Source organism: Deltaproteobacteria bacterium, from assembly GCA_016208165.1.
Classification (GTDB): Bacteria; Desulfobacterota; Desulfarculia; order JACQYL01; family JACQYL01; genus JACQYL01.
This window is the reverse complement of the sequence record JACQYL010000048.1, coordinates 54,007-95,949: the sequence shown is the minus strand read 5'-3', so window position 1 is coordinate 95,949 and position 41,943 is coordinate 54,007. Positions and strand designations below refer to the sequence as shown.

At 55.8% G+C, this 41,943-nt stretch carries 39 protein-coding genes; 17 read left to right on the top strand and 22 right to left on the bottom strand.

The window, feature by feature from the left end; all coding sequences use genetic code 11:
• The 15 genes from HY788_10380 to HY788_10310 all read right to left on the bottom strand — a co-directional run.
• On the bottom strand, positions 1-1,108 hold a 1,108-nt coding region (locus tag HY788_10380), incomplete at its 3' end, for a hypothetical protein (protein ID MBI4774570.1).
• Between the two features lie 727 nt (positions 1,109-1,835).
• Positions 1,836-3,833, bottom strand: coding sequence for a diguanylate cyclase (locus tag HY788_10375; protein ID MBI4774569.1), 1,998 nt, complete (start codon positions 3,831-3,833; stop codon positions 1,836-1,838).
• Positions 3,834-4,053: 220 nt separating this feature from the next.
• On the bottom strand, positions 4,054-5,346 hold the full coding sequence (locus tag HY788_10370) for a bifunctional folylpolyglutamate synthase/dihydrofolate synthase (protein ID MBI4774568.1): 1,293 nt from the start codon (positions 5,344-5,346) through the stop codon (positions 4,054-4,056).
• A 126-nt stretch (positions 5,347-5,472) separates the two neighbouring features.
• Complete coding sequence (gene cobA / locus HY788_10365) at positions 5,473-7,002, bottom strand: uroporphyrinogen-III C-methyltransferase (GenBank protein ID MBI4774567.1); 1,530 nt, start codon at positions 7,000-7,002, stop codon at positions 5,473-5,475.
• Positions 7,003-7,017: 15 nt separating this feature from the next.
• A complete protein-coding gene (gene hemC, locus HY788_10360; protein ID MBI4774566.1) occupies positions 7,018-7,953 on the bottom strand; it encodes a hydroxymethylbilane synthase in 936 nt (311 codons plus the stop codon).
• Between the two features lie 119 nt (positions 7,954-8,072).
• A complete protein-coding gene (locus HY788_10355; GenBank protein ID MBI4774565.1) occupies positions 8,073-8,288 on the bottom strand; it encodes a zinc ribbon domain-containing protein in 216 nt (71 codons plus the stop codon).
• 221 nt (positions 8,289-8,509) lie between these two features.
• Positions 8,510-9,466: a hypothetical protein gene (locus HY788_10350; protein ID MBI4774564.1), complete on the bottom strand. Its 957-nt coding sequence runs from the start codon at positions 9,464-9,466 to the stop codon at positions 8,510-8,512.
• The gene (locus HY788_10345; GenBank protein ID MBI4774563.1) at positions 9,456-10,067 is read right to left on the bottom strand and encodes a D-sedoheptulose 7-phosphate isomerase; all 612 of its coding nucleotides are present in this window, start codon (positions 10,065-10,067) and stop codon (positions 9,456-9,458) included. The genes HY788_10350 and HY788_10345 overlap by 11 nt, the downstream gene beginning before the upstream one ends.
• A gap of 19 nt (positions 10,068-10,086) precedes the next feature.
• The gene (locus HY788_10340) at positions 10,087-11,175 is read right to left on the bottom strand and encodes an L-seryl-tRNA(Sec) selenium transferase (GenBank protein ID MBI4774562.1); all 1,089 of its coding nucleotides are present in this window, start codon (positions 11,173-11,175) and stop codon (positions 10,087-10,089) included.
• Positions 11,163-11,360 carry a hypothetical protein gene (locus HY788_10335; protein ID MBI4774561.1) on the bottom strand — a complete coding sequence of 66 codons (198 nt, stop codon included), beginning with the start codon at positions 11,358-11,360 and terminating at the stop codon, positions 11,163-11,165. The genes HY788_10340 and HY788_10335 overlap by 13 nt, the downstream gene beginning before the upstream one ends.
• Positions 11,361-11,388: 28 nt before the next feature.
• Positions 11,389-11,997 carry a threonylcarbamoyl-AMP synthase gene (locus tag HY788_10330; GenBank protein MBI4774560.1) on the bottom strand — a complete coding sequence of 203 codons (609 nt, stop codon included), beginning with the start codon at positions 11,995-11,997 and terminating at the stop codon, positions 11,389-11,391.
• Positions 11,998-12,193: 196 nt separating this feature from the next.
• Positions 12,194-15,634, bottom strand: coding sequence for a PAS domain S-box protein (locus tag HY788_10325; GenBank protein MBI4774559.1), 3,441 nt, complete (start codon positions 15,632-15,634; stop codon positions 12,194-12,196).
• A gap of 216 nt (positions 15,635-15,850) precedes the next feature.
• Positions 15,851-16,915, bottom strand: a complete 1,065-nt coding sequence (gene mutY, locus HY788_10320) for an A/G-specific adenine glycosylase (GenBank protein MBI4774558.1) — start codon at positions 16,913-16,915, stop codon at positions 15,851-15,853.
• Positions 16,916-17,185: 270 nt separating this feature from the next.
• Positions 17,186-17,497 (bottom strand): twin-arginine translocase TatA/TatE family subunit, encoded by a 312-nt coding sequence (locus HY788_10315; protein ID MBI4774557.1) that lies wholly within the window; start codon positions 17,495-17,497, stop codon positions 17,186-17,188.
• Between the two features lie 258 nt (positions 17,498-17,755).
• The gene (locus HY788_10310; protein MBI4774556.1) at positions 17,756-18,559 is read right to left on the bottom strand and encodes a YkgJ family cysteine cluster protein; all 804 of its coding nucleotides are present in this window, start codon (positions 18,557-18,559) and stop codon (positions 17,756-17,758) included.
• 211 nt (positions 18,560-18,770) lie between these two features.
• Between HY788_10310 and HY788_10305 the strand changes: the two genes are divergently transcribed.
• Positions 18,771-19,958, top strand: coding sequence for an ATP-binding cassette domain-containing protein (locus HY788_10305; GenBank protein MBI4774555.1), 1,188 nt, complete (start codon positions 18,771-18,773; stop codon positions 19,956-19,958).
• A gap of 378 nt (positions 19,959-20,336) precedes the next feature.
• On the opposite strand, the gene HY788_10300 is transcribed toward HY788_10305, so the two are convergent.
• From HY788_10300 to trxA, 3 genes are read right to left on the bottom strand one after another with little or no spacing between them, the layout of a single operon-like run.
• Positions 20,337-21,101, bottom strand: a complete 765-nt coding sequence (locus tag HY788_10300) for an outer membrane protein assembly factor BamD (GenBank protein MBI4774554.1) — start codon at positions 21,099-21,101, stop codon at positions 20,337-20,339.
• The gene (gene trxB, locus HY788_10295; GenBank protein MBI4774553.1) at positions 21,061-21,987 is read right to left on the bottom strand and encodes a thioredoxin-disulfide reductase; all 927 of its coding nucleotides are present in this window, start codon (positions 21,985-21,987) and stop codon (positions 21,061-21,063) included. Before trxB ends, HY788_10300 begins: the two co-directional genes overlap by 41 nt.
• Before the next feature lie 4 nt (positions 21,988-21,991).
• On the bottom strand, positions 21,992-22,321 hold the full coding sequence (gene trxA / locus HY788_10290; GenBank protein MBI4774552.1) for a thioredoxin: 330 nt from the start codon (positions 22,319-22,321) through the stop codon (positions 21,992-21,994).
• 195 nt (positions 22,322-22,516) lie between these two features.
• On the opposite strand from trxA, the gene HY788_10285 reads away from it, so the two are divergent.
• A complete protein-coding gene (locus HY788_10285) occupies positions 22,517-22,606 on the top strand; it encodes an AURKAIP1/COX24 domain-containing protein (protein ID MBI4774551.1) in 90 nt (29 codons plus the stop codon).
• 75 nt (positions 22,607-22,681) lie between these two features.
• On the opposite strand, the gene HY788_10280 is transcribed toward HY788_10285, so the two are convergent.
• The 4 genes from HY788_10280 to HY788_10265 all read right to left on the bottom strand — a co-directional run bounded on the left by HY788_10280 (position 22,682) and on the right by HY788_10265 (position 25,436).
• The gene (locus HY788_10280) at positions 22,682-23,434 is read right to left on the bottom strand and encodes an HAD-IA family hydrolase (GenBank protein MBI4774550.1); all 753 of its coding nucleotides are present in this window, start codon (positions 23,432-23,434) and stop codon (positions 22,682-22,684) included.
• Between the two features lie 40 nt (positions 23,435-23,474).
• Positions 23,475-23,831: a hypothetical protein gene (locus HY788_10275; GenBank protein ID MBI4774549.1), complete on the bottom strand. Its 357-nt coding sequence runs from the start codon at positions 23,829-23,831 to the stop codon at positions 23,475-23,477.
• Between the two features lie 88 nt (positions 23,832-23,919).
• Complete coding sequence (locus HY788_10270; protein ID MBI4774548.1) at positions 23,920-24,825, bottom strand: RsmB/NOP family class I SAM-dependent RNA methyltransferase; 906 nt, start codon at positions 24,823-24,825, stop codon at positions 23,920-23,922.
• 272 nt (positions 24,826-25,097) lie between these two features.
• Positions 25,098-25,436 (bottom strand): hypothetical protein, encoded by a 339-nt coding sequence (locus HY788_10265; protein MBI4774547.1) that lies wholly within the window; start codon positions 25,434-25,436, stop codon positions 25,098-25,100.
• A 603-nt stretch (positions 25,437-26,039) separates the two neighbouring features.
• On the opposite strand from HY788_10265, the gene HY788_10260 reads away from it, so the two are divergent.
• The 15 genes from HY788_10260 to HY788_10190 all read left to right on the top strand — a co-directional run.
• On the top strand, positions 26,040-26,744 hold the full coding sequence (locus tag HY788_10260) for a winged helix-turn-helix transcriptional regulator (protein ID MBI4774546.1): 705 nt from the start codon (positions 26,040-26,042) through the stop codon (positions 26,742-26,744).
• Positions 26,745-26,768: 24 nt separating this feature from the next.
• The gene (locus HY788_10255) at positions 26,769-28,637 is read left to right on the top strand and encodes an N-acetylneuraminate synthase family protein (protein MBI4774545.1); all 1,869 of its coding nucleotides are present in this window, start codon (positions 26,769-26,771) and stop codon (positions 28,635-28,637) included.
• 116 nt (positions 28,638-28,753) lie between these two features.
• Positions 28,754-29,296 carry a hypothetical protein gene (locus HY788_10250; GenBank protein ID MBI4774544.1) on the top strand — a complete coding sequence of 181 codons (543 nt, stop codon included), beginning with the start codon at positions 28,754-28,756 and terminating at the stop codon, positions 29,294-29,296.
• Positions 29,297-29,308: 12 nt separating this feature from the next.
• Entirely contained in the window at positions 29,309-29,710 is a 402-nt protein-coding gene (locus HY788_10245) for a glycosyltransferase (GenBank protein MBI4774543.1), read from the top strand.
• A 50-nt stretch (positions 29,711-29,760) separates the two neighbouring features.
• Entirely contained in the window at positions 29,761-30,915 is a 1,155-nt protein-coding gene (locus HY788_10240) for a radical SAM protein (protein ID MBI4774542.1), read from the top strand.
• Positions 30,916-30,931: 16 nt separating this feature from the next.
• Positions 30,932-31,792, top strand: coding sequence for a glycosyltransferase (locus HY788_10235; GenBank protein ID MBI4774541.1), 861 nt, complete (start codon positions 30,932-30,934; stop codon positions 31,790-31,792).
• Positions 31,785-33,029 carry a nucleotide sugar dehydrogenase gene (locus HY788_10230; GenBank protein MBI4774540.1) on the top strand — a complete coding sequence of 415 codons (1,245 nt, stop codon included), beginning with the start codon at positions 31,785-31,787 and terminating at the stop codon, positions 33,027-33,029. The genes HY788_10235 and HY788_10230 overlap by 8 nt, the downstream gene beginning before the upstream one ends.
• Before the next feature lie 2 nt (positions 33,030-33,031).
• The gene (locus HY788_10225) at positions 33,032-33,913 is read left to right on the top strand and encodes a hypothetical protein (GenBank protein ID MBI4774539.1); all 882 of its coding nucleotides are present in this window, start codon (positions 33,032-33,034) and stop codon (positions 33,911-33,913) included.
• Positions 33,914-34,407: 494 nt separating this feature from the next.
• Entirely contained in the window at positions 34,408-36,600 is a 2,193-nt protein-coding gene (locus tag HY788_10220; protein ID MBI4774538.1) for an LPS-assembly protein LptD, read from the top strand.
• Positions 36,601-36,799: 199 nt separating this feature from the next.
• Entirely contained in the window at positions 36,800-37,306 is a 507-nt protein-coding gene (locus HY788_10215) for a rubrerythrin family protein (protein MBI4774537.1), read from the top strand.
• Between the two features lie 125 nt (positions 37,307-37,431).
• Entirely contained in the window at positions 37,432-38,487 is a 1,056-nt protein-coding gene (locus HY788_10210) for a hypothetical protein (GenBank protein MBI4774536.1), read from the top strand.
• Positions 38,488-38,942: 455 nt separating this feature from the next.
• Entirely contained in the window at positions 38,943-39,482 is a 540-nt protein-coding gene (locus HY788_10205) for a hydrogenase iron-sulfur subunit (protein MBI4774535.1), read from the top strand.
• A complete protein-coding gene (locus tag HY788_10200) occupies positions 39,424-40,092 on the top strand; it encodes a methylenetetrahydrofolate reductase C-terminal domain-containing protein (GenBank protein MBI4774534.1) in 669 nt (222 codons plus the stop codon). The genes HY788_10205 and HY788_10200 overlap by 59 nt, the downstream gene beginning before the upstream one ends.
• Complete coding sequence (locus HY788_10195; protein ID MBI4774533.1) at positions 40,089-41,021, top strand: methylenetetrahydrofolate reductase; 933 nt, start codon at positions 40,089-40,091, stop codon at positions 41,019-41,021. Before HY788_10200 ends, HY788_10195 begins: the two co-directional genes overlap by 4 nt.
• A gap of 224 nt (positions 41,022-41,245) precedes the next feature.
• On the top strand, positions 41,246-41,943 hold a 698-nt coding region (locus tag HY788_10190), incomplete at its 3' end, for a hypothetical protein (protein MBI4774532.1).

The following is a 41,943-nucleotide window of genomic DNA, read 5'->3' as shown; positions in this document are numbered from 1 at the left end:
CCCCCACATGCACGATTCGGTCAGAAGGAATAACGCTATCGAGTCCAAGGCCGGAGCCGATACCCACCAGTATCCCGAGCGCATCCGAATCCAACAGATAGTTGGTCCGGCCGCCGTGTGTCGGTTTTCGTAAGAACCTGTAACCGGGACTGTGCTGAAAGTGCTCGGGCATGTACGACATGTTGCCCGTGCGCTTTACTCGGTCGGAATGGAGGAAAGTTTGGGCCTCGCGGCTGATCCAGTAGGATCGGATATTCCCGTCGCAGATCCGGAAGAAGCTCATGGGCGGATGAGCCTTCTCCAGCACCAGGATGGGTTGGGACCGGTCGTCGAATCGCTCTCTGCCCACAAAGTCCAGATAAGCTTCCATGTCCACCCCTTCGGGCGCAATGGCCAGCCACTCCCCCAGATCGTGCTCCATCAGCCTTTCGGGAACAAACCTCCCTCCCCGGGCCACCTTTTCCGCCGTCCGGAAGTCGTCCTCGGTGTCGATATCCACCGCTTCTTCCAGGGTCGTATGGAGTTTGTACACGCGTTCCGTTATGGCGAGCCCATAACGGCCCCACAGGTCCTCCATGCAGTTCCTGTGCTGGAACAGGTAGGTGCATACGTTGCACGCACAGTAGATGGGCGGCATGGCGAAGAACCGTTTCACGCCGTTTTCCACGGGAAAGTAGTAGTCCATGCTGGCGGTTTCGTGGGAAGTCATGGATTCCACCCGCCAGGGATACCGGGTGAGGATCTGATGGACGGCTTCGTGGATCTTGTCGACCTTCCGGAAGGGATAGGTGGGCATGAACAAGCCGGACCATTCCATTTGGGGGCGATGGTCCAGATAGTGCCGCTGCACGTCGGTCAGCAGAGCATCATCACCCGCAAGCGCTTCCGGCCTGTTCAGTATTCGAACGTCCTTCCCGGAATAGAAGTGCCGCACCACGTCCGCGACTTCGTCGCTTTCAGTGGAAACGGTAATATCCGAAAAGACTTCCGAGTTCAGCAGGACGTCCAGGGTCCAGCAGATCAGAGGCCGGCCTTCGAGCGGCTTGATGTTTTTCTTTTTCAGTCTTTTGGACCCCAGGCGGGCCGGCACCAAAGCGCCGATTTTCATGGTCTCTCCTGAAATAGTTTTTGCGTCATTCCGCAAGCATGTTGAAAAGAAACCCTATGGTGCGCGATCAGGCTTCGCTGCGGTATGCCCTGACGCGTGCGCACCCTACAGCACTTTTCCGTTTAAGCCCCTCGCCTTGACTCTCTCCCCCGACGGTCGGGGAATCGCAGGTTCCGTGGGGGGGGGGTTCAAACCAGGCGTCGACCCGCTATGCCCTGGCGAACCCGGCCCTTGTACAAATTACGGAACATCTCCTGTACCCAGGTCCAAGGACAAAAGGTGACTGTACTTCATAACTCGCAGGGCTGTGTGACGCCATAGGCCGCGTCGGACCTCTTGTTGCTGCGCAACGCGGACAACGAGTTGTCCGCGCCACCCCTGAATGAAACGCTGTCCCCAGGTTCCGTACATCCGGGCTGAATCGAATCCAATCATCGATGGCTGCAATATACAAGGTTGGGTTGAGCGCAGCGAAACCCAACAAATCCAATACGTTGGGTTACGCTCGCATCGCTCGCTAACCCAACCTACCGATATATCCAGACGCGGGTGGTGATTGAATTCCCCCGGCATTGAACCACTCCGGGCGGAGGGACGGCTCGTTGTCCGAACCATGCAACCTTCCGATTTATGACGTACGGTCACCTCCTGTCGTCCGACCCGGACAACAAGTAGTCCGGGCCACCCATCCATCACGATCGATCCCTGCCGGCCTTCTCTCTTCGGGCTAAGCGAATACGATCCTGTCCTTGCCCAGGCGTTTAGCAGTATACATATTGCCGTCCGCGCGCTTCACGAATTCAGCCGGGTCTTCTCCCGGGTTGTATGCCGCGATGCCGATGCTCAGAGTAACGCGTCCCGCGTTATCGATCTCTTCCCGGGAGAGAGCGGTTTCCCTCCAGTCTTTTCTGAGCCGGTCCGCAACGGAAACGGCCTGTTCCGCATCGGTTTCCGGTAACAGGATAATGAATTCCTCGCCTCCGTAACGATAGGCCGAATCCGAAGCTCGGAGTTCTTGTTTAATGACCCTTCCAAGTTCTTCGAGAACCATATCTCCTGCCGCATGCCCGTGCGTGTCATTGTAGAGTTTGAAATCATCGATATCCATCAGGAGCAAGGACAGCGGATGCCCATATCGGAGGGCCCGATGTGTTTCTTCGGTCAACTGATCGCCGAAATGTCTCTGATTGTACAGTTTGGTCAATTCATCGGTAATGCTCAGCAGTTTGTACCGTTCCCTGCTCTTCTCCAGTTCCGAGATGAGTTCATCACGCTCTTCCAGCAAGGCTCGCTTCTGAAAATACAATTGGAGAACGGCGATGGTAAGCAAGGTCAGGGTCAGGTACACAATCAGGATGACGGTGCGAATCGCCAATAGCTTCCGGCCGACCACTTCCGCGATCACATCTACTCCCACTAGGGCTACGGTGTGGCCATGCTTGTCTTTGATCGGAGCGTAGCCGGACATGAGGTCGGGATAGGGCGGGTCCGGAGTCACGTCCAAATCGGCGGCCGGCTGATACCAGGCCGCCAACAATTGAGGAAAGGATGATGCGTCGTAATAGGCGCCCGGTGGATTCCCCACCTCTTCGGGATCGATGGCGCCGTTTCCGTTCTGGTCGAAAGTGGCCTCGTCCACTACGTACTCATAGTCCGTGGCCTTCGCGTCGGCTTTCGTCGATTTTCGCATGATGTAGACGTAGCGCACGTCCATATTCGTATCCGCTATGCGCTGCATGAATGCTTGAATGCGAAAGTACGATGCCTTTCCCGCGTCTTCGGCTTTCCGTATGCCGTTTACTTCTTCCGGATCGATGCCGGCGGCCGTGGCTATGGCCACGCCCATGGCATGGTACCTGATTTCACTGATTATCGCCCTTCTCGCGACCATGTAAAGGAAGGTAAAGAGAACCAGAATGATGGCCGACACAAACAGATAACCGACCCACCGTTTTCGGGTGATTCCTGAGAAAAAGAACGCCAACACACTGAGCAGCGCCCAGACGGCGAGGGTTGATATCTGGAAGTGGGCCAGTCGCTTACGGACCGAATCCGACGAAATGCCGACGCTCACGACGGCAACCGTGTCGCCGCGCGCGTCCTTTATAGGAGAGTAGGCCGAAATCTGAACGTGTCTCAAGGACTGGAAATACGAGTTCGTATCGGCAACCGGATGGTACCTCGCCTTGTTCAAACTGCCGTGACTCGAATCGTTGAAAAGTGCTCCGGGAAGGTGTCTGACCTCATCTCTCTCGAAGCGATCGTTGCCGTTGAGATCTTTCGTCTTGTCGTCCGCAACGTACACGTACCTTACCCGTCCGGACACGTTTGTAGGAACCGGACGGATCATGCATAGGCAGACCACGTCTTGATTGGAATCGGAAATGCGCTTCAAAAAGGACTGGACCCGGACATATTCAGGCTTGTCGATGTCCTCCGCAGTCCGGATCCGGTCGAGATCTTCAAGGTCTACGCCGGAGGCCGTGGCAAGGGCCACGCCAACCGCGCGCTGGCTTAGTTCGCTGAACAACAAGTGACGCGCCACCAGATACATCAGGCTGAGTACGACAAAGATGCTTACAGACACCAGTACAAAATTCGTCCAAAGCCTGCTTTTGGCGCCACGCCATGGGAAATGAAAACTTCCAGCCTTGATACCGGAGTTCTCGGGATTTCGATGTATGGTTTTTTTCTTGCTCTCCAGCTTCTCTTCGGTCTCAGGCATAGCAACTTTCCAACGAGAGCTTCGGGTGCATAGCGCGGAACAACGTTGTTCCGGGGAGCCGGTTCGATGGAATTCGCACCGCCCCCATGGTATCGAACGAGCATTCCGTTGCCGGAATAGCCTAAGTGCTTTCTACCGGGGAATCCTTCTGGAACATTTCGCCGCACTTCCTTCAATCGTCTTTGGCATGGGCGCGTGTCGGAACGACACACCCGAGTGCTCAGGTCCCGGTGTTCCGGACGTTCGGCCGCGATCGAAACCAGGCGATCGTCTCTCCAACCGTGAATAGCGAGCCGGCAACCACCACCACTCCATTCAGTTGAACGGCCCTGTCCATGGCTCGGTCCACGGCATCCCCCAGATGGTCCGTCATGTAAACGCGGGGATGCACTTGCCGTGCGTGCCGGTAGAGCACGCCCGGTTCGGCGGCCCGGGCATAGGCCGGTCTGGTGCAGATGATCTCGTAGGCCGAAGGGGCGATGATGCCCATCATCTCAGCGATGTCCTTGTCATGCATAATGCCGAGCACCAGTACGATCTTCCTTCCGGGGAACCGGTCCTCCAGCGTTTCCTTCAGGCTCACCAGCGCCCCTGGATTGTGGGCCCCGTCCACGACTACTATGGGATCCCGGTGCATTAGTTGGAAACGGCCCGGCCAGTAAACCCGGGACAGCCCTTCACGGATGGCGTCTTCATTCCAGGGAAAACCATTCGGATCGAGCAGGCTCAGGGCGGCCAGGGCGAGGGACATATTCTGCCTTTGAATCGGCCCCTCGAGATTGGGACGGAGTCCGGTCACGCGCCGTTCGAATCCCTCATACGTGCTTAGCTCCTGTTCTTGCAGGATCTTGAAATCACGACCGGCCAGATAGAACGGGCTTTTCTGACGCCGGCAAGTCTCTTCGAACAGACGGATCACCTCGGGTTGTTTTGCTGCGGAGACCACAGGCACTCCGGGTTTGATGATGCCCGCTTTTTCATAGGCGATCTGTTCGATGGTAGCGCCCAAATATTCCGTGTGCTCCACGGATATGTTCGTAATTATACTGACCATAGGTTCTATTACATTCGTAGCGTCGAGCCGCCCCCCCAGACCGACTTCCATTATGGCCGGATCGGTCCTCTCTTCACGGAAATACAAAAGCGCCATGGCCGTTGTATATTCGAAAAACGTGGGAGGTTCCCGGTGGTCCACCACCGCTTTGACTCGAGCCATAAGATCCGTGACCCGGTCCCGGGAAACCATTTCGGGACCGATGCGGAATCGCTCTTCGAAATCCACCAGGTGAGGGGAAGAATAGAACCCTACCCTATAGCCTGCTTGGGTCAGGATCGCCGATACCATGGCCGATACGGATCCTTTTCCGTTCGTGCCTCCTACATGTATGGTCCTGAGCCCCTCGTGCGGGTTGCCTAGGCGGTCCAGCAGACTGCGAGTATTCGAAAGACCGAGCTTGATGCCGAATTTCTGTAAGTCGTAAGCCCAATCAAGAAGCTGCCGATAGTCTTCCATGTGGATTGCTTTTTTGCCTCTGTATGAAATGGTCGATTGAGAAGGGCCGGCCCGATCCTAATGCCGGAAGCCGGCGAAAGACGTCTTCCCCCGCGATTTCCATTTTGTAACAATGATTCGGTCGGATCAGGTCGGAACTTTAAGAAAAAATTCGAGGATAGCGTCAACCATGTCGTCAATGGTGTAGGCTTCCGGCTGAACGCGGGGTCTCAAACCATGCTTCCGAGCCGTCTCAGCGGTAATGGGACCTATGCAGGCCACGATAACATCTTCGAGAAGACCGGCCGCTTCGCCGGGCTCGAACATCTGTATGAAATTCGTCACGGTGCTGGATGACGTAAACGTGATCATGTCGACCTTATGGTCTTTAAGGCGCCGGCGGACTTCATCGAGCCGATCGGAGGGCATGACGGTCTCGTACGCGGTTACAACGTGAACCTTTGCGCCGGCTTCGGCCAGTTTCTGGGGAAGTATCTCGCGCGCCTCTTTGGCCCTGGGTATGAGTATCCATTCGCCGGGTTTCAAACGCGGTCTCAGTTCCTCAATAATGCCCTCAGCCCGATACTCGGAGGGCATGAAATCGACGCGGAGTCCTCTGGCCTGGATGGCGTCGGCCGTTGCCGGGCCGATGGCTCCTATTTTCAGTCCGTGTAACACGCGCACATCCTGGCCGTTTTTTTGGATTCGGTCGAAAAAGTAGTGCACCCCGTTCACGCTGGTAAAAAGCAGCCACGAAAATTCGGACAGGGTATTCAAAGCCAGATCCACTTCGTCCCATGAACCGGGAGGCGCCGTTTCGATAGTGGGGAAAAGGATGCATTCGGCGCCGTACTCCTCGAGGCGAGCGGTGAACTCGCTGGCCTGTTGTCTTGCTCGGGTCACGAGGATGGTGCGCCCGAAAAGAGGTCTGCGTTCGAACCAGTTCAGTTGGTCACGGAGAGAGACGACCCGGCCCACCACGATGATACTCGGAGGCTTGACTTCCGCCTTTTCGCAAGCGGCTACAATGGTATCCAGCGTACCGGTGACCGTTCTTTGCTCGGGCGTGGAGCCACGATAGATCACGGCCACAGGTGTGTCCGCGGGCCGCCCGAACCGTACGAGTTGTCCGGCAATGTCCGGCAGGTTTCGAACCCCCATCAGGAAAACAAGCGTGTCCACTCCCGTGGCCAGTCGGTCCCACCGGATGCTGGACTCGGGTTTGGTGGGATCTTCGTGACCGGTTATGAAAGCAACGCTCGACGCCCATCGTCTGTCAGTCAGAGGAATGCCCGCAAACGAGGGCACGGCAATGGCCGAGGTGACGCCGGGTACGACTTCGAACGGTATACCCGCGGCCTGAAGTTCGGAAGCCTCCTCGCCGCCACGACCGAAAATGTAAGGATCTCCGCCTTTCAGGCGCACAACGATTTTGTTCTCGCGCGCCAGACGTATGAGCAGTAGATTGATTTCCTCCTGAGGCAGGGCATGCCGGCCGGCCTGCTTTCCGACATATATGCGTTCCGCCGAGGGTGACGCGTGGTCCATGATGGCCGCGTTGGCAAGGTAATCGTAGACGATAACCTCGGCTCTTTTGATACGATCGAGCGCTCTGAGAGTAATCAGTTCGGGATCTCCCGGTCCGGCGCCCACAAGATAGACCATACCTCTTGTCATGGATTCGTGTTCCCGTTAGAGCGATTCGGTCATGGAATAAAACCGAGTTAAGATGTCGCGTCCTCCATCGTCCAAGACCGCTTCCGCCAAGCTTGTGCCCAAGTTGTCCGCGTCCTCGGGCGAGGCGGAACCGGACTTGCGAACGGCCCGGCTGCCGTCCAATTCCGACACAAATCCGGTTAGATCCAAGGCGCCGTCCCTAAGCGTTCCTTTGGCGGCGATGGGAACCTGACAGTCTCCCTCGAGCCGTCTCAAAAACGCACGCTCCGCCTTAACCGCAATCTCCGTGTGCGGATGGTTCAGGAAGGATATAAGGTCCAGGGTCCGAGGGTCGTCCTGCCTGATCTCCAGCCCCAAGGCCCCCTGCCCTATGGCCGGCAACATTTCTTCCGTTGATAATATACGGCTGATCCGATCTTCAAACCCCAGTCGTTTCAGGCCCGCCGCAGCGAGGATGATCGCGTCCAGATAGGTTATGCGCATTCTGGACAATCGGGAATCCACATTACCCCGAACAGGGACCACTTCCAGGTCGGGCCGCTTCTCCAGAAGCTGAGCTTGACGGCGCAGTGAACTCGTCCCGACCCGCGCCCCCAGGCGCAGATCCTCCAACGTAACGGCATACGTCGACACCAGTGCATCGCGAGGATCCTCGCGTTCCGTTATGGCTCCCAGCATAAGCCCTTGTGGAAGGTCCACGGGAACGTCTTTCATGCTGTGAACCGCCAAGTCCGCTTCGCCCTTCAGCAGCGCGTCTTCCAGTTCTTTCACGAAAAGCCCCTTGCCCCCCACATTGGCCAGGGCTGTGTCCAAAATGCGATCGCCCTTCGTTTTGAGACGAACCAGTTTGACGCGCAGTGCAGGATGCCGGGCTTCCAACTGTTTTTTGACAGCTTCCGCCTGCCATAAGGCTAGAGGGCTTCCCCGAGTAGCGATTTTGAACGATGTCATAATAGGTTGGCACCTGTCGGTGGGGTATCCGTTCACAACGAATCCATCAATAGCTTCCTGTCAATAAAAAAGCAAGACCTCTCAGTCTTGCTTGGAATACGTATCCTTCGTTTGCAGGACTAGTGGCACGTCGAGCAGGAAGTTGCCGAGCAACCGCCGCATCCCGAGCCGGAGGAACTCACGTATTTACCTTCGTTCTTGTGGCTGCATGCGGACATCAATCGAACAACGTCCTCGCACCGGCATTGGGGGCATTGCGCCGTGTCCGCGGACCCGATGATCAGTGTTTCGAATTCGCAGTCACAGGCTTTGCACCGGTATTCATATATAGGCATGATTTCCTCCTCGTTTCGAACAGCTTATATCTGTAAAAAACAATATACATTTAGGAAATACGTTTCAAGGACCGTGGAACAGAAGATTCAAATTGCGCTCGTTTTTCGCGCCGCCGCTTCAGGTCGGCGCCCCCTCCCCATGGGCATTCATCTATTCCGACCGCAACCTTCGTTGTTGGCCGTCCGCACGGAAATGGTAAACGCGACGGATTGGGAACACATCATCCGATCGAAGGATCGCAACTCGCCTCGAGGATGGCGGCTGCAAGCAGAGGGAACATGATTTCATGGTGTCCGGTGAGATGAAATCCTTTGCCCCCCTCCTGGGTCGGCCGTTGGACGACGTTGGTGATGGGCCTGTAGTGACGCACGAAGTCCATGTTCGCCGTGGTAAAATGAGATACCTGGTGGCCCAGGTTTCGAACGAGGCTCAGGGCTTTCAGGAACACTTCGGGAAGAATCACCGCGGACCCGAGATTGATGAGGACGCCTCCCTCCAACTGGGACACCAGCCGGGCGAAAATGCGAAAATCCAGATGAGAAGCCGCCCCGGTCCGGTCGGGCCGAAAGGACGGGTGCATATGCACGATGTCCGTGCCTATGGCTACGTGCACCGTAACCGGAATGCCCAGACGGGCGCCGGCAGCCAGGATGCTTACGTCCTTGTACGGCAGATTTTTTCTCAGGATGGCATGCCCCACGGCGGCCCCAAGTCCCATGCCTTCGTCCGTTCCGGACTCCACGGCCGTGTTGATCAGCGTGGCCGTCTCCTCCGCCATGCCGAAACCGCCCTCTCCGAGCACAGCGCCTACGTCTTCGGACGTTTTACCCGCCATGGCCACCTCGGAATCATGGATGATCCCCGCGCCGTTCATGGCCAGTCCCGATATGAAGCCGTGCTCCATCAGATCGACGATCACCGGATTCAGTCCCACTTTTATGGGATGGGCCCCCATGGCCAGAAGTATCGATTTGCCCGCTTTGCGCGCGCAAGCGATACGTTCCGCCAACTCGTTAAAATCGGCCGCGGCAAGAATACTTGGGAGCTTTTTCAGGAAATCGCGAAGGGTTCCGCCACATTGCCAAGGTGCGCCGAAATCCGACAGATGCACTTTGCTTTTTCGGCTCGACAGGCTCGTGGTGCGAAGGTCCCGCAAATCTATGGGATCAATGGCCATGGGACGGCTCCTGAAACAGGATGGTTTCAACCAGATCGCAGATTACATGGCTCGCCAGGATGTGAAGCTCCTGGATGCGGGGCGTATCCAGACCTCGGACGATGATGGGCAGATCCGAAAGCTCGCCGGCTTTTCCTCCATCCTTCCCGAGAAGCGCAATCGAGTACATACCAAGCTGCCGACTCATGCCGAGACCTCGAAGTACGTTGGGCGAGCCTCCGCTGGTGCTGAGGGCCCACGCCACGTCCCCTTTTTGGCCCAACGCCTTGAGCTGTCGGCTGAACACGGATTCGAAGTCGAAATCATTTCCAATGCTGGTCAAAACCGACGAGTCCGTGGTGATCGCCACGGCCGGCAGGCCGGGCCTTTCCATCCGATACCTGTTTACAAATTCCGCCGCAATGTGTTGCGCATCCGCGGCGCTGCCACCGTTACCAAACAAAAGCAAGCGATTACCCCTGCTAAAGGCCAGAGCTATGACTTTAGCAGCCTTTACCAACAGATCCAGCCCTTCTCTCATAAACGCCTGTTTTATCGAGATCGATTCCTCGAACACCGTTCGCGCTCTTAGCTCCAATATCCGGTTGTCCCAATCGTGCATAGTGGATTTCCGCTTTCATTTATTGGGGAGCTAACGCCGATTGGAGCGCCTTGCACACGTCGACCAGCTCCGATTCAAGTATGGTTCTCACGTCGAGCAGTATTCGATCCTGTTCTATGCGGCAGACGAGTGGCAACGGAAGCCTCCGCAAGCGGTCTTCGATCTTTGCCGCGGACAGGCCGGCCTTGGGCGTGAGAGCCACTAGCCGGGTGGGCAGATCCATTTCGGGGAGCGCGCCACCTCCTACCCTGGACGAGCCGTCAACAACCGCCAGATCCACAACCCCTGCGGGAATCGCGTTTCGAATGCGGCGTTTCAAACGTTGCGCTCTGTTGTTCAACTCCTCTACCGAAGCCGTTATCATGGCCACGGTGGGGATATACTTTCGGGCTTCCTCTTCGTCCCGATAAAGCATCAGGGTGGCTTCCAGGGCGGCCAAAGTGAGTTTGTCGATGCGAACGGCCCGATTCAGGGGATTTTTCTTCACCTGATCCACGAATCGTTTCTTTCCGAGAATCAGACCGGCCTGAGGCCCTCCTAAGAGTTTGTCGCCGCTGAATGTGGCCACGTCGACCCCTGTGCGAATCGTCTCCTGCACCGTAGGCTCCTTGGTGAGCCCATAGTTCGATAAGTCCAGAAAACACCCGCTGCCGAGATCTTTCATGACCGGGATGCCGTGCTTTTCGCCTAGTTTGACGAGGTCCGCCAGAGGTACATCCTGTGTGAATCCTATGATCCTGAAATTACTGGTGTGTACTTTCAAAAACAGGGCGGTCGATTCTGTGACGGCATTCTCGTAGTCTTTGGGGTGGGTTTTGTTGGTGGTTCCCACCTCCACCATGTGAGCGCCGCTCCGGGCCATTACGTCCGGGATGCGAAACGAACCTCCGATTTCGACGAGTTCTCCCCGGGAGACCACCGCTTCACGACCTTTTGCCAGGGTCTCGAGTACCAGGAAAACGGCTGCCGCGTTGTTGTTCACAACCAAGGCGGATTCGGCGCCCGTAAGCTCTTTGAGGACGTCTTCAACGTGAGAATATCGCGACCCGCGCCTGCCCGCGTCCAAGTCGAACTCGAGGTTCGAATAGTGTGAACTCAACTCAGCGATCCTCGAATCTCCGGCTCATCGCCCTCAGGCGCCTCGAGGATTTTGCGGCGAATGCTCTCCAGCACCTGTCGCACGGTCTCTTTGACCAGAGAACGAGGCGTCCCCTTGGTGAGTTGGCCAAGATCTTCGTCTCGAAGCAGTTCGTCTACCGACGGCAGGTTTTTCAAGATGGCCTGTTTGGACATGATCGATCCATTCCTACTCGAGGTCCGGTTATACGAACTCGCTGACGTCCCCTTGACCGACCCGGATGACCTCCGGTTCCTCTCCCACGAGTGAGATGACGCTCGAAGGCCCGGACACCAGGTAACCGCCATCCACTATCAGATCGACCTTGCCCCTGAACAGCTCTTCAATCAAGTACGGATCCGGCGGCGATTCCCCCTCAGGGGTCGTGGCGCTGGTGGTAATGATGGGGTTGCCAAGTTCTTTTACAATTCCCAGGCAGATAGCGTTGTCGGGCACCCGGATGCCAACGGTTTTACGCTTGGTCATGGCTATCCTCGGAACCAGTTTCGTGCCTTCGAGAATAAACGTGTAGGGACCGGGAAGCAAACGGCGCATGGTCTTGTACGAATAGTTGGTCACTTTTGCGTAACTGGCAATATCGGAAAGATCCGAACAGATGAAACTGAATGGTTTGCCTTGGGGACGTTGCTTGATCTGATATATTCTCTCGATAGCTTTCTTGTTCATGAGATCGCAACCGATCCCATACACAGTGTCCGTAGGATAGATGATCACTCCCCCGTCCTTCAGTTCGGCGGCGACCTGGCGAAGCAACCTTCCTTGAGGATTCACGTTGTTTATTCGCAATGTCATGGTCTTCTTTGACATGGAACGCTTCTATAGAGGTTTCATCCTTAAAAGTCAACGGATTTGAGGTGGTTGAACAATGGGTGGAGAAACGCGCAAAGGCGGTGGCGAGGAGACCGGGGCTTTCTGTCGCTCTTTGGACCCTAATCAGAATCCAAACAGTGGACAGCGATGATCCGCTTGTCATGATCCGGAAAGAGCTTCATCTTACCGTCTTCGCGCTCAATATTTCTCTCAGTTTAATGGAAAGTGTCGTTATATCAAAAGGTTTCTGAAGAAACCCGTCGCATCCTCGCTTGAGTATCTCATTCGCCTGGCCATCGAGGCTGTAACCCGAGCAAAGCAAAACCTTTACTCGAGGATCCATTTTCTTGAGCGCATCATGCGTCTCTCCGCCGCTCATCCCCGGCATAATCATGTCCAGAATAACCAGGTCGATGCCGCTCATATTGTCGCGATAGATGTCCAGAGCCTCGGCGCCGTTGCGAGCGACCAAAGGCCGGTACCCCAGAGTCCGTAGGATTTGTTCTCCTACCTCCAAAATCTCCATTTCATCGTCTACAAAGAGAATGGTCTCCGTGCCTTTCTGGGGCACATCCGACCCCTTGGTTTCTAGTGAAACCGGCTTCCCTGAAGCAGGTAAATAGATGGTAAAGCTGCTTCCCTTGCCCTTTTGACTGGCAACATCGATATAGCCGCCGTGATTCTTGATGATACCATAGGCGGACGCAAGCCCGAGACCGGTCCCCCGGCCCCTCTCCTTGGTGGTGAAGAACGGGTCGAATATCCTTTTCAGCGTACCTTCATCCATCCCGATTCCAGTATCCGCGATAACGATCTTGAGATACCGACCGGGCCTGAGTCCCCAAAGTTGTGCGGTGTCCGCGTGCACGGTCACCGATTCCGTTCTTATGAGCAATTTCCCGCCATCAGGCATGGCTTGCCAAGCGTTAACATAGATGTTCAGCAGCACCTGTTCGATCTGCCCTCGGTCCGCCTCGACGGTCCAGGCATTCGGTTCAAGTTGCTTGTGTATCTCGATCTCCCTTCTTGTGCGGCCGAACATATCGGAGCTATATTCAATGAGTTCATTGATGCTGAGAGGTCTGACGTCGTACTTTCCTGCTCGGGCGAAGCCCAACAATTGTCGAGTGAGTTCCGCACCGCTTCGGACCAGCCGATTGATGCTTTTCAGCTTCTCGACGTACCGGGCCGACGATGAGGTATCCACGAGCATCAGAGAAACATGCCCTTGGATCGCCATTAATAAGTTATTAAAGTCATGGGCTATTCCTCCAGCCAGCGTGGCCAACGCTTCGATTCTCTGGACCTGCTGAAGCTTCTGTTGCAGCTGCTCCCTCTCGGTGATGTCCTGCGCGCACTGAATGGCGCCCACCACCTCACCCCCGGCGTCCCGCAGCCTTGTGGCTATGAGGGCCACCACGCGCTCCTTTCCGTTCGTCCATATCCGGTCCACTGTTCCGAAGGCTTCAGGGGATTCTTCAATCTTGCGAAGGCCCTTCTCACCGTACCGTGCCAACAGCTCTTCATCCGTCAGGTCGAGAATCAGATTCGCCAGGATCGGACGTTTCTGATCGTTGTATAAATGGCCAAGGTCCAGCGGCTGATTCAACACTTTCTCTCTGGGAACTCCGCTCGTCAGTTCCGAAGACCGGTTCCAGAATAGTACTCGGTGATTCCTGTCGATCATGATGGTCGGTAACGGGATACCATCCAGGATGGAGGCGAGCCGTTTCTGTTCTTTCATGAGGATCTCCCGAACGTGTTTCTGTTCGGTGATGTCACGGACCAGCATCAGAAAAGTGGCTTCGCCCCGGATGTACACCCTGCTGATCGAGACTTCCGCGTCGAAAAGATGGCCGCCTTTGGCTTTGTGCATCCACTCGAAACGAAGCGGATGCCCTGAGAAGTCGGCCAGGTCCATCGTGTTGAGCAGATCGGAAGAGGATGATCCATCGGACTGAAACTCTGGAAAAAATTTGACCGGACTGCTCCCGAGCATCTCTTCCCGGGAACAACGAAACAACCTTTCCGCAGCGGGATTACAGTCTATGTAGGCCTTGTTCTTAATGAGAAAAAGTGCATCCTGAGCCTCTAGGAAGAGCGAACGATACCGGAGTTCACTTTCACGTAATGCCTCTTCCGCCCGCTTGGCCGCTGTAATATTGCTGAGAACGAGCACCGCCCCAACGCTGTTGCCTGCATCGTCCGTAAGGGGTGTTATGATCATTCTGAAGATTCCACCCAGAGAGGGCTCATCGACTTCCAACACAGCGGGCTTCTTATCTTTCAATTCCCCTTCATCCGGGCAATAATCCGGAACACTGTCATCTTTTCTGAACAGCTTGTAGCAGTGCCGTCCAATTGCCTCCCTGAAATCCATCCGGAGCAGGTTCGCAGCAGCTCGATTCAGGCGCCGGACGTTATTTTGCTTATCCAGAATAAAAATCGCTTCCGGCACGGAGTCAAACGTACGTTCCCAGTCTTTGGCCGACCGTTTCAACGACAGCAAGGTTTGACCCAGTTTTTCATACATCTCCTTCAGGGTTTGAGCCAATTCACCGATTTCATCTCCGCTCCGAATACTGTCCAGTTTCTCCCACAAGTTAAGGTCCCGATCTCCAACCGGCTTGGGCGTCTCGAGGGACTCCGCGCTGATGGACATGGCCGCTCGCCGGAGCTGGAACAGCGGATAGGTGATCCTCCGAATCACCACCGTTCCAGCCAAGAAAGCGACCAGAACACCGATGGCGAGAAAAAGTGCAATTCGCAGACGGGCCTCTCGAATGGGAGCGAATGCTTCTTCAGCGGTTTGCTGGACTCCGACGATCCAGTTGCTCTCCGGTACGCGCTTGAGAGAAACCAGCATGTGGATCCCTTGGGAGTCGACGGTCTCACCCGTTCCTTCAAATCCCTCCACGGCCGCGTCGAAAAGGTTATTTGCTCCGGGGGGTACGTCTCTTTCGAGCACCCGATCCTTATCGGTGTGAAGGATATTCAACCTGCTGGTATCGAAAACATATACATACCCGGATTCGCCAAAACCTTTTTTGCCTATGCCGCCGAGCGCCTGATCCGAAAGAAGTTTTACCGAGCAGCCCAACAATCCAATGATTTCTCCGGATGTTCTTCTCAGTGGCGCAGTAAATGTAAGAACGGGCTCACCGGTTCTGGCCGACCGGTAAGGGATCCCGATAATCCCTTTGCCTTCTTTCATCGTTCGTTTGAAGTATTCTCTGAATTCAAACGACCTGCCTCTCACTCCATGATGTGGGGGATAATCCAATTGAAGAGTTCCCTTGGAATCAAGAACAAACAGCCCGTTTTCGAATTTAGGGTAAAGCTTCATCATGGAACTCAGCCGCCGCTCAATTTCAGCCACATCCCATTCTTCCAGAACACGTGATGGGATCGTAGCGGCTGCCACCTGGGCGTCTCTGAGTGTGTCATCGAGGAATACGGCTATCGCCGAAGCCGTGGCGCCGGAGATGTCTTCCGCCTTGTCAAAGATCGATTTCCTGATCGTGCTTTGCAGGAGTTGCAGGTAGAAATATCCTGTCAAGGTGACGGCCAAAACGACGGTGCAGGCGAGCAGAAGAGAAGTCTTCGTGCGAAGAGTCATAACGCTTCCCCAATAAATTGGAAACCTATGCCGCTTAAGCGGCTTGAGCGACCGCTATTGGCGGAAAGCCTCGGATGTATTCCATACGGTCGGCCGTCCCGGCATCGTTCCCGGCGGTGCTAAAGCGCATGCGTATCGTATACTCCGAGTGGAGATTCTAAGACACTGGACGCTTTGCAAATCACAACCTCGCTTGCCGCGGTTGTGACAATCCTTTCAATTCGGCATAAGAGTGAAAGGGTTTGTACTGTTCAGTTTTTCGATGATCTTCCGATCCGCTCTTGGAAAGGCAAAATCACCCAGTTGACCTATAGTGACCCATCTGAGATCCGAGCAGCCAATTTTTTGGGGTTCGCCGCGCTGCAAACGACAAAGGAAAGAATGCAATGTAATCCGAAAGTGGCTATATTCGCGGTTGACGGTTAGAAACGAGGGACCGACATCGATGGTGACGGATAACTCCTCCTGTATCTCTCGCAACAGACATGCTTCAAGGGTCTCTCCCTCCTCCCTTTTCCCGCCGGGAAACTCCCAGAGGCCTCCCAGAAGCCCTTCGGGGAAGCGCCGTGTGATCAGGATGCGGGCTCCGTTCATAATGACGCCTGCGGACACGTCATAGTGGGGTTTCGACTTACGTGGCCGTTTCTCAGGGTACGCTTCCGCATCGCCGGACTGGAAGGCGTAGCAGAAGGACAACACCGGGCATTTCTCACACTGCGGTTTGCGAGGCAGGCAAATCAGGGCGCCCAGATCCATCATCGCCTGGTTGAATGTTGCCGGCCCTTCCACCGGTAGAAGTTCGCGGGCGATGGTCCATAGAAGCTGAGACCGCCCCTGTTTGCTCAAATCACCCCCGAGACCGACCAGACGTGAAAGGATCCGCCGGACGTTCCCGTCCACAACCGGATACGGGCGGTCGAAGCCGATGCTCAGCAGCGCATGCGCCGTATTGGGACCGATACCGGGAAGCTCTAGGAGTTCTTCCAGTGTATCGGGAATACGCCCCTTTCTCTCGTCGACGAGTTGACGGGCCGCCTTGTGAAGATTCCGGGCCCGGGCGTAATATCCCATGCCCTCGCAGACTTTCAACACTTCGGACTGCCGGGCTCGGGCCAGTGAGAACAGATCCGGAAAACGGTCGACGAAGCGATGAAAATACGGAATAGCCTGATCTACCCGTGTTTGTTGGAGCAGGACCTCAGAAACCCAGACCCGGTAAGGATCATGGCATCGCCTCCAGGGCAGATCTCTCTGATTGCGGGCGTACCAAGCCACAAGCATGGTCTGCAATTTCGGGCGTTCATCTACGGATAGCGACCTTGCAGGGCTGGACATGATGTATCAGGGAAGATCGGAATTCGAGAATAGAGATGTAGGATTCGGAGTAAGGAGCTTTCCACGCATCCCTGATGCGTTCAGGACCGGAGACAAAGTATCAACCAGGCAACGCTCCTTCCATTTACGACAGCAATGGGACATGAAGCGCCTTTCAGCGGTCGGACAACGAAACACTTGACCAAACGCTCGAAAATGCTCACAGGCAACTGAATTTCAGGAGAGCAGATTCTTTAGTTTATCTGCCCCGTCTTTGAGCTTTTTGGCTTGCCGGATAGCAGGAATTCGCTCGCTGACCTGGTCGGCGACCTTACTGGCTATTTTTTTTTCAAGGGATGGACCCTTGTTGACCGAGTCCGCGTCTTCGTCGTCTCGCTTGTCGTCCTGGGCAAGATCTTTTTTAACGTTTCTGAACTCGCGAATGGCCTTACCCAGGCCTTCCCCGATCTCGGGCAGCCGACGAGCGCCGAAAAAAACAAGGATAAGCAAAGCGATCACGATAACTTCCGACGTTCCAAGACCAAACATGCAGTCTTCCCCTTACTAAGGTTTTGGCGTCCTGCGGACTTCCGGCGGGTTATCATGCCTCAGACCCGTTAAAACGATTCTCAAAAATCCGCACCTTCCTCCATAATACTCATTCCGGCGTTCATTACAAGCTCTTATACCGGTTACAGAGCCGTTCCTGGGGCATAACGTCAGTGTCCTGTTTCTTTCATTTCTCTTTCAGCGATGATCTCCCGACGGATCGATCTGTCCGCTGACCGACATCGCGCCCTGTCGGCGTCAAACGGATTCCGGTGGGTTTTCGGACGTGGAATCGCACTCCGCGGAAGCCCGCACGTCTAAATGGAGTTTTTCCGGCGACGCCAGTTCCATCACCCTGCGGAGTCGGACTTCCACGCCTTCCTGAAGCAATTCCTTTGTGACTGCCAGCTTGTCGAGCAGCGCTTTTTTCATCCCCAGCGCAAGGCCGGTCACCAGGAAACTAAAATCGGAATGATACCCCTTTTCGAATTGTTCCCGGAAACCGCCGATCTCCTGGTCAAGATCATAAATCTCTCGAAAAAGATACAACAAGTCCGAATCATTCAAACGTTCATCCGACTCAACCGTGACCCGGTCGCAATGGTCGTGTTCGAATTCCACGACATGCGCGGGCAATTCCACCCCGTATTGCTTCCACGTCCCGCGCAGCGTATCCTTTTCTTCTCGGCTCTGTTGGGTGCGTTTCCGGCCCAGTTCACGACTCCAGAGACCGAAAGCACGGCACGCAAACGGGCGATGTTCATAGATCGAGCAGACACCGTCCGCCAAAAAAGGACAGTGGCTCAAACGAGCCAGACTCGTGAAGTAGGATTCCATGAACCTTTTCAGTGTTGATAAAAGGATCCGGTCCGGCATATGCTGCATGAGTTGAAACCATTGAAGCGCCTCCACTGCCGTCATTTCCGGCAGGAAAGTGCAACAGACTCCGGGCTGGTCGCATGAACACCGGGTTTCCGGGAGGCGCAGATACAGAGACCGCACCCGCGGGAAAAGGCGCTCGGCGTTAGGCATCGTCTCTCTTAGGTCCTGGATGGATATCATGACATTTCCCTGCATTCGATCAAGTGTCTACTGAGGGTCAAAATCGCACATCCCGTCCGGATTGTCCAGAACATATGCCTGGAACCGATTGGCCTGAGCGGATACCGAATCAACTTTTCCTTGCGTGAAGAACGATTCGTCATGTACCATACTTTCTTTGCCGTGAAAGAATAGCGCGAAATTGCACACCTGTTAGGCGGGCGCAAAGAACATGGAACGATCACCGATCATCGCTGTTGACAATATTTACAAGAGTTTTAAGGACACACCCGTGCTCCAAGGAGTTTCCCTTAATGTTTACCAGAAGGAGACCGTTGGTATTATCGGGAAAAGCGGGGTGGGCAAGAGCCTCATCCTGAAACACATTATAGGACTGATGCGAGCCGACGCCGGACAGGTGCTGGTAAACGGAGTGGATGTTGGCAAGGCTTCTCGGGGTGAGCTCGAACACGTCCGTTCCAAGATGGGTTTTCTCTTCCAGAATGCAGCGCTTTTCGACAGTCTGACCGTGTTCGAGAATGTGGCGCTGCCTCTGAGGGAAACGACCAAGCTTTCGGAAACCCAAATCCAGGAAAAAGTCAAAGATCTTCTGGATCACGTGGGATTGATAGCGGCCAGAGAAAAATTCCCGCCACAACTCAGCGGCGGCATGCGAAAACGAGTTGGGTTGGCTCGGGCTCTTGTGAATAATCCGGACATCATTCTTTTCGACGAACCTACCACCGGACTGGATCCTTTGCGCAAGAACTCCGTTCACGAACTCATCGCGGCTTCTCAACGTCATCACGGATTTGCCGCCGTCATCGTAAGTCACGAAATACCGGATATTTTCACGATCACCGACCGGATCGCCATGCTCGACGAGGGAAAAATTGTGGTGGACACTCCCTCCGGCGAGTTCGAGAGAGTGACAAACGAAGCGTTCCTTAATTTTCTCTCCGGCGTCCAAAGCATACGGTGTCCTCATACGGGCCTGCTCTCCCGGGTCGAGCTGGACATTCGCCTCGCCGAGGAGTGTGCCCGTGGCGAGCGATACGGACAGCCGTTCAGTGTTGTGCTGGTTCAAGTCCAAAGCGCTCGAAAGGATACGAAGGTGGAAGAATGGCATTTCGAACTGGCGTATGTCCTGAGAAAACAGGTTCGGCTCTCTGACGTGATCGCACGCTACGATGATAGAACGTTCGCCATGATTCTGCCCGGTACTCCAAAGTGGGCCGCAGAAGTCCTGGCCCGCCGAATCAGTGAAATCGCCTCCTCCAAGCTGGCGGACGTGGCGGAGGGAGCCACGCCTCGAGTTTCCGTCGGCTGGGCTGAATTCGAGGCTAAAAAGACGCCGGAACAGCTCGTCCGGGAGGCGTTAAATGGCCTCATCGTTCCTGGAGAACGAACGCCGTCGTGATCGAGCCATTTCCTAATGCGAAGATACTCCCCGAATGCTGATGGTTGCAGGAATCGGGATTTGCCCCCGACTCCCTTCAAGTGACAAAAGAACCCTCCGGAACACCCGGAGTGGTCGCAGCAATGCCGGATCCAGCCTCCCCCAAGCCCCCACGTCTTTCTCTGACCCGCAACGGGTCGTACTGCCGGGCTGCGTTGGCAAGTGACCGGTTCCCCATCGGCGTGGATGTTCAGGAGGTCAAGCCCGGAATTCAGTCCTTGACTTCGTTCTTTCTCGTGGATTCCGAAATGAGGTTTCCTGCTGAATGGATATTCTCATCCCTGGACGGGAAGAGACGGTCTCGAGTTCAGCTTTCGAAACCGCCTCCCAGTACCGGGCCTATTCGGAAGGTATTGAACCGCCGGAGGTCCCCCCCTGTACGGAAGGGACTTCGCTTTTGGTCTGCAGTTCCGCGTCGCATCGGGCGATGTACGTCAACGCCTCTCTGTACTCCCCCTGGTCCGGAAAATTATAGACCACCCCTTGAAAGCGAGCTTTGGCTGCAGCATAGTGCTTTTGCCGGAAGTACAACCTCCCTACATACATTTCGTATTGGGAAAGCCGCTTCAGGCATTCATTGAGCTTATTTTCGGCCCGTATGGCGTAAACGCTGTCCGGGTGTGTCTTAATCAAGCGATCGAACTCCGCCGCCGCTTTGCGAGTGTATTCCTGATCCTGGTCAATGGCGGCCATTTGCTCAAAATAACACATGCCGATTTGAAAGTTGATATAAGGAATAATCGGGTTGCGCGGATGAAGCTTTTCGAAATCCTCGTACGCATACACGGCTTCAGGATATTCTTGCCTCAGGTAGTGCGCGTCCGCGATCTTTTGTTCGGCTAGGATTACGTGGGGGCTGAAAGGAAAGCGGTCTTTGACCTTCTGGAACACTTCTATGGCATCTTTATAGCTTCCATCGTTGAAAGCTTCGATGCCGTCCTGCATCAACAAGTCGTCCGAGTTCGGCGGCGGCTCGTGAAATAGAATGCCGCATCCGGATATATTCAGCATCGCTGCGGCCAAAAGGGCCAGCACGAAACCTCGGTAACCCGCCGTCGTTTTCCTAGTGACTTTCCAGATATTTTTCGGCGCTATAGCAGGCATTCGCTCCCTCTCCGACAGCGTTGGCCACCTGCCGGAAGTCCTTGTGGGTCACATCCCCACAGGCAAAAACTCCCGGCACGTTGGTTTCCCGATACAAATTGGCGATGACAAAACCGCGTTCGTCCTTTTCGATTTCCGCGCCGATATATCCGGTGTTGGGAACCACTCCGACGAAGATGAAGATCCCCTCAACCTCCAAATCGGACACGTCTCCGGTCTTGACATTTCTGAGCGAAAGACGCTCGACCTTGCCATCACCCTGAATTTCGGTAACGACGGTGTTCCAGAGAAATTCGATTTTCTCGCTCGCCATGGCCCGTTCCTGCACGATCTTCGTTGCTCGTAGTTCGTCGCGCCGGTGTATGATGATCACCTTCTTGGCGAAACGGGTCAAGAATAACGCCTCTTCCACGGCTGAATCGCCACCGCCCACTACAGCCGTAACAGCATCGCGAAAAAACGGACCGTCGCACGTTGCGCAGTAGGAAACCCCTTTTCCGATCAGTTCCACTTCCCCGGGTACTTTAAGTTTATTCCACGACGCACCGCTGGCGATGACGAGGGCGCGACATCCGTACCGCTTTCCGTCGGCCAGCACTACTTCTTTTTCGGAATCGGAGAGGTTTATACCGGTGACTTCTCCGGATTCAATGGGCAGACCGAACCGCAATGCCTGCTCTTTCATCCGGTCCACCAGTTCGAAGCCGCTGATACCTTCGGGGAAACCGGGATAATTTTCAATCCATTCCGTATTCAAGACCTGGCCACCGGGGCTCAGCTTTTCCAGCAGCAAAACCTTCATCCGGGCTCGCGCGGCATACATCCCGGCTGTCAAACCGGCCGGTCCGCCTCCGATAATGATCAGATCATACATTTCCTGTTGCATACTATCAGACGACACTTTTGATGGCTTCCTCGATATGGCTTTTGGATACGGCGCCCGTAATCTGGTTCGCCACGTCCCCTCCCTTGAAGAGGATCAGCGTCGGGATGGCCCGGATACCGTATTTGCCCGGAGTTCTGGGGTTTTCATCCACGTTCATCTTCGCCACTCGGATTTTTCCATCATATTGCTCAGCCAGTTCGTCAATGACCGGAGCGATGGCGCGACACGGCCCGCACCACGCGGCCCAGAAATCCACCAGAGAAGGCAGTTCGGATTTCAGGATATCCGAGTCGAACGTCTCATCCGTCACTTGAATGATGTTTTTTGCTGCCATGCAAGGCTCCTTCCTTTAACAAAAATAAGATTTTATTCTAGTGTCTAGTTCGTTTGGATGTCAATACCGCTTTTTGTGAGCGGGCGTCAAACAGAACTCCGGACCGGTATACGATAGTGATTTTTTAGTTGACTTTTTTACTCCGCGTTGTATTTTAAACCTCTTCAGCTATCCACACATGGGAGGAGGTGGACAATGTCCAGCGTAACCAAGAAACGTCGAAAAAAAATGAGCAAACACAAACACCGCAAGTTACGGCGAAGGAATCGTCACAAGAATAAATAATCGGTTCCTCTGTCCCAGCGGTTGATGATGAGACGACCTCGGGCCTCGTGTCACCCAAACCTATCGGCGGCGCTCTTAGGTACACACCTGTAGCACCCGCCGCGTGGTGGGCCAAGGCTTCAATGTTTCGGGTCCTTCTCCCGGAATCGTCATGAGTTCGCTGAAATATTCTATCGAAGGGAACTCGGGGTGGGGTTCCGGCGGCCGGGTGCTCGAAGCCCGCGACTTATGGAGTACATAAACCACCCCGAACTCTTCCGCCGCACGGAGCGCTTCCGCATTATCGTCGACCAGCACGGTGGTTTCGGGGGTAAAGGCCAATCGGTGTTGGGCCTCCTCCCAGAACTCGATCTCCTCTTTGGCATGACCAACCTGAAAAGCGCTCAGAACCTCGTCGAAGAGAGCAGCCAATGGAATCTGCTCCATTTTGGTCGAGAGCGTTTTTGGATGGGCGTTCGTCACCAAATGCAGGGGTTTGCCCATAGCCCGCACGAATTTCAGGAATTCCGTGACCCCTGGGTGCATGGCCACCCTGCTCGCCACGCTCCGCTGCAGATCGACGATTTCCAAACCGAATACGGCGCTCCAATGGTCGATGTCGTTCCAGTTAAGCCTGCCCCATTCTTTCTTGTACTCCGTGTATAAGATTGTTTTTGCTTCCTGGAGCGAAACTCCCTTTTCCCGTGCGTAGACCATGGGCACCAACTCCTGCCACAAATGGTCATCAAAGTCCTTATCCAGCAGAGTTCCGTCCAAATCCAGCAAAACATGCGTGATGCGTCGCCAATCCAACAATGCGTTTTCCCGTGTCTCGGTTCCGGTCTTCATGTATGTACGGCTCCTTAGCGAATCTCGGATCTAAGTATAATCACGAATTCGGATTATGCGACTCCGTTCTTTTGTACATCGCCCGAAACCACTTCGGGAATCGGCTGAGCAGCCGCCCACCCAGTACCAACGCACATCCCGCCGGCACGCCGGCGGCCCGAATCATCACGTATCCCTCTTCCAAACCGGACGCATCCGCCATGTGACCCGCATCGAGGAGTCGAGAGAGTTCTTCCTCGGACAGATCCAGAACGTTCCTATGCACCAGGTGACCGGCCAACTGAAGAATGGCGCCCGTGGGTTTCAAATAATCGCCGACACGCCTTAGGATCGGAAGCCCCGGCACATGGACTTTCAGATCGAACGCCTGTTCGAGATGAGCACTCCGTCGGATCATGAAGTAGGTAGGACCTCTCCGCCCGATAAGATACGGTTGAAACCATTCGGGCGGAATGCCAAAGCGTTTCTCGAAGAAACCGCTCGCCTCAGCATGTGTTTCCCGGTTTAACCACGGAGGCAATGAAGAAACCTCCGGTTCGGATTTGGTGGGGATAGATCCGGATGCATTTCGCAAGCTCGTTTCCATAGATGACATTTCCGTATCCGGTGATGCCCGGACTGTGAGGCAAAGGCTGATCTATGCGTTCAACGATAGCGTCTCTCACCGTCAGGAGGTGCGCCACAACGCCCTCATTTTCCTCCGGGTTGAAGGTGCAGGTGCTATAAACCAACCGTCCGCCCGGCTTCAGAACGTCGAATCCACGGACGAGCAGTCGCTTTTGAAGTTCGGGAAGATGTTTCCCGGCCCCATCGGTATGATCGAGAAAGGCGCCCGGTCGGATACGAACATTTCCTTCTCCGGAACACGGAGCGTCCACGAGAACCCGATCGAACGCGACTCGTTTGGGGAATTCCTCGCCGTTGTAGGTGCATACGACCGTATTGGCCACGCCCAACCGGATCAGCGTATTGAGCAGAGGGCGCAAACGCGAAGTTCTCTTCTCGTTGGCCAGAATCGATCCCGAATTCCGCATCTCCTGAGCCAGGAGACTCGTCTTGCTTCCCGGCGAGGCACAGAGGTCCAGTATGCTTTCGTTCTCTTCAGGGGCCAGGACCCATACGGGCACATGGGAAGACAAGGACTGGATGTGGTACCATCCGGACAGGAATTCCAGGGTGGATCCGGGGGTTTCGCTTGCGGGGTATTCGAAGAGGTAGGGACGAATTCCTAAAGGCCGCAGGATGACCCCTTTACGATCGAGGCGATCCACAAGAGCATCCGGAGAGCACTTGAGCGCATTTACCCGAATCACCGGTTTTGGTTCAAGCTCCAGGACCTTCAGAAAGTGATCGAAATCCGGGATGAAGTCGCGATATCTCTCAAACGTCAACGGGTCAAAGATCCTCTCTTTCCGGCCGACGCTCGGAAAACCGTACTCGACAAAACGGGTTGCTGAGGTGCGTTATCGGATACCACGGCCGTCCGTCATTAACGATGGGCGTTTGGCATCCCCCGCGCTGAGAAAATTCAGGCGTTTTGGTGGAGCCGTTCACGGATGGGGTACTTCCCCGTTCACGGGGAGATCGATGGATACCCCTGTTCAACCGGGTTCCCTCAGGGGAATGTTTCAATCATATACACATAAACGGGACCGGCGATCATTTATTCCGAGTCGTCATCCTCATAGGACTCTTCGTCCGCGTCATTCTCGTCCGCGTCTTCTTCGACAAAAACGTCCTCGTCGGACTCGCCTCGGTCCACCTCTTCATCGTGGTCAGGCGGACGAAGTCCCGCACTTCTCGCGCCGGAAGACTTTTGTCTGGGCCGTGATGGAATTTCGGGCTCCTTAAACAGATGATCAATGAGGACGCCTTTGTCCACTAGCCAGGCTTTCGATATCTTCTTGGCCTCGGCCCCTACCTGGCAAAGGATAAAAGAACCACCATCCTGCAACACTTCGATGGCGCCCCATACAGGATGATCGATGGTCGGATTGGTCATGATGGAAAGCTGCCCCCTTACTATGTCGGTTATCGAATCCGATCTGTTTCGAGATTGGACTATACTCCTATATCATCAACTCGATTGCGGAGCAAGCGATCATTGGAAGAGAACATGCGATGGTATTTCAAGAGATAGGCGTCCTGTTTCACACTCGGGGTCATCGCTGATTTTCCCGCGATGGAAGCTTCAAACGCTTCACCCTTCGCCGGAAGGAAATCGGCCGTATGGATCCACGCCCATCGCCCGTTGACATTGGACTCCCTCTCTGCCCTTCCGGTCGGTTTCAATGGACCAACCAACCTTCCATTTCGAAGACAGTGGCTTTAAACCACATCAGGCCCGTCCGCGGGATTAAGAGAAAAAGGCGGCCCTCCGACGGGACCCGGTCACAGCTCGGCCCGATAGTTGCATACCCATGTAACGGGGACGGGAAGTTGCGCCGAACATCTCTTTCCGACGGCGGTTCAAGGCCATCCCCGAAAGACACGTTCGGGGATTCGGGACGTGGATCGGCAAAATATTCCACACAGAAAGGCCTGTTGCACTCACCATACAGTTTGTGTATAGTCGCGAAGATGCGAGTACGGGGAGAAAACATCGATGAACAAACCGGCCATGCATTCTTTGAACGGGTTGAATGAACCGCTCTCAAAAACGCCCCACACACACGAGACCGATGGTCTGGTAGACCCCGGAATTTCCAAATTCCTTCTGCCTACCAAGCAGTTTCGTGAGCTGTTCATCCTCGCATGCCTGAACGAGAATCCTTCCATGAGTCAGCATATCCTGGCCGAACGGGTCCATCTGAGCAGCACCATGGTGAATAACTACATCCGGCGGCTGGCGGACGAGGGTCTGATTCGAGTGGAAGGACACACCAACCGGAGTATGCGGTATAGTCTTACGCCGAAAGGGTACAATCGGTTGTCAAAGCTTTTCATCGATTACTCCGTGGACATCGTCCGCCTCTACATCGCGACAAAACACGAATTGGTCCATAAACTCATGAGCTTGCCACGAGAAGGAGTTCGAAGGGTGGTATTGTTCGGCGCCGGCGAAACGTGCGAAATCGTGTTCGCCGCACTGAAGGAAATGCCGGTCCAGGTGGTCGGTATCGTTGACAACGACCCGGAAAAGCAAGGCAAACGGTTTTTCGGGATCCCGGTGGAGGGACGGGAGGCCGTTCCCGCCATACAGCCGGACTGCGTGCTCATCACGTCCTACGCCAGGCAGGACGAGATTTTCGAGGAGATTCGGCATCTGGAGTCGGAAGGCATCCGGGTGTGCAGGTTGATCGACCTCTAACCGCTGCGTTGACTTCGAGGCGATATGAGAACGATGGTCCTGGGAACTACCTCCATAGGCGGAGGGCAACCTGTCTATGTCATCGCCGAAATCGGCATCAACCACAACGGAGATCCGGATGCGGCGCTTCGGTTGATGCAGGCGGCCGCCGAAGCGGGCGCCAATGCGGTTAAATTCCAGAAACGGAATTTATCCGATCTCTACCGGAGGGACGTTCTGGAATGCACCTGGCGGTTCGAACAACATATTCAGTATATCATCCCCGTTTTGCGGCAGACCGAGCTGGAGGAAGAGACCTTCGTCGGCCTAAAACAGGAAGCGGACCATCTGGGACTGGACTTTTTGTGCACACCGTTTGACGCTGCGAGCGTTCGTTTTCTCGAAAGCCTCGATTTACCGGCTCACAAGATCGCATCGGCGGATCTCACCAACATCCCCCTGTTAGATGCGGTGGCCCGTGTTCGAAAGCCCATGATTGTCTCGACGGGAATGGCTACCGGTCGAGAGGTCGAGGAAGCCGTGGCCGTGCTCGATGCGCACGATATCCCTTTCGCCCTGCTGCACTGCCGCAGCGTATATCCGGTACACCCCAGGGAGGCGCAGCTGAAGCGAATGGTTTCGCTAAGACGTTTCGGGCGTCCGGTGGGCTATTCCAGCCACGACGTCGGAATTACGATCCCTTTAATCGCCGTGGCCTTGGGCGCTTGTATCATAGAAAAACATCTGACCCTGAACCGGAACATGCCCGGTCCCGACCATCGCGCCAGCTTGGAACCTCATGAATTTCGCCGGCTGGTCGAGGAAATCAGGGTAGCCGAGGACGCCATGGGAGAAGAAACGGACCATCTCTCCCAAGGCGAAATTCTGAATCGGGAACTGTTCGGCAAAAGCCTGGTGGCGGCCCGGTTCATTCCGCGGGGGACCCCGATCCGCAAGTCCATGGTGTGTGCGAAGGGGCCCGCCCGGGGCGTACCGCCCCATCGGCTCCACCAAATCGTGGGACTCCGGGCGACGCGTGATTACGAACCGGACGATTACTTCACGGAGAGCGATGACGCGGACCACGGCCCGCGGTCCACGGAAAACGGGTTTGAAAGCCTGTGGGGTCTGATCGCCCGGTTCAGTGACGCGGGGGAATTCATCCGATTGAATCCTAAAACGCTTGAAATTCGCCTGACGGAGAATGATCTCGAGACAGCGGAGATTTCCGAACGGGTTTTTCCGCAGCATCTCGTCGTCCACGCACCGGAGTACATGGGCGATCAATTGGTTGACCTGTGCGCCGAGGATGAAGCCACCCGCGGCCGGTCCGTCGAGCAGGTGCGCAAGGCCATTGTCCTGGCCCGGAAATGGAGCCCACGATTCAAAGGATCGCCCAAACTGGTGGTGCATCCGGGAGCCATGAGCCTCAAGGAAGATTCGGTCCCGCAGCGGCTCCGGGAAAACCTCCTCAGGTCATGGGAAGAGCTTCGCAGCGATGGGGTGGAGCTGTTGATGGAGAACCTCCCTCCTTTTCCCTGGTACTTCGGAGGCCAATGGAGGGGACACTACTTCATGGGACCGGAGGACATCGTCGACTTTTGTCGCCGGACCGACTCGGGCTTCTGTTTCGATCTGTCCCACGCTTCACTCTACTGCAACGCCGGAGGCGTCGATCTCTGCGAGTTCATCGAGGCCGTTCGGGAGCACATTCGTCACATCCATTTCGCGGACGCACGCGGACTGGACGGCGAAGGGATTCAGATCGGGGATGGGGACATCGATTTCAATGCCGTGATGCCCCTTTTTTCAGACTACAGAGACACCTGGGTGCCGGAGATATGGCTGGGGCACCTGCACGGAGGACGTGGATTCATCGAAGCCCTGACCCGTCTGTCCGGCTACGATCTCTAAACGGGAACGGCTCTGAATTCGTTCGCCGACACAGGCGCAGGAACCGTAAATCGGGTGAACGGTAAGCATCCCGGTGATCGGAAAAACGTTGATTGCTCGCATGGGAGGCGTCTCTTTTGAACATCCTCATGATCACCGCCAATGACCCCGCAGGCATGGGAATCGCCTTTACCAACGCCATAAACCGGTACACCTCCCACCGGTGCCGCCTGGTTTCCACGGCGGAAAAATACGGTTTCGAGTACGAGACGGACCTACATCTGCCCGACATCCACGACGACGATTACGGGGAACTCGAACAACTGATGATCGAGGCCGATGTTTTCCATTTTCATATGCTCAGCGACGAGAACGCCCATCTGGGCCCATTGGTGGTTCGGGATTACATTCGCGGGAAACGCATCCTGCACCATCATCACGGCCACCCCGACTACATTCTGAATGCCGATGCATTCAATGAAAAATACCGGCGTCTGGGCAGGAAGGTGATCGTAGCCACGCCGGATCTGCTCAAAGTGGCGGAAAACGCCGTATGGGTTCCTAATCTGGCGCCTCTGAACGACGCGGCCCTGTTGCCGAGGTTCGAAAACAGCTTGCCTCAGGACGAAATCCGGGTCTGCCAGGCGCCTACGCGAAAGTATCACAAGAACACCCGTTAGTTTGTGGAGGCGATGTCGCGCGTGAAGGACCGGAATCCCCGAGTATCCCTCCTGGTGATCGAACGGATGCCGCATCGTCGTTGTCTGCGGCTGAAACGCAGCTGCCATGTGGTGTTCGACCATATGCGCGGTTGGTTCGGAATTTCGTCCCTGGAATCGCTCAGTCAGGGGAAGCCCGTCATCGCCGGCCTGGACCAATGGAATGTGGAACAGATCCGTCGCTTTACCGGCAGGCAGAGCCTTCCCTGGGTCCCGGCGGGAAATCCCGGGGAACTCGAGCAAAGACTGAACGAACTGGTTAACGATTCCGGGAAGCGGGATGCCATCGGCAGGGAGAGCAGGGCTTTCATGGAGCAGGTCTGGAATGAAGGCCGGGTTCTCGAAGTGCTTACGGGCGCATATGAATCTCTGTAGACGGCGGACATTCGGAATACTTCCGAGGACTGTTCGCGGTAAGGAATAAAGTGGAAGAATGGTCCGGTTCCAGGAGATGGAACCCTTTCAACAGCTACAAACTGCTCGCGCACGTGTATCGCTGGCGGCTGATCGAGCGGGGAAAACCGGCGCCGCAGCCCGTGCTGGTCACGGTGGATCCGATCAACGCCTGCAACCTTGCTTGCCCGTGGTGCAACGCCGGGTACATTTTGGACCGCAGGAATCGCGCCATGAACAGGAGTGCCCTCCTAGAGCTGGCGGAGGGTCTCTCACGATGGCGGGGAAGTCCCGAGTGGCCGCGGGGAGTCGAATCCGTGTGCATTGCCGGAGGCGGGGAACCCCTCCTGCACCCTTATATCGGGGATTTCATCGAGGCTTGCACAAGCAGGAACATCGAGGTGGGCGTTGTGACCAACGGCACCCGGATCCACGAGCATGTGGAAGCGCTCTCTCTATGCACATGGGTGGGTGTGTCGGTTGACGCGGGTTCCGAAGATCTCTATCTGCAACTCAAGGGAAAAGACCGATTCGGCCGGGTGACCGAAAACATTCGTCTGCTCAACGAGGCCGTCAAACAGAATGGATGTCGCCTGGGAACGGAACGGCCGGGATACGGCGTGACTTACAAATATCTCTTGTGGAACGGGAATGCCCGGGACATTTTGCCTGCCGTTCGTAAAGCCAAAGAACTCGGTTGCCGGAATTTTCATCTCAGGCCCGGCGGGATACCCTGGGACCGGCTGCCCGGAAACAGGGGGAGGTTGTTCGGCCCCGAGGTGCGAGATGAACTCGCGCGGCAGATCTCCGAGGCGCGGAGTCTCGAGGACGAAACCTTCGGCGTCTATGGAGTCACGCATAAGTTCGATTCCCTGTTGAACCGAGCCAACCGGTTCCACAGGTGCCACGCCGTCTTTATGACGGCCGTGTTCATGCCTCCCGTGGAAGCCGGGCGCGGCGACTTCAACGTGGGGTTGTGCTGCGATCGCCGTGGGGACGGCCGACTCGAATTCAGCGAGGGATTTACGGATTTTGCTCAAGTGGAACGAATCTGGGGATCCGAAGCGCACTGGGCCATATTCGATTCCCTGAACCTGAAGGAATGCCCTAGGTGTACGTATCAGCCCCACAACCAGATCTTCGAGCATGTGATCCAGGGGGATTCCATGACCTACCGGTTTATCTGAAAGCAGGATGCGATGGATGGAGTGGTCTCCCGAAAAAGCAGCGGAACAACCTCTGGTGAGCGTCGTCGTGCCGACGTTCAACCAGGCACAGACCCTGCCCGAGGCGTTGGACAGCGTTCTGTTCCAGGACTACCCGAATATCGAAGTGATTGTCTGCAATCACGGCTCGACGGATGGAACCGACCGGATCATGCGAGACTACCTCCGAGGTATCGAGCAGGACGAGGTCTCGTATCTGGATAGAATGGACGATTCGGACGGCGAGGAGCGCCTGATACGCTCCTGTGGGAAGAGATATCCGGCCGGCCGCAGCGTGGTGGTTTTAGAAAGCGACGAAAACATCGGCGCCACCCGATCCTACAACGAGGGTTTCACGAGGGCCACGGGCGCTTATTGCACATACCTGGTGGCGGACGATGCGTTCCTGCCCACCGCTCTGAGCGAAATGGTGCAAGTCCTCGAAACGGGGGAAGCGGATTTCGTCTATGCGGACATGTTCGTGGTGGATAATGGAGGCCGCATCCTGCAGCGCCTCGAAAAGCCCGAGTACACGTTTCGCACCTGCCTGGCGGACTGGTTCCACTTGGGCGCGTGCAAACTCTATCGGAGGTCGTTGCATGAAAAGGTCGGATACTACGACCCCGGCTACCGGAACGCCAACGACTATGACATGTTCTTCCGCTTCGCTCTGGCCGGATGCCGATTCAAGCATGTGCCCAGGGTGCTGTACCGCGTCCGCAAACACGATCCGGACAATCCCGCGGAACCGGCTGCATGGCGAAACCGCGGTTACGAGAACTTGATGCGGGAGAGCATCCGGTGCGCCCGGAGAGCTAGACGTTTCCTGCGGGAAATCCGGAGAGATGAACATGATTGAGGCGATTTCCGTTGTGGGACTCGGGAAATTGGGTCTCTGCACGGCCGCGTGCCTGGCTCGAGGAGGATACCCGGTCATCGGTGTGGACATCCGGGAATCCTACGTGGCCGAACTCGAGAAAGGCAAGGCCCCCTTTCCCGAGACAGGGCTTTCCGAATTGTTGGACGAGGTCAGGGGAAACCTGTGCTTTTCAACGGATCTCGGGGAAGCGATCCGGGCGAGTCATATGGCCTTTATCGTGGTGCCCACCGCTTCCCTGTCCGACGGCTCTTTCTCGAACGAAGCTGTCCTGACGGTGCTGTCAGGCATGGCGCCGGCTTTAAAAGATCTGAAAACGCGTTTTGTAGTGAACGTGGTCAGCACGGTCATGCCGGGATCCGGCCAGGATCGGTTTATCCCATTGATCGAACGCGAGACCGGCAAGAAGGTGGGGAAGGATCTCGGATACGCCTACAACCCGGAATTCGTCGCCATCGGCAGCGTAATTTCGGATTTCCTGAATCCGGATCTCTTGCTGATCGGCGAATCCGACCCGGAGACCGGGGATGCTCTGCAAGCCGTTTACGATCGGGTGTGCGAGCATCGTCCCTATGCGGCGAGGACGGGCGTGCTCAACGCGGAAATCGCCAAGCTGGCGATCAACTGCTTCTGCACCATGAAGATCAGTTTCGCCAATCAGATAGGCGCCCTGTGTGAAAACCTCCCGCAGGCCGACCCCAGGGCCATCATGACCATTCTGGGGCGCGACAGCCGCATAGGGAGTAAGTACATCCGACCCGGGCTGGGCTTCGGCGGACCGTGCTTTCCGAGAGACAATCAGGCGTTTATCCGCTTCGCGGAACAGGTCCGCGGATATACGGGGCTCCAACGAGCCGTGTTGGAGATCAATGACAGCCAGGTTCAGCGTGTAACCGCGAGAATTCGGGACGCCGCCCGGCGCAACGGGCCTCGAGTCGCTCTGCTGGGTCTGGCGTACAAACCGCACACTCCCCTGGTGGAATGCTCCCAGGCGTTGGATGTAGCCCGAAAACTATCGGCGGACCATCCGGAACTCGAGCTGGCGGTTTACGATCCCATGGCCCGCGCGACGGGAGACTGGAAAGTCTGTGGAAGCCTGGACGAATGCGTCCGGGACGCCGATGTCGTGGCGATTCTCACCCCCTGGCCCGAGTTTCAGGACGAGTCCTGGCGGCGGAACCTGTCCGAAAACACGGTGGTGCTGAGGTTCATGGAGTAAGCATGGAAGTCAAACCCGGAATACGTGACATCACGGTGTACGTGGCGTTCAGGACCTTCAAGGGCGAGTGGATCGAACGGAACGAGACCGTGCTGCAGGGACTGAACTGGCAACAAACCGACGGAATCAAGGTCAAATTCATCTGCTGGCCTTCGGAGGTGGAGACCGCGGAATACGCTTCCAGACACGGGTATGATTGCGTGGTGATTCCGTGGTACCGGCACTACCTGTTTCCGGGACCGCTTCACAGCTTCAAGCTGATGTTCGAAACCGTGCTCATGGACTGCGACACCGAGATCTTTGTGTACATAAACGGCGATATCGTTCTGGGGCCCGGCATCTGCTCCTGGCTGCAGCAGTACATCGAACGGGACACCTTGTACAGCCTGCCCCGTCACAACTGGACGTTTCACAAAGGGCTCGCCACGGTCGAGGATTTCCAGCGGGCCGTTTCCGAGTCCCGGCCCGAGGAATGGACCGCCCTGGATCTCTTCGCCTTGCGCGCCACCGATGGCCGCAAGCACCTGATTCCAACGCCGCCGTTCCTGCTCACCGCGGGTTCCATGGATTCCTGGGTGGTGGTCAAGGCTGGGGACCTCGGGTGGCAGCGGGTCCTGGCGCCTCCCGATCGTTTCCGCATGCTGCATATCGAGCATCCGTACAGCCATCCGCTGAAGCCCGGAGCCTCTCCGGAGAAGACGGCCAAATGGGCCTTCAACTGCGGTGTGTATGCGGCGGCCACGGACCGCATGCCCTTGAGCGTCAGGGCCGATGCGTCGCTCATGTGCTTCGAGGGCAGCGAACGATACAAGTTCAAATACGGATTACCTCAGAAGGAATACCAGGATTTGAAAGAGGTGTACAAAGAGAACACGTCCTCGTGAGCAAGCCGGATATGCTGGGTTGCGCCCGCTGTGCTCGCTGACCCAAACTTGTATCTACGGCTCCCGTGCGGTCAACTCGCTCGGACGTCGACGGTGGATGGGTGGCCCGGACTACTTGTTGTCCGCGCCACCCCCCAGGATACCGCCATAGGACACAATCATAAGCGGATTCCTAAGGGTCTCTCCTGATATCCCGCGAACGGATACACTTCGCCGATATACGCGGCCATGCGCAAGAGTAAGGAGCGGAATCCGTATACTCCCCGGAAATAACCTCGAGCCTTTCCGGACCGGTCTTTTCCTCGGCCTCCCATTCGCTGAAAGAATTCTCGTTTCCTGACAAGTCATCGGCGCGCACGCTGTTTTATCCGTTAACGATTTGGATCAATTCGCGGTTGCCGCGTTTCCAACCGTGTGCTAGTTTCCTGCGTACTCACTTCCTCAGCACCCATGACGGTTCCATTATGCGCCCGACACGGCCGAAGATGTTCAATGTGCGATTCCTAAAGCCGGCTTTCTTCGTTGCCGCATGCTGTTTTCTATTCTTTCCGGCGGCGTGGGCCGCGCCGGTGAAGCCCCTCTCCGACATCAGTTTCGATCTCGGGGAAGGCCCCTGGTTCGTGAAAGGGGACACAGCCGAATACGACCAGGACCAGGGCCTCATCACTGTAACGGGCCATGTCAGGATCTATCAGGAAGACCGGGAACTGACCGCGGACCGGGTCGTTTATTACCAGAAACTTCAACAAGCGGAAGCAGAGGGGAACGTTGTAATCGTGACTCCCGCGGGTATGGCCGGAGGGGAGCATCTCTGGGTCGATCTGGGCCGGCGTGTGGGCAAGATCCGGGCCGGCAAACTTTTCATTCGGGAAGGCCATTACTACCTCACAGGGGAAACCATCGAAAAAACCGACGAAAATCGTTTCCATCTTACTGACAGCTCTCTCACTACCTGCGACGGAGATTGCCCCGCCTGGCGGTTCCGCGGCGGGGAAATCGATTTGACCGTGGACGGTTACGCTACGATCCGGTCCCTGGTCTTCGAAATCAAGGATATACCGGTACTCTATTCGCCTTATTTCATTTTTCCGGCCAAGGTCACCCGTCAGACGGGCTTTCTCATACCCCGGCCGGAGTACTCGAGCAGGAGCGGTGCGGGAATCGACCTTCCTTTTTTCTGGGCAATCTCGGACCAGACGGACGCTACGTTCTACGAGCACTACATGTACGAACGCGGTCTGAAACAAGGTCTCGAGTTCCGCTATCTCGAGACGGACGAGTCCCGGGGAATGGTGCAGTTCGATTATTTGCACGATCAACTGGAAGATGACAACTATTACGACGACCAGTTCTCCCGCACGAATGAAAGCCGATGGTGGTTACGCTCCAAACACGACCAGAATCTGCCCTACGACGTTCAAGTGAAAATGGATCTGGATCTGGCCAGCGACCAGGATTTTCTGAGAGAATTCAATTCTTCTTTCAGCGGATTCCGGGATTCGGACCGGGCCTTTTCAAACGATTTCCATAGAAATCTGGGAGATGACACGGCTTTGCACAGAAAGTCCGTAGCCGCGGCGACGAAAAATTGGACAAACGTCGGCATGAACGGGAGCCTGACTTATTACCAGGATCTGGTGCGCGAGCCGGTGGACGCCACGCCCCAACAGTTGCCTGCCCTTATGCTCTCCGTACCGGATCTGCCCCTGTTCGATTCTTCTCTTTTCGGCGGGCTGGATGCCCGGCACACCTATTTCTGGAGCGAAGACGGAAACAAAGGGCACCGACTGAACGCCGCTCCCGCTGTTTCCCTGCCCTATGAGATACCCGGCGGCATTGTGCTCACCCCGTTCGCCGGTTTCAACGAGACCCTGTATTACGTGGAACGCCTTGAAGCCGACGCGGACGAGGGTGCGGCTTCCCGCTGGGACGCCACTCTGGGAGCCGAGGCCAATACGATTGTTTCGAGGGTGTACCATGCGGACTTCTGGGGGATGAGCCGGATTCGACACGAGGTGAAACCCTTCCTTCGATACGATTACCGAACGGTGGACGAATCCGGTGAGACGCCGCATTTCGATTTGGAGGATGACATCGGTAACTCGAATCGGGTTTCGTACGGCTTCCTCAACGTTTGGACGGCCCGGTTTGACCTGCCCAAAGGATCGAGGACTTACAGGGACATCTGCCGTCTGAAAATCAGCCAGGACTACAATATCACGGAGTCAGACCGGGAGGAACCGGACTTTGAAGAGGACGAAGGAGATCCGTTTTCAGGATTGCATTTCGAGCTGGAACTGTATCCGTTGAGCACCGTCCAACTTCTCTCGGACGCGATATTAGATCCCTATGACAGCGAGTTTCGGACCTTCAACACGTATCTCTTGGCAAAGGATAACAGGGGAGACGCCTTCGGCCTGGATTATCGGTTCACACGTGACCGTATCGAGCAATTGAACGCCTACGTTCGCCTGAAAGTCACGGAATGGTTTTTCCTGATTGGAAGTAACAAGCGGTCCCTCGAGGGAAACAGGACGATTGAAACAGGAGTGGGAGTTCAAATGATGTTCCAGTGCTGGGGGGTCGAGGTTTCGTTTGAAAAACAGGAGAATGAATCGCGATTCCAGATCCTGTTCAATCTGCTCGGTATTGGAAAGGCCGGCCCTGTCAGAGGGGGGCTGGGATAAGCCGATGAACGTATTTTCGAGAAATTTCCCATATCCTCCCGATTTCGAAAAAGAGCTGCGGTTCTTTCAATAGAGACGCATCGGTCCATCTGCTCACGGCGCGGGGCTGCGTTGACATTGCCCGTCCCGTCTGATATTTTTTCGGCAACCAAACATACTGATTGTAAATGAAAAACCTGCATCACAAGGGAGATACATCATGGGAAACCAAACGACGAAAAACCTGCAACAAGCGTTTGCCGGCGAGTCACAAGCCAACCGTCGCTATCTGGCGTTCGCCAAGAAGGCTGAAGAAGACGGTCTTCCGGGCATTGCCAGGCTTTTCCGTGCCGTGGCCGAATCGGAGACCTTTCACGCGCACAATCATCTGAAGGTTCTGGGAGGCGTCAAGTCCACCATGGAAAACCTGGAAGATGCGTGGAGAGGGGAGAAGGACGAATACACCGGCATGTACCCCATGTTCATGGATCAGGCCAAACGCGACGGCGACAGCGACGCGCTGGCTTCGTTTTTCTGGGCCAACGAGGCGGAAAAGGCCCACGCGGAACTGTACGATAAGGCCGTTCGGGCCGCCAAAAAGGGAGAGGACGTGGAACTCGGAGACCTCTATTTGTGCCAATATTGCGGTTATACGGTCGAGGGAACCCTACCGGACAAATGCCCGGCGTGCGGCAAGGGAAAGGAAATGTTCAAACGCATGGGCTAGATTCCAATTTTGCTTGAATCTTCCAATGCATATGAATGGACCGGTCCCGGCGCATCCGCGGCGGGACAACATCATCGAACCGAACCGATACGTCGGCTCACATTTTCCTCAATCGAAGGTAAGTGATGGACGGACACCTCGAGAAAGAGTGGGAAGCGTTAAAGAGCATCAAGGAGAGAGACCGGATTGGAGTCTGGGGATTCGGTAACGTTTCCAGGGACGTGGTGCTTTATCTGCTGGAAGAGGGCCTGGGCAAGGAGATCGTGTTTTACGGAAGACCCAAAGGGACCTACAACAACAGGGCCGGCGCCTGGATTGACGACCTCAAGGCCAACACGCTTCGTGGTCCCCGCATCATCGGCACCAATCGCGTGGAAGACATGGCCGGACTCGACGTCATTTTTTTCGGAGTGGGCGTCCCCCGGGGAGAGGGCCAATCGAGAAGGGATCTTCTATCCGTCAACACGGGTGTCATTGCCAAGACGTGCACGCAGGTTCGTGACCTCTACCGGGATTGTCCGCCCGAGGATCTCCCGATCCTGGTGTTCCTGGGAAACCCGGTCACGAGCATGACATGGGTGGCGTACAAGGTCACCGGTTTTCCTAAAAGCCACGTGATGGGCCAGGCGGGAAACCTGGACTCGAGACGCATCTGCCACTCGATTGCCCTCGAACTGGGGCTTTCCGGCAACGATATGCACGGCATTGTATTCGGGGATCACGGCGACTCGATGGTCGTCAGTCCGAACTATTTCTCGGTCGGCGGGGTGCCCTTGCCCGTATTCATTGAATCCCAGGGCATCGATCCCGCAGTCATCCGGGACATCATCGAAGACGCCAAGAAAGGCGGAACGCATTTTGTGAACGAAACGGGACAGAGCGCTTCCGCCGGACCTGCGAAAGCCGCGGGCCGGATGCTCCAGTGTATTATTTCCGGACAGCCCGAGGTGCAACCCGTGGTCGCCATCATCGAGCACGAATACGGGCTCTTGAAGGAAGAGGACAACCTGGACTCCATGAGCTTCGGTGTCCCCGCGCGAATCGGGTCCCACGGAGTCGAAGTCGTGTACGAGTTGCCTGTGGAAGACGTTCGAGAAGCCCTCGAAGCCTCCGCGGGAATTATCAAAGAGGACATCCGGCAGGCGGCCGGGATCTTGAACGAACGAAACAAACCCGCCTGACGCATGTATTCACGGAGTGGTATGGGACGGCGTGAAAACCGCCCCTTTGTTTTCTAAAAATGCCAACGCCCTCCGCGTAATCCCCTCAACACATTTTATTGACAGGAAAAGGTCACTCTGGTATGGTCCTGCACTTTATGCAACCATGGGGAGTGGGTTTCAATCAAAGCGGCTTTTCGAAAGCATGCCGATCCGTCGACGTTTTCGATCCGTAGGTCAAGCGCATGGTTTCCCGGAGCCTTTTTTCGTTCTATTACAAATCGAGAAAAACCCGCCCTTTCGGGTTCAACTTGAACATAGATAACGGTGACAGAGGATTTTCCATCAATAGAAATTTAACGGTGCATTAACAAAGTTCAGCAGAGTCAGGCGATACATGAATGAACACCAACCTTCATTATCATTGACTATAAGCAACAACATTTTTCAAAACCTCGATATGGTGAGGCGATGACATGGATTGGATACCGAGGATTACGATTTTTCACTGCATCAACGCATTAGAAGACATGGAGTTCCTGAACACCGACAACGGTCACCCGTTCGAAATCCGGTCGGTAAAAATGCCCTGTTCAGGGATGACCAAGGAGGTCTACCTCTTAAAGGCTTTCGAAGCCGGAGCGGATGCAGTTGTTGTCCGGATGTGCCCGGAAGGAGAGTGCCGCTTTGTGGAAGGCAACACTCGGGCAAGAAAGCGGATCGAAAGAGTCCGGCGTCTGTTGGATGAGATCGGGATTCAAGGAGACCGTTTGTCCGCGGTCAGCCTCGAATCGGGAAACGAAGCGGAAACCCTTCAGATGATTCTACGGACCGTTGCCGTGGTCCGGGAATTGGGACCCAATCCCGCCGCCGACCCGGCGAGCGTTTCCGGACCCACGTCCATCACCAAGAGTCCGGACCAGGACCAATACGAACTCACGTTTGCGGAGATGAAGGATGATTGTAGGAGAGCAGAAACCGTTTGCGGAAATCAAAAAACTCGTATGGCCGTATGAACGGCTACTCATCCTGGGTTGCGGCACCTGCGTGAAAACCTGTTTCGCAGGCGGAGAAGATGAGGTGGCGGTTTTGGCGTCCGCACTACGTCTTGCGTTCAAAAAGGAAAGAAAACCGATCTCGGTCGAGGAACTCACCATCGAGCGCCAATGCGAGAATGAGTTTATCGGGACGTCCGCGCCATCCGTCGCCCGCAACCAGGCGGTGCTGTCTCTCGCGTGCGGCGCCGGAGTCCAGGCCATAGCCCGCCGGTTTGCCCGCGTTCCCGTACTGCCGGGAGTCAATACCGGTTTCATCGGCGTATTGGAAAAGCAGGGTCTCTTCACGGAAGAATGCTCCGGTTGCGGTAATTGCCGATTGGCCGTGTTCGGCGGCGTCTGTCCCATCACCCGGTGTGCGAAGAAACTGCTGAACGGTCCCTGCGGGGGTTCTCGAAGCGGGAAATGCGAGGTGAACCCGGAAACCGACTGCGCGTGGCAACTCATCATCGATCGGCTGACCGCGCTGGGACAACTCGACAACCTGAAGGCCTACTTTCCTCCTACGGATTGGCGTTCCGGCAGCGCCGGAGGGCCGCGAAAACTGCTCAGGGAGGATCACGTCATATGAGCGCTGAAACCCCGACCCGTCTCCAGCGCGTCCTGGCCGGCGGCAGTTTCGCCGTCACAGCGGAATGCGGTCCGCCCCGTGGTGCGGATGTCGAGGCCATACGGAAGAAGATCGCCGTCTTGAACGGCTACGTGGACGCCGTGAATGTGCCGGATAATCAGACGGCTGTGGTGAGGATGTCCAGCATCGCCGGGTGCGTGCATCTCCTGAATGCGGGTATCGAGCCGGTTATGCAGATGGTTTGCCGGGATCGAAACCGAATCGCACTTCAGTCGGATGTTTTTGGCGCCTATTCCCTGGGCATAAGAAACTTGTTGTGTCTGTCCGGAGATCATCAGTCTTTTGGAAGCCAGCCCGACGCCATGAATGTATTCGACATCGATTCCATGCAATTGATCCGAACCGTCCGGGACATGCGGGAAAACGGCCACGACATGAGCGGAACTCAACTGAAGACGGCGCCGAAGATGTTTATCGGGGCCGCGGCCAACCCGTTTGCCGACCCGTTCGAGTTTCGGGTGCTGCGGCTGGCCAAGAAGATCGAAGCAGGAGCGGACTTCATTCAGACCCAATGCGTATTCAACCTCGAACGCTTCCGGGAATGGATGCAACGGGCCCGCGATCAGGGCTTGACGGAAAAAGTCCACATCCTGGCCGGTGTGACGCCCCTCAAGTCCGTGTCCGCGGCGAAGTATATAGCCGGGAAAGTCCCCGGCATGGACGTCCCCGAGAAAGTGATCCGACGGATGGCGGGCGTACCGGCCAAAGAGGTTCCCGGTGAAGGCATCCGGATGTGCGTCGAGACGATCGCCGAACTCCGCGAAATCGAAGGCGTTCATGGAATCCACATCATGGCCATCGAGTGGGAAGAGAAAGTCGGAGAAATCGTGGAAGGCGCCCGTCTTTACCCGCGCCCTGCGATGGACTAGACGCGAACTTCCTGCTGATATCGCCGATACCGGGGTTTTATTGAATGGCCTTATAGAACCCCTTGGAACCTCGATGTCGGGGTTGCCTTGGCTTCTATCCCTATAGGAAGCTCGCACGTGCACTTGTCCGTTTTGGCCGCAACGCGGCCAAAACGGACTTAAGAGATTTGGGAAGGGAGTTCGAGGGGAACCTTTTTTAAAAGGTTCCCCTCGAAAACGATTGCATGCCGAAGAAATATCACGTTCACACGCAAACGGCTCCGCCTCGTTTCAAGCCGGTGGGCAAGTACGCCACCATTGAATTCCGGGAGGACTGCGCGGGCAGTTGCCGCCACTGCGTCAAGAAGGCCTGCGTATATGACATTTTCGAGGAAAACCGCCTGCACGAACGATCCATGGACGAGCCCGAGTACCTTTATGCGTGCAAAAGCTGTTTTCGCTGCATCCAGCAGTGCACCAGAGGCATCTTCTCGAGAGTGGTCAATCCGGAATACCGCAGACTGGGAGACCGGTATTATAAGCCGGACGTTATCCTGAGGACCTGGTTTCAGGCGCACACGGGTAAAATACCGGTCTCCGGGGCCGGGTATCGGGGTCCCTTCGTAGGAGAAGGTTTCGACAGCCTTTGGACCGACATGTCGGAGATCGTGCGTCCGACTCGGGACGGGATCCACGGCCGCGAGTATATCAGCACCTGTATCGAGCTTTCCCGCAGGCAAACGCAACTGAGGTTCGACCGGGACATGTCTCTGCTTTCCGATGTACCGCCTCTGCTGGAGCTTCCCCTGCCCCTTCTCTTTCAGGAACCCTCCATTGGTTTTCCTGGTGAAAACGTGTTGCTTTCCGCAGTGGAAGCGGCTCACGCCCTGGAAACCATGATGTTCCTGAAAGCGGATGCGATTACGCCCGCGCTCGAGCCCTA

Excerpts from the sequence above, each read along its gene's own strand:
- HY788_10245 (MBI4774543.1), top strand. The coding sequence starts at position 29,309 with ATGTCGCGCGTGAAGGACCGGAATCCCCGAGTATCCCTCCTGGTGATC.
- HY788_10255 (MBI4774545.1), top strand. The coding sequence starts at position 26,769 with ATGAGAACGATGGTCCTGGGAACTACCTCCATAGGCGGAGGGCAACCT.
- HY788_10200 (MBI4774534.1), top strand. The coding sequence starts at position 39,424 with ATGATTGTAGGAGAGCAGAAACCGTTTGCGGAAATCAAAAAACTCGTA.
- HY788_10285 (MBI4774551.1), top strand. The coding sequence starts at position 22,517 with ATGTCCAGCGTAACCAAGAAACGTCGAAAAAAAATGAGCAAACACAAA.
- HY788_10225 (MBI4774539.1), top strand. The coding sequence starts at position 33,032 with ATGGAAGTCAAACCCGGAATACGTGACATCACGGTGTACGTGGCGTTC.
- HY788_10265 (MBI4774547.1), bottom strand. The coding sequence starts at position 25,436 with ATGACCAATCCGACCATCGATCATCCTGTATGGGGCGCCATCGAAGTG.
- HY788_10330 (MBI4774560.1), bottom strand. The coding sequence starts at position 11,997 with ATGACATTGCGAATAAACAACGTGAATCCTCAAGGAAGGTTGCTTCGC.
- HY788_10275 (MBI4774549.1), bottom strand. The coding sequence starts at position 23,831 with ATGATCCGACGGAGTGCTCATCTCGAACAGGCGTTCGATCTGAAAGTC.
- HY788_10205 (MBI4774535.1), top strand. The coding sequence starts at position 38,943 with ATGGATTGGATACCGAGGATTACGATTTTTCACTGCATCAACGCATTA.
- HY788_10215 (MBI4774537.1), top strand. The coding sequence starts at position 36,800 with ATGGGAAACCAAACGACGAAAAACCTGCAACAAGCGTTTGCCGGCGAG.
- HY788_10310 (MBI4774556.1), bottom strand. The coding sequence starts at position 18,559 with ATGATATCCATCCAGGACCTAAGAGAGACGATGCCTAACGCCGAGCGC.
- HY788_10305 (MBI4774555.1), top strand. The coding sequence starts at position 18,771 with ATGGAACGATCACCGATCATCGCTGTTGACAATATTTACAAGAGTTTT.
- HY788_10355 (MBI4774565.1), bottom strand. The coding sequence starts at position 8,288 with ATGCCTATATATGAATACCGGTGCAAAGCCTGTGACTGCGAATTCGAA.
- HY788_10300 (MBI4774554.1), bottom strand. The coding sequence starts at position 21,101 with ATGCCTGCTATAGCGCCGAAAAATATCTGGAAAGTCACTAGGAAAACG.
- mutY (MBI4774558.1), bottom strand. The coding sequence starts at position 16,915 with ATGCTTGTGGCTTGGTACGCCCGCAATCAGAGAGATCTGCCCTGGAGG.
- cobA (MBI4774567.1), bottom strand. The coding sequence starts at position 7,002 with ATGACAAGAGGTATGGTCTATCTTGTGGGCGCCGGACCGGGAGATCCC.
- HY788_10370 (MBI4774568.1), bottom strand. The coding sequence starts at position 5,346 with ATGGAAGACTATCGGCAGCTTCTTGATTGGGCTTACGACTTACAGAAA.
- HY788_10345 (MBI4774563.1), bottom strand. The coding sequence starts at position 10,067 with ATGCACGATTGGGACAACCGGATATTGGAGCTAAGAGCGCGAACGGTG.
- trxB (MBI4774553.1), bottom strand. The coding sequence starts at position 21,987 with ATGCAACAGGAAATGTATGATCTGATCATTATCGGAGGCGGACCGGCC.
- HY788_10260 (MBI4774546.1), top strand. The coding sequence starts at position 26,040 with ATGAACAAACCGGCCATGCATTCTTTGAACGGGTTGAATGAACCGCTC.
- hemC (MBI4774566.1), bottom strand. The coding sequence starts at position 7,953 with ATGACATCGTTCAAAATCGCTACTCGGGGAAGCCCTCTAGCCTTATGG.
- HY788_10315 (MBI4774557.1), bottom strand. The coding sequence starts at position 17,497 with ATGTTTGGTCTTGGAACGTCGGAAGTTATCGTGATCGCTTTGCTTATC.
- HY788_10230 (MBI4774540.1), top strand. The coding sequence starts at position 31,785 with ATGATTGAGGCGATTTCCGTTGTGGGACTCGGGAAATTGGGTCTCTGC.
- HY788_10335 (MBI4774561.1), bottom strand. The coding sequence starts at position 11,360 with ATGTCCAAACAGGCCATCTTGAAAAACCTGCCGTCGGTAGACGAACTG.
- HY788_10210 (MBI4774536.1), top strand. The coding sequence starts at position 37,432 with ATGGACGGACACCTCGAGAAAGAGTGGGAAGCGTTAAAGAGCATCAAG.
- HY788_10280 (MBI4774550.1), bottom strand. The coding sequence starts at position 23,434 with ATGAAGACCGGAACCGAGACACGGGAAAACGCATTGTTGGATTGGCGA.
- trxA (MBI4774552.1), bottom strand. The coding sequence starts at position 22,321 with ATGGCAGCAAAAAACATCATTCAAGTGACGGATGAGACGTTCGACTCG.
- HY788_10195 (MBI4774533.1), top strand. The coding sequence starts at position 40,089 with ATGAGCGCTGAAACCCCGACCCGTCTCCAGCGCGTCCTGGCCGGCGGC.
- HY788_10375 (MBI4774569.1), bottom strand. The coding sequence starts at position 3,833 with ATGCCTGAGACCGAAGAGAAGCTGGAGAGCAAGAAAAAAACCATACAT.
- HY788_10350 (MBI4774564.1), bottom strand. The coding sequence starts at position 9,466 with ATGGCCATTGATCCCATAGATTTGCGGGACCTTCGCACCACGAGCCTG.
- HY788_10235 (MBI4774541.1), top strand. The coding sequence starts at position 30,932 with ATGGAGTGGTCTCCCGAAAAAGCAGCGGAACAACCTCTGGTGAGCGTC.
- HY788_10325 (MBI4774559.1), bottom strand. The coding sequence starts at position 15,634 with ATGACTCTTCGCACGAAGACTTCTCTTCTGCTCGCCTGCACCGTCGTT.